The sequence below is a fragment of the Micromonospora sp. KC721 genome (assembly GCF_004348355.1).
In the GTDB taxonomy this organism is placed as follows: Bacteria; Actinomycetota; Actinomycetes; order Mycobacteriales; family Micromonosporaceae; genus Micromonospora.
Genome location: NZ_SMJY01000004.1, coordinates 1 through 57671, shown reverse-complemented (window position 1 = coordinate 57671; position 57671 = coordinate 1). Strand labels below are relative to the sequence as shown.

The window sequence follows — 57671 nt, the reverse complement described above, 5'->3', positions numbered from 1 at the left end:
CGCCGTCCGCGGTCCAGCGGACCATGTCGCCGGTGCGAAACATTCGGGCGCCGGCCTGCGGTGCGAACGGGTCGGGCAGGAAGGCCCGTGCCGTGGCTTCCGGCCGGCCCAGGTAACCGTCCGCGACGCCCGCCCCGCCGATGTACAACTCACCCTCTACGCCGGGTTCGGCGGGTCGTCCCTGTTCGTCGAGTACATAGAGGCGGGCGCCCGGAATGGGGTGGCCGATCGTGACCGGGCCCGGCGAGAGGTACCGCCGGTAGGTCGCGAAGACGGTTGCCTCGGTGGGGCCGTACTCGTTGACGAGCGCCACACCGGCGCGGTGGATGGCGAAGTGGCGCCGCAGAACCCGCTCTGGTAGTGGCTCACCGGCCACGATGACGGTGTCCAGGGTCGACAGCGGGCCGGCCGGGTCACTCTCGACAAGGTCCAGGATCTGTCCGTAGAGCGAAGGAATGCACAGCGTTCGGGTGACGCCGTGCTGGGCGATCAGGCCCACCAGTTGCTCGACGTCGCGCGTCTGCTCGGCGGACGCGACGATGAGGCGGCCACCCGCCGTCAGCGTCCCCCAGATACCGGCGACCGACGAGTCGAAAGCCAGCGGGGAGACCAGCAGGAACGTCGACGTGCCGGGATAGATCAGCTCGCGAGCTGTGGTGGACGCGGTTAGTTGGGCGTGGCCGACCACGACCCCCTTGGGCTCACCGGTGGTGCCCGAGGTGTAGATGACATACGCTGCGTCGCCCGTCGCGGCTGTCGCCGGTGCGCCTTCGGCGTGCAGTGTGGCGACGGCGAGGTCCTCGGTGGCGGCATGCCACGGCAACGCGCTGCCAAGCACCTCCCGCCCGCGGCCGTCGGCGACCACGGCGGACACGCTTGCGTCTGACAGGATCGCCTGGATACGCGCGTTGGGAAGCGACAGGTCGACCGGAACGTATGCGGCGTCGGCCTCCAGGACCCCGAGCAACGCCACGACCATGGCGATGGAGGGTTCGCAGACGACCGCCACCCGCCCGCCGGGATGGCATCCGAGGTTGGTCAGCTGGGCGGCCAGCCGGCGGGCACCGGGCCGAAGATCACCGTAGGTGAGTTCTCCGTCGCCGTCCTGCACGGCGACCGAGGCCGGTTCTCGATCCGCAACGGCCCACACCTGCCGGTGGACGGGCGCGGTGGCGGCCGGCAACGCGGGACCAATGCCCCGGGCCTCCGTGTTCTGTTCGGAACCGACGTGCGTCGACGTGCCGATCACTCGACACCCCGTCCGACCGGCGCCAGCCTTGCGCTGGCCTGCTGGGCTCGGCGTTCCGCGAGGTATCCGGCGATTTTGTCGGTGACCTTACCGACCGCCTCCACGTATCGGTCGTCCTCGTCCTCGAAGGCCCGCGGCGCGCAGGGCACCGAGATCTTGAACGTGTGGGCGGCCAGGTGCTCCGCGACCGGGTACGCGGCCCGCACACACGGCCGGTCGTAGGACGTCACGGGCGAGGTCGGCGCCTGGAACAGGTGCAGGGTGTGCAGCGGCGAGGTGGCCTTCGGCACGTCCATGTCCTCGAGGCCCTCGGCGTTGCAGGCGGCCACCAGCCAGTCCCGCCCGCCCGGCAGGACCTTCGGATCCACCTCGAACAGCAGCGCGTAGTGCGCCGACACCCGGCCGTCGCGAGACAGAGTGACCGCGGTGACACCGTCGATGCGGTGGAACAGTTCGGCCAGCCGCCGCGCGTAGCGTTGCTTGGCGTCGATCCAGTCCGTCAGCTCCGCGACCTGCGGCAGGGCGAAAGCGATGCCGAGTGGGTGCGCGCGGTACTTCAGGCCGTGGCCGGTGACCGCGTACGGGTACAGCGGCCCCTCGGGGTCCATCTCCTTCATGGCACGCTTGTTGAAGTGGCCGAGTAGTTGCGCCCGGTCGTACACATCCCGCCGGTCGGTGGCGAGGACGCCGCCCTCACCTGCCGCGATGAGCTTCTGGGTTTGCAGGCTCCACGCCCCCGCCGCGCCGAAGGTGCCGACCCGACGACCGGCGTAGGTGGCACCGTGCGCGTGCGAGCAGTCCTCGATCAGGTCGAGGCCGTGCCGGGACGCGAACGACACGACGTCGTCCATCTCGCACGGCAGACCCCACATGTGGGTGACGACGATCGCCTTGGTCCGCTCAGTGACCAGCGCGGCCGCGTGGTTGGTGTCGAAGGCTCCGTCGGGCCGGCAGTCCACGAGCACTGGGAGGGCGCCGAGCTGGAACAGGGAAGCGGCGGTGGCGAAGAAGGTATACGTCGGACACAGCACCTCGTCGCCCGGGCCTAGCCCGATGCCGTAGAACGCGGAGTGCAGCGCGGCGGTGCCGGAGTTCGTCACCAGGGAGTACGGCAGCGAGTGCCCCTCCGACCAGGCATCCTCGAACTCGGCGACCACGCCGGATCGGTCGTAGATCGACAGTCGACCGCTGGCCAACTGCTGGTTGACAGCCTCACACCAGTCCGGTCGTAGCTTGGGCCAGGGATACGCCGTCGGCTGGCCGAGAACCGGAATCCCGCCATCCAAGGCGAGCGTTGTAGCAGACACTGCACATCTCCTGGCACATCGGTTTGACGGGGGCTTGCTGGGCGATCGAGTGGTAGAGCGACTCGATGGTGGCGGTGATGTCCACGGCGGCGGCGAGCTCCTGCGCCACCACGGCTCGGTCTTGCAGACGCGCGACCGTGTCGACTAGGACATCCGCCGCGGATGCCCAGCCGCGGTCACCGGTGAGGTGCTCAACCCGGTTGTTCGACCTGTCGAAGCGTTCGAAGAGGTCTCGCCTCAGCGTGATGTGGCCCTTGGTGCCGTAGACCCGGATGGCCTCCTCCTTGGCGGCCTCGCACAGCGAGAGGCGGAAGGTCCCTGTCGTTCCGGTGTCGTACGTCAGGTTCGCAAGGACGGTTTCTTCGATTGTGTAACCTGCCGTCGGTATGAGCTTGGGTGCGGTGGTCGCGTATACGACGGAAGGAACTCCGAAGAACCAATGCAGGAGATCGACGATGTGATAACCCATGTCGATGATGGCACCGCCGCCCGCCGTTTCCGGGCTCGCTCGCCAGCCATCTTGGTAGGCGTCGGCGTTCAGTTGGTATGACGCATCGAAGTGCCTTATCTGGCCGAGCTCTGCCAACGCCTGCTTGGCGTGGAGATAGAGCGGATGATAGCGTCTCTGCACGCAGATGCGCACGTGGCCGTCGCGCTGCCAGATCAGATGGGCGAGTTCGTGCGCCTCAGCCAACGAGATGGCGAAGGGTTTTTCTTTCAACACCGGGATTCCGCGTAGGACCAGATCCTTGGTGACCTCGAAATGGGTGTGGTGCGGTGTGGCGACCACCGCCAGGTCGGGGTGTGACGCGTCCAGCGCCGCTGTCCGGTCGGTGAAGAAGGGCGGGCACGCGCGGCCACGCTTGCCCAACTCCTCGGCGAGCCGTCCCTGCGCCATAGGATCGACGTCGCAGGCGGCTACGAACTCGATGTTCTCCGAGAGGTCGACCAGCGCTGGGACGTAATCCTCCAACGCCCGCCGGCCGATGCCTACGAGGATGCACCGGACCTTCGGTGAACTACTCAATTGATCCTCCCCATGGACCGCGATGTTCACCGCAAGAATGCTTCGACATCCCCGTCGCCTATGACGCCAGGCTGACGACCGCCGAGCGGTAGTAGATGTGGGTGCGCGACATATCCGGAGGTGCAAACCGTCAGGTGCCCCACCTCGTCTGTCGCCAGAGGCTACCACCGTTCTTCGTAGATGGACGCCGATGGACTTCCGTCGTGCTTCCACATGCCGCCGGGCCGCTGGAGGCGATCGGTGGTTGTTCGACTGTGCAAGGTGCGCAGTTGCGCAAGGTGTGGACCGCCCCCGGCCCGAGGCGTGACGTGAACGCCTTGGTGACGTGCGGCAGAAGTTGCGGCGCCGTCGATCTGCTGATATGGCGAGCAAGTCGAAATCGCTTGCCTGACGGTATGGGATCGTCAAAGATGGTAGGGATGCGACCGGGACGAGAAGCTGGGCCTTGCCGTGGTGAGTCTTTGGTGGCGGGGTGCCGCGTGACCACGCGCAGCTCGTGAAAAGCCAGAGCCTCGGAATTCTCGCGCACGTCGACGCCGGAAAGACCAGCCTCAGCGAGGCGCTCCTTCATGAGGCCGGCGTGCTCGAGAAGGTCGGCAGCGTGGACGAGGGCACCACGCAAACGGACTCGTTGGCGCTGGAGCGCCAGCGTGGCATCACCATCCGGGCGGCCGTCGTGGCGTTCTCCGTCAAGGACGTGACCGTCAACTTGATCGACACCCCGGGCCACCCCGACTTCATCGCCGAGGTGAACCGATCGCTTGCCGTCCTCGACGGAGCGGTACTCGTCGTTTCCGCCGTCGAGGGCGTTCAGAGCCAGACAATCGTTCTCATGCGCGCGCTGCGCCGGCTCGCGATCCCCACCCTCATCTTCGTCAACAAGATCGACCGCGCGGGTGCCGATCCTGATCTGGTCCTGAACAAGATCCGCCAACGGCTTACGCCGGCCGTGGTGCCCATGGGCGTGACCCACGCCGCCGGGACAAGGGACGCGTCATTCGTTCCGTTCGACCGTGCCGACGAGCGCTTCGTCGATTTCCTTGTCGACACACTGTCCGACCACGACGAGTCTCTTCTCGAAGCGGTCGTGGACGAACGTCCTGGTCCCATGACGCCGGGCGCCCTGTACGCCAACCTCGCCGCACAGACCAGGCGCGGTCGAGTCTTTCCGGTGTTTTTCGGCTCTGCCATCACCGGCACCGGCGTCGGTCCGCTGATGGCGGCACTGCCGGAACTCCTTCCCGCCGTACGGGCCGACAGCGGTGAGCCGGCCTCGGGGCTTGTCTTCAAGGTCGAGCGGGAGCGACAGGGCGACAAGGTCGCGTACGTGCGGATGTTCTCCGGGGCTGTGCACCGCCGCCAACGGCTGCCCTTCGGGGCCGGCAACGAGGCGAGTGTGACCTCTGTCAAGACCTTCCAGCCCGGCGGCGCCGTAGACAGTAGCTCCGTCGTGGCGGGTCAGATCGCGAAGCTCTCCGGATTGACGGGCGCCAGGGTCGGCGACCCCGTCGGCACCACCCTGAGCCGGCCGACGGTTGATCTGTTCGCCCCACCAACTCTGGACACCGCCGTGGCACCGTGTGATCCGGCCCAGAAAGCCGCGCTGCACGCCGCGCTCACCCAGCTCGCCGAGCAGGATCCGTTTATCAACCTCCGTCAGGACGACTCACGGCAGGAGCTGTTCCTCTCGCTCTACGGCGAGGTGCAGAAGGAGGTCATCGAGCAGACGCTCGCCGCCGATTTCGGGCTGCGCATCGAGTTCCGTGAGACGACGACCATCTGCGTCGAGCGGCCAACGGGCAGCGGCAGTGCGGTGGAGCGGCTCGGTGGTGCCGACAACCCGTTCCCGGCCACCGTCGGCATCACGGTCGCGCCGGGAGCGGTGGGCAGCGGGATAGATTTCCGCCTCGCGGTCGATGTTTCGGCGATCCCACTCTTCGTCTACAAGACGGTTGACGCGTTCCGGGAGGCGATGGCCCGGTATGTCGCGGAAACCCTGCAACAGGGACTCGCCGGCTGGCAGGTCACCGACTGCATCGTGACCATGGATGACTGTGCCTACACGGCTCCGGGCACGTCTGCTTCAGATTTTCGCAAACTCACACCGCTCGTATTGATGGACGCGCTGCGACGGGCCGGCACGGTGGTGTGTGAGCCCATCCACCGGTTCCACGTCGAAGCGCCCGCGGACACATTCTCGGCTGTGCTGCGCCTGCTCGCTCAGCATCGCGCGATGCCCGAAGCGCCGCTGATGTCCGACACGTGGGTCTCCGTGCGCGGCAGTATCCCTGCCGCGGAGGTGACCGGCGTGCAGATCCAGCTTCCCGGTCGGACCCACGGTGAGGGAGTAATCGAGCTCCAGTTTGACCGATACGACCCCGTCGCGGGCCCGGCACCGACGCGACGCCGCTCGGACAAGAATCCGCTCAACCGCAAGGAGTACCTGTTGCGTGTCAGTGGGCGAATCTAGGTTCATTGGCGGAACACCACAGTTGAATTGACGCCTGTCGCTGCACCGTCTTAACTGGCCGGATGCCTCAATTCACCGCAGACGCCAGTCTGGACAGCCGTGCGGGTAGTGGCCCGTCTTGGTCGCGGTACGCGCACCTGCGTGCCGCAGCGGCCGCGGCGCTGACCACGTCCGAAATCACGACCGAGCTATACGAGCGGCTGTGCAGCCTGGAGCAGACCGTCTCAGACGTCGCCGCGGTGCTCGGTGAGGCAGGTGCCGGAGAGTGGTGGCGGCGATGTGGTGAGCCCCTGCGCGCTGCGTCGGTCGACGCCGCCGGCGCGCTGTGGTTCGACCGGGCGGTCGACGCCTCGTGGGCGGATGGCGTTCGACGTCTGATCACCGACCTCCCAACGGTGGACGATCTGAATACGCAGTGGCGGCGGCACGTGGCGGAAAGCGGGCGGCTGCCCATTTTCGAGTACCTGGACACGTGGCCCATCTGGCCCGAGTGCCTGAGCACCGAGCCGATTGACTGGCGCTCGTACGCGCGTCAGGTCGCGACCCTGCTCCGCACGGCTGCGCCGGAGCCCCGAGCCGTCATAGGCTTGCGCACCAGCGGAAGCTACCTCGGACCCATCTGGGCGGCCGCCATCCGTGCCGAGCACACGACGGCGGAGTTCCTCACCGTCCGACCCGTCCACGCCTCGCTTCGCGCCCGAATACCCGCGCTGCCGGCCATGCTGGACCACAAGCTGGATACCAACCGGCTGCGGGGCCGGCGCGTCGTTGTCGTCGACGATCTCGCGGGTACCGGCAGAACGGTCAGATCCGTACTGGACTTTCTCGCGTCCGAGGGCATTCCGCGGCACGAGATTTTTGTGTCGCTCTACCGCTGCTCATCTATGGCTGAACTAACCGGGAAACTCGACATCGCCGCACCGAATGTCCTCGTCGTTCGTGGAGGCCACATGCGTTGGCCTCAGGCCACTCACAAGGCGCCTGCGACAAAGACGGTGCATGGCTACTTCGAACGGCACCTGTCCCGGCGGTCGCAGCCGGCCGACGTGCTGGATGTCCGGCCGCTGGATTACGGCTACGCGCTGCGGTACGCGGCGACCATAACCGGCGCGGCGCCGGCAGACGTGGCGCCTTACGTGCACGGAGTGGTCCGGCACCGCCGTTACCTGCTGCGGATACGGTCGGAGGAGGGGGAGTCAACTCTGGTGGCCAAGCCGCTCGGATTCGGCTACTTCGCTGACGAGGAGCTGCGTCGGCTCTCGGTACTGCCACACTATCCGCGCCCCTACGGCATCGTCGGCGGATATCTCCTGTACGCCTGGGAGCCCGGCTCCCCGCTGCCGTTCCGCGACCGTTCCGGGCCGGGCCGCATCCATACAGCAGACCTCGACGCGGTTGCGGCGGTGGCAGCGTTCGCTGGCCAGCACGCTCCCGGTGGGACCGATCTGCCGCGGGAAGGTGCGGCGCTGCGGATCCGCGCCGTCGTCGAGGAGCTGCGCGAGCGAGGTGTTCGCGGCCTCCCGACCGCGGCCGAAATCATCGCCGCCGTCGACGAGGCGTGGGTGCCCGTGGTCGCGGCAGCACCGAACAACGGGCATTGGCATTATGTGCGGCGGCCAGACGGCGGGCTCCTGAAGCTGCATCGGGAGGTTGGCAACGTCCTGCGGCGCAGCGATCCCGCCGAGGACATCGGCGCGGCAGCCGTGGAACTGGACCTCACTCCGGCCGAGGTCGACCACATCGCGGACCGGTATGCCGTGTACTGCGGTGACCGCCCGTCCCGCGGGCGGCTGGCCTTCGGGATGCTGCAGCACGTCAGCCGGGCGTTGCGCGAGTTCGGATACTACCGCGATCACGTGGCCCGATGGATGGGCCGCCAGGTCCGAGACGGTGATGACGGCTTCACCCACCGGGAGCGCGAACTCGGAGGTGTGGCAAGTCTCGCCCGGCATCTGCTGGACGCAGCCTGATCGGCCGATCCCGGCCTGCTACGACGCCGCAGCACTGCCGACCAGCAGTGCGCTGAGCTGAGCCAGCGACGTCACCTCGACGTCGGGACAACGGTCGACCGGAGTCGGCCGCCCCGTGCGGTTCAGCCAGACGGCTACGAGCCCGGCCGCACGGGCCCCGCCGACGTCGTTGGTGAGTCCGTCACCCACGTGCCAGACCTCGCGGTGATCGGCGCCGATCCGATGCAGGGCCGCGACGAACAGGGCCGGGTCGGGCTTGGCGGAGCCGATCTCGCCGGAGATCGCGACGGCGTCGAACGCCGACCCGAGACCCAGGGCGCGGAGCTTGTCCCGCTGCACATCCGAGGGCCCGTTCGTCACCAGAACGACCGGGATCTGCATCCGAGCTGTCGTCGCGAACAAGCCAGGAACGTCCGGAAACAGACGGTACGCCGAGCGCGCGATGGCCTGGTATCGCTCCACCGCGAACTCGGCTGCCCGTTCTTCGGCGAGACCGGCCCGGCGCAGCGCCCGGCGCCAGGTCTCCCGGAGCGCTGCCTCGCCATTCATCTGGCCGAGCCAGCAGGGCAGCTCCACCTCCGGTCGTAGGACGGTCCACACGGCCGAGTACGCCTCGCGCAGTTGCGTCTTCTCGAGGGCGAATGACGACGCGAGCGCGGCGCAGGTGCCGTCGATCGCCAGAGCGGTGTGGGCGCCGTCGAGGAGGGTGTCATCGAGGTCGACCAGAAGCGCACGTGGGCGCACCAGGCGTGGCCGGCGTCGTGCGGCAGCCGACGTCGTGGGCTCATGGGGAAGTGGGACCGTGATCATCCTGGTGGCTACCTTCCACGCCGGGACCGGCTGACTGCTATCTGGCATGGTCGGTCAGGAGCGGTCGACGGGAACGGCCTGTTGCGGTGCGAACTCGTGTGCCGACCGATGCAGCGCGAACGATGCCAGCCGCGCAGGTGCCGAGAACACCAGATAGAGGTCGTGCCGGCCCTCGGCTGGGGCGAGCGGAGCTTCGACCGTGGCCCATCCGCGCAGGTCCGGCTCGACGACGTCGACGTCGCCGAGCAGGCGACCGTTCACCGGATGGTCGAGCCGAACCTCGATCCGCGCGCCGGGTTCACCGCCGCCCAGCCTGGCGACCACGCGGTCTACGCCTGCGCCGAGGTCCGCGTCGCGGAACAGTAGCCAGGCGCCCGGCTGGCTGGCGAGCACCGCCTCGCCTTGTCGCGGCGTCTCATCGATGATCCGCACTGCCTCGTAGTCGTCGAAGTCGACCGCGCGCACGAGCGCCGTGCTGAGGTCGCGCGGTGGCAGCTCGGGTGCCTGGACTGTGAGGATCGCAGTGCACTCGATCGCTGTCGCGCTTCGGCCGAGCATGAACTCGTAGCGGCCGGGGGCGATCGCGAACCGGCCGCGACCGACGTCCCAGAAGCTGAGGCGGTCTACGGCCAGCGAGAACTCGACCTGCCGCTTGGCGTTGACGGGCACCATGATCCGATCGAAGGCAACCAGTTCGCGCCGGGGGCGCGGCACCGGCGAGTCGAGCGCGCGAACGTAGAGTTGGACGACATCGTCGGAGTCGGCGGGGCCGACGTTGTCGATGACCCCGGTGATGGTCACCCGGCCACCGGGGGCGGCGACCGGCGGCTCGACGGCCAGGTCGCGGTAGCGGAACTCGGCATAGGTGAGGCCGTGGCCGAAGGCGAACAGCGGGTCGCGGTCCGAGTAGAGGTACGTCAGCCGGCTCTTGATGATGTCGTAGTCACGAATGTCGGGAAGGTCCTCGACGTCGCGCGGCCAGGTCTGGGGCAGTCGTCCCGCGGGACTACACACCCCCAAAAGCACATCCGCCAGGCCGTTGCCGAACTCCTGACCGCCGTGCGACGACCAAAGCAGGGCACGGGCACGCTCGGCGATCCGCGGCACGGCAACCGGGTGCCCGGTTACGAGGACGACCGCAGTGTGCGGGTTCGCATCGATGACGGCATGTGTCAGCTCCTCCTGCGCCGCCGGGAGGTTGAGGTCGTCGCGGTCCCTCATTTCTCTGCCGTTGATGTGCGGATAGGTTCCGACCAGGACGATCACGGCGTCTGCTGCCCGGGCAGCCTCGGCAGCCATTTCCGTGCCCCGGTGCACGACTTCCAAGTCCAGCCTGGTCGCCGCATCCGCGTCCGGGACCACGACCGCTAGGCCGTCATCGCCGATTGCCGCGTAGCGCCCGGTGAAATGATTCTGCAGCAGCCAGGAGGACCCGTCCCGGACGAGCCGGAAGGTCTCCATGATGTTCCAGTCGTACGGCTCCAGCTTGTCGCAGCGCAGTTGCTCTGCGCTGGTCAGAGACAGAAACCGGCCGTTGCCCACGGAGCGTAGACAGAGGCCGCCCTCGCCCCAGTCGAACACGTCGAAGCAGGCGGCGTCAGTGAGCTTCCCAGCGGCCACCCGCAGCGCGTCATCGCCGGATGCCACGGCGAGGTAGTCGCCGCCTGCCGCCAGCCGCAGGGCGATGCGGTCCAGGCCCGAGACGAACACCACCCGGGAGTCACCTACCTGAGACCGGAGGCCATCAAGCGGCGTGACCCGGTAGGGGGGGATGCCTCCGTACCAGTCACGACAGACCCGGTCGGCCAGCGGCCCGAGGACGGCCACCGTGCGGCCGTCCTCGGGGTGTAGCGGCAGCAGCCCGTCGTTCTGGAGCAGCACGATGGACTGGCGCATCGCCTCCCGCGCCAGGCGCTCGTGATCCGGCGTGTTCAGCCTGTTCGTCCCGGTCGGGGCGGGCGTCTGAAAAGCGTCGGTAAGCCGCAACCGCATCCGCAGTATCCGCCCGACGGCGGGGTCGATGTCCTCTTCGCTCAGCAGGCCGAGCCGGAAGGCGTCGTAGAGGGCGGTCATGGTGACTTTCAGGTCGTCAGTGAAGCTGTCGAGACCTGCCCGAAGGGCTCCCGCGAACCCCAGCGTGAAGTTCTCGTAGAAGTGACTTTTCTTGACGATGTCCGCCGACGCGTGGCCGTCCGCGATAATCACCACATCCGGGTCTTCTTCACGGAGAAGCCGTAGGTGCGGGCTGACGTGGTTGGGTCGACCATTTACCACGTTGTATGAGGGCATGACGGAGGCCACGACGCCGGCGCGGATCGGCTCCAGGAACGGCGGCAGGTCGTACTCATGCAGCACCCGCGGCCGTACACTGACGGACTCGCCGAACTTGTCGTTCTCGTGGTTGCTCGCGGTGAAATGCTTGAGGGTCGGTGCGACCCGCCACTGTGACGCGTCACCGCGCAGGCTGCGGCAGTACGCGACAGCCAGCGCGACCGTCAGGTGCGGATCTTCGCTGTACCCTTCCTCGTTGCGGCCCCAGCGGGGATCGCGGAGCAGATTGACCACGGGTGCCCAAAGGTTGCGGCCCAACCGCGGATCCGGCGGGTCGGCGGGCAGCAGGGCTTCCAGTTCCGCCAGGATGACCGAACCGATGGCGCCCATCAGGTCTGGGTTCCAGGTCGCGGCGAGGCCCACCGCCTGCGGAAACACGGTGGTGGGTGAGGACGCCACCAGGCCGTGCACCGCCTCGCCGCCGGTGTGGAACTCGGTCAGTCCGAGCCGGTCCACCGCGGGCATTTGGCCGTACAACATGGCGATCTTCTCGTCCAGAGTGAGCTGCGCCAGGATTGCCTGGGCCCGGCTTTCAACGCTGGTCATACCTCACCTGTCTTCTCGACTCGTGCGGACTGGTCGACTGCCGGGCCTTCGCGCAACGGGCGCGCGTCACCGCCCGACTACGCGGTCGATCCGAGCTTGCGTTCGACTATCGAGGCGAATTCCAGCCACTGGGCGCCACAGTTACGGGCGGCCTTTGCGACGAGGTACCCGCAGTGTGGCGGCAACCCGCTCATCGCCTCTTCCCATCCGGCGGGTCCGGCGGCTCGCGCGTGGAGCCAGCGCAGCATCATGCGGCCTGATTCGCTGAACCTCAGCGACGGGTCCCTGGAAAGGCTCCGCAGCAGACCGGTCTGGTCCTGGACCGGTTCGGCGCAGCCGTCGGCGCAGGTGCATCCCGCCGCTGCGGGGCTCTGGCTCGGCTGGGGTTCCCTAGGCATGCGGCGGACCGGGGCGGGTGCGCGGTCGTCCCCGACAGGCTCGCCGCCGCGCCGCATCTTCGCGGGGACCGGGTCGTCGCCGCGACGCACGCGTTCACGTACGTCTCGGGCGGTGGCGAGTGAGATTCCGGCGCTCCGCGCGATCTCTCGAAGAGTCGCATCGGGCCGCCTGGCGATCTGTTCACTCGCCATCCGCCGGCCCTCTGCGCTGTTCAACGGTCGCACCCTGCCGTCCCGGCCGACCCGGGCAACCCCGTCCGCGTCCCCGACGGCGGTGCGGCGACGGATCGCCGCCACCGTTCCGGGCGCCAGCCCGGTGATGGCGGCGACGGCCCGGTCTGATCGCTGAGGGCTGGACTGCAGGATGCGCGTCGCGGCGGCCTCACGGTCGGCCAGCGACATCGGCAGGCCGTGTGCCTGGTTGGCGCGGACGGCCTCGATGAAAGCGCGCTCGTCGTCGCCTTCGAAGAAGCGAACCGCGATGGTGGCCTGTCCCCGGCGCTCGGCGGCCCTTAGTCGGTGATTTCCGTCGATGACGCGCATAGTGCGGCGATGTACGAGGATCGGCGGGAGCGGCATCTCCGTCTGCGTAAAGAACTCGATGTGGTCTTCGTTCTCTCCCGCTAAGCGAGGAGATTCGCCGCGTCGAAGCGCTTCGACAGGCACCAAAAAAACGTCCTGCTGCGAATAGTTTGATTCCTCCGAGCTCATTCGGCGATCCGATTGAGTGAGGCTGACTAAATGCCGCGGGCCATGTGCCGTCAATCCGCACCCCCATGTGTGTGCTGATCTGAACATGCGGAACGCATCGCGAGCCGCGACTCGTTCGTATTTGGATGATATACGTCCATCTGTCGTTGTCCAACCTCTCGATCATCGAAGGTTGCGGCCCGCAACGTTCACGCACAGTGATTTCTGAGGGCTCGCCGCTCGTCAACGAGACCGCCCGCATGGCCGTGTGGGGCGAACCTTCAACAGGTCCCAGCTGGTGGGGTGACCAGCGCGGAACGTATGGCGGTACCAGGCTGATGTCTGATGGTGGGGAAGACAGGAAAACTGCCGAGAGTAATTACGACACCGAACATGTGCCCGGAGCAACTTGTGCCACCTGGAACTGGTCGGTGTATGGTCGTGTCGGGCCGCGGTTTCACCTCGGCCAAGAGCCGTTGGCGCGGCTGGTCGCGTGCGCGGGGTGGATACGGCGGTGGAGACCGACTGCTGAGGGTTGTCTCGTTGCCCCGGCGCCTGTTCGGTGCGGCGATCGTCGAAGACGCCTGGGTGCGGGTCATTTCCGCAGCCCGCCCGGAGTGGATCTTTTCGTTCACCGGGGCTGATGCCCGCCCGGTTCCGAGAGCCCTTCTGGTATCGCCGACCTGCACCACACCGCCCGGCAGGGTGACCGGCAGCCCTGTTGCCAGGCAGGACCTTCACCGAGCTTCGAGACGTCTTTCAGTGATCTCTTCAGTCGGCCAGGGCGGCGTGTAAACGCTCGTGCGCGGCGGGCGGGGCGCCGAACCAGTCGAGGGCGTGCAGAGCGGCGCCGAGCACTGGCGGGCTGTGCACAACGGTCATTGTCGTTGTCGCCGGAAGCCCATTCCGGATGAGATCGAGCAACATTGGATGACGTGGTCGTATGACGCCGCCGCCGAGCGCGACGGTGTGCGGCGAGTCCAAGATGCTCAGCCGCCGGCCGGCCACCATCACCAGCGTGACGATCTCCTCGGCGAGCCGAGCCACGAGCGAGGCGCAGACGGCATCCCCGTCCGCCGCGTGTGTGAAGATCAGCGGGGTCAGCTCCTGACGCCGTTCGCCGGCGATCTGGCCGAAGTGAAACGCGGCGACCACCGCGTCCATGTCCGGCAGACCGAAGTGAGCCGGAACCGCGCTACCCAGCACCGTCGACGGCCCACGGCCGTCGTGCTCGCGCATGGCATGCCACAACGCCAGACTGCCCAGGCTCCACCCGCTGCCCCAGTCACCGGAAATTTCTCCGACCGACCAGAATCCGGTGGTACGCCCGTCCGCCGCGCGCGCCACGCAGTTGATGCCGGTGCCACAGACGACGCCGATCGCGTTCGGTGCCGCCGTCCCGGCACGGAGCACGGCGTAGGTGTCGTTGGCGACGCGGATCGAGCGCGCCCAACCGAGGCTGGTGACCGCCGAGGTCAACATCGTGACCTCGGGCGGGAAATCGGCGCCCGACAGGTAGCACTCGGCCCGGTCGAACACCGTGGTATCCGGTAGCCCGGAGCGAGCGAGCGCCGAGAAGACGAGCTTCCGCAGGCGCCGCAGCGCCTCCGGCAGGCCGATCATCTGATGGCAGGTGGACGGGCCCTGCGTGACGGCCAACAAACGCCCGGCTTCGTCGCCGATGACCACGTCGGTCTTCGACCCGCCGCCGTCGACCGCGAGGTAGAGCCTCATCGCGCCCACGCGAGGTAGTCGGCGTTGGCGGCTACCAGGCGGTCGGTGAGGGCGTCGGCGATGTCGTGCTGGCCCACGAGCGGGTGTGCGAGCAGCGCCCGGTAGACGCGGTCGCGTCCGCCATGGACCGCCGCGGCCAGCGCCAGTTCCTCGTAGCCAGCGACGTGGCTGATGAGCCCTGACATCTCGGGCGGCAGTGGCCGGATTCGCCGCAGTCGGGGTCCCCCGCTGTCGACGTCGCAGGTGCCCTCGACGACGGCCTCGTCCGGCAGGTGCGGGACCGTGCCGTTGTTGCGGACGTTGGCCACGTGTGGCCCCGGTGAGTTGCCGTTGAGCGCGGCGATCAGACCCACAGCCGCCTCGGAGTAATACGCGCCGCCGCGCTGGGCCAGCAGATCCGGCTTGGTGCTGACGCTCGGGTCGGCGTAGATCTCGAGCAGGGACTGTTCGATGGCGGCGACTTGGGCGCCGCGGGTGGGAGCACCGCGCTCCGCCTCGACCACGGCGTCGTGAAAGTAGAAGTAGCGCAGGTAGGACGAGGGAACCGAGCCGAAGAACGTCAGGAGTTCCGCCGGCAGCCCCACCTCGGCGGCCAGCGCGTGCGGGTGTGCCGAGAGCAGCTCGGGCAACCGGTCCTCGTCGTTGACAAACGCCGCACGAGTCCAGGTCAGGTGGTTCAGCCCGATGTGGTCGAGGACCACCTTCTCCGGTGCGACGCCGAGCAGGTTCGCGCAGCGGCGCTGTAACTGGATGGCGACGTTGCACAGTCCGACAGCCCGGTGGCCGGCGTCGAGCAGTGCCCGGGTGACGATGCCGACCGGGTTGGTGAAGTCGATGATCCATGCATCGGCCGCAGCCCGCCTCGCGGCGCGCTCCGCGACCCGCAACACCGCGGGCACGGTCCGCAGCGCCATGGCCAAACCGCCCGCACCGGTCGTCTCCTGGCCGACGCAGCCGCACTCCATCGGAAAGGTCTCGTCCGACATCCGCGCCCGCTGTCCTCCAACACGGAGCTGGATCAGGACCACGTCGGCGGCGTCCAGGCCCTCATCCGCCACCGTTGTCCAGGTGACCTTGCCCGGATGATCATGCTGCGCGAAGATCCGTGCCGCGAACCGGCCGACGACGCCGAGCCGGTCTGCCGCCGTGTCGACGAGGGCCAGCTCGGTCACCGGGAGGACGCTTCGGAGCCGGGCGAGCCCGTCCACCAACTCGGGTGTGTAGGTCGACCCGCCCCCGACCACCGCAATCTTCATCGTTCACCTCACTGGGGAACCAAATGGCTTGCCCCGGTCCGCGTGCAGGAGCGAACCGGGCGGTACAGGAACACCGTGTTGCCGTTGCCTGACGATAGGCGATCTGCGGACCTGCCAGAGCGCGGCGGCGAAGCGATTGTGCTGTCCCGCGGTGTTTAGTCGCTGATACAGTGGCGCCGATGGACAGCGTGGGCGTTTCGCATGGCGTCAGGCTCGTATCGAGGGTTTCGGCTACTGATTTTTCAGGTTCGACCGCTGCTGCCCGATGTTGCACATGACGGCTCGTAGGCCGTGCTGATCGACGTCCTGCGCCATTTCGGCGAAACCGGTGTTCGAGTGACGGTGTATTGCGGCACGCAACCGGACTGCCGGAAGCGTTCAACATCTTTCCCGGCGTCGCGGTGCGACCGGTCCTCGGTTTCAACAGCGGTCCGGGTGATCCGTACCCGACGCCCCCGTTTCGGCCGACCGCCATGGTCGACCTGCTGACTGAGGAGGTGAGGCGCCACGACGGGTTGTATGTGCACGACCTGAACCTGCGCTTCGGCTTCGTGCGCGCCGACAGACCGCTTGTCGGTGGCGTCTACGACTTTGTCTATCCGCACACCCTGGCTGGCACCATCGCGTTCGGTGGAGACCGTCTCGTGACGAACTCCGACTACATGGGCGCCTGCATCCGCGAGACTCTTCGTCGGCGTCGTTCGCTACCCGACCACGCGATCCGCGTGGTCAATACTGGGTTCGACACGACACGGTACCGGACGGGCCTGCGCGCAATGCGTGAACGGCTCGCTCTCGCCCCGGAGGCCATCGCGGTTCTGTTCCCACATCGCCTTGAGGAGAGCAAGGGCCTGCACGACGCGATCCGGGTCATCGCCGCCCTGCGAGAGCGTTTGTCGGCGGAAATGTTCGCGCGTCCGACTGCTCGTGCCAGTGTGGCCCGACAGGCCCGCCGGAGACGAGGCGTCCCCGCACACGCGTGCCTACACCGCAGCGAACGACGAGGCGGCAAGCTCGGCGTGCGACACAACCTGCACTTCCACGACTGGGTGCCACGGTCCCAGATGCCGCACTACTACTCCACGGGATCGGCCACGCTGTGCATAGGAAGCTTTCCGGAGGCATTCGGTAACGTACCCGTGGAGTCGATGCTCTGCGGGGTTCCCGCGATCGTCTCGCGGGTGGCCGCGCACCGCACGACCGTTCCGGAGGAGCTTGTCCGCAAGGTCGATCCGGGCGACGTCGACGCCGCCGCGGACCATCTGGCCGAGGTTATCGGCCGGCGCGAACGGGTGGGTGAGGATCTGCTCGACCAGCTACGCGGCCGTTATTCGCTCAGCACTGCGCTGCAAGGATACGCGGACGCGATTTTGGGATGCGGGCGCGATTCGGGCCCGACTTTCGCGACGCAGGGTGTGCTGAGCGCCGACGCCGTGCTGCGCATCCCGCCCTGGGCTGCCTGGCTGCGTAGCGGCTACTGCAACGACTACACCGGCTACTGCACCGACGCCACGCTTCTGTCGTGCCTTGACGACATCGCGGGCGGCGTCAGCGTCGGCAAGCTCATCAGGGCCCACGGCATAGCCGAGGCGGATATCGCGCGCTGGACGGCGGACGGCCTCGTCGTCGGCGAGCATCCGACTGCGCTGATGTCCGCCGCGTAACTGGCGCTCGACCTTCTCACCCTCACCGGATTCGGACTGCTCGTCGCCGCGCCGTCCTCGCCGCCTGATTCAACCCGGACGCTGCCGCGACGACGTCGCGTTCGCCATGTCTCCGTCACCGCACCGGTGGCGAGCAAAACGCCTCAGCGGATCTGCACCGTCGTCAGCCGGACGGCGCCGGTCGAGACGATGAAGATGTCCCCGCGCTTGACGTTTGCGGCCAGCGGAACATCGATGACGTCGTCGTCGGCATCCGCAACGACCGCAACGACGGCCAGGAGGTCACCCTCCGGCCCGTTCATCCGGATCTCAACCGCGGCCCAACCAGTCGTCGGACGGACGGCCCGCATGCGAAGGCGTTGCCCGCGGACGACGACATCGCGGAACACCAGCCAGGCACCGGCGTCAGCGCAGATCATGGTGGTCAAGCCGGTTTCGGCGTCGTCCTCCGGCCAGAAAGCGTGGTAGTCGTCGAAGTCGGACAGCCGGACTGGTTCGAGGTCCAGACGACGCGGCCCGACGGGGTCGGCACGCACCGTCAGGAGCCGCGTCGCCACGATGTCGGTCGACGATCGTCCGAGCATGATGTCGTAGTCTCCAGGCTCCACGACGAACTCGTGCCGTTCGACGTCCCACATGGCTAGCTCCTGCAGCGGGATGGTGAACTGTGCAGAGAGCGCGGTGCCCGCCGGCACGTGGACGCGGCGGAACGCGAGTAACTGGCGCAGTGCACGCGGATGGCGGGATTGCCGTGCCCTTCCGTACAGTTGGAGCACCTCGTCGCTGTCCACCGGCCCCGGGTTGCCCACCTCGACCGACACCTCAATCGGGTTTTCGACACACAGGATCGGACGCAGCAGGCTCATGTCGTACCAGAAGCGGGTGTATGTCAGCCCGTGTCCGAAGGAGAACAGCGGCTCGGCGTCCGAGTACAGGTATGTTTTGCGGCCCTTGATGATGTCGTACTCGTACATGTCGCCGAGGTCGGTCACGCGGCGCGGCCACGTCTGCGGGAGACGTCCGGCCGGCGCTCGAACCCCGAAGATGGCATCGGTCAGCGAGGTGCCCAACTCGGGCCCGGCGTGGCTGCTCCAGAGCATGGCCGGCGCCGCGGCGGCGATGTCCTCCACCGCCAGCGGATAGCTGCTGACCAGCGCCACGACGGTGGCGGGATTCGCGGCTGCGGCCGCGTGGACGACCCTCTCCTGGGACGGCGCCAGCCCGATCTCGGTGCGGTCCTCCGCCTCACGACCGTTGATCAACGGATGATTTCCCACGAACGCGACGACGGCATCCGCGTCGGCAGCCCCCTCACCGACTGCGGTCGCCCCGTCGGTGATCAGCTCTACGTGGAGAACGGCGGCGGTGTCGGCAGTGGCGGCCGCCACGCGCAGCACGCCGTCAGCGGCCGGCGGTGCCACGTAGTGGCCGGTGGACACGTCGAGCAGTACGGAACCGGTGCCGTGTGGCTCGAGCCGGAACCGTTCGCGGACCTGCCACCCTTCCGGCGCGAGCCGGTCGTTGACCACTGTTCGATTTGATCGGCTTCTCAGGAATCGTCCGTTGCTCTCCGCGCGCAGGCACAGCACATCGGAGCCCCAGTCGAACACGGCGAAGGCATGGGGGGCCTCGACGGCCGTCGCGGACTGCCATGTCAGCTCACCCCCCTTGGGCGTTGCGGGGGCCGCGATGTAGCGGTCCTGGCACCGCAGCGCGATCACGTCGACACCCTCAACCAGACTGACGCGGTCGTGGCCCAGCAGTGAGGTGACCGCCGCCACCGGTGTCCAGGCGCCGTCGAACTGCGGGCTGTACCAGTCGCGACACACCATGGCGGCGAGCTGACCGACAACCACCACCCGACGGGCTGCGGCGGGGTCCAGGGGGAGCAGGTCGTCCCGGTTCGTGAGCAGGACGATCGCCTCCGCCGCGGCACGTGCGGCGAGCTGACGGTGTGCTTGGGCGTCCACGACCTGCGACTCGCAGCCCGCGTCGTCGTTCTCCCGCGCGTCGAACTGGCCCCACCGCATGCGCATCCGCAGTAACCGGCCCACTGCGGCGTCGAGCATCCCCTCGGAGATCAGGCCGTTCGCCAACCCCTGGCGGAGGTTATCGGTGATGATGTCGCTGCGGTCGCCTTGGTCGACGAACAAATCCAGACCAGCCCGTACAGCGGCGGCGTACGCCTGGAGTCGGCTCTGGTACGACGGACTCTCGTCCATCGCGAGGAAGCTCGGTGCCCACGCGTCGGACATCACGACGCTGTCCGGATTCCAGGCGCGGACCTGACCGCGGATGTGCGGGCTCAGATGGTTGGGTACACCGTTGACGCGGCTGTAGGCGAGCATGACGCCGTCCGCGACACCGTCGACAATCGGTGTTTTGAACGCTCGCAGGTCGTACTCGTGCAGCACGCGTGGGCGAAGATATGCCGACCGGCTGCCGCGGCCGTTCTCGTGATTGTAGGCAAGGAAGTGCTGGAGAATCGGTGTGGTCGCCCGGTGTTGCCCCCCGGCCGAATCCGCATGTCCGGACAGTCCGCGGCACATCGCCGTGGCCAGCGCGGACGTTAGCACGGGGCACTCCGAGTAGCCCTCTTCGTTACGGCCCCAGCGAGGATCACGCAGCAGGTTGGTGACCGGACCCCAGATCGCCAACCCGACCTCTGGCCGCTGGTGGTGGTAAGCGCGGATCTCGGCCGCGATAGCGGCGCCAATGCGGGTGATCAGGTTTGGATTCCAGGTGGCTCCGAGGCCGACCGCCTGCGGGAAGACGGTCGCGCCTGGCACTGGGTCGGCCCCCCTGCGGACGGCGATTCCCCAGACGAGCGGCGGAATGCCGAGTCGCGGTATGCCGGGGGAGTACTGGTGCATCATCGCCAGCTTCTCCTCCAGCGTCAGCTGGGTAAGAAGGCTGCGGACACGCTCGGCGACCGGTAACGCGGGATTTGTGAATTCCGCTTCCGCGCTCACCGGCTGTGCTTCGAAGTTCACATTGATGGCCGATTCGCGTAGACGACATAGGTCACGATCGCAGTGGGAATCATCGGTGCCTGCATCACGGTTGGTCGCAGGCCATGCTGGATGAGCAGGTCACACATGTCCTCGAGACGCCCCGCGAGATCCTGCACCTCGATGATGACCTGGTCGATGAGGTCCCAGTGGGGTGGGTCGATACCGAGCAGGATGTCGAGCTCGGCTCCCTCGACGTCAATCTTCAACAGGTCGACGCGGCGGTCGTCCGGCAGGAACGAGGAGAGTCGGCGAACATCAGTGCGTACCTCGTATCCGCTGTGCAGGCGGTCGATGTAGGCAGCCGGCTCAAAGTCGTACAGCACGCGTTTCTGTAGTTCCTTCTGTTTGGGATATCTGGTCGAGTTCCCGGGTAGCAGTGGATAGTAGGTGAACGGAACGTCTTCCTCATCTTCCCGGCCGAGCGCGCACTGGTGCAGCGCGACCTTCGTCCACCCGTAGTGTTCCACGTTGTGGAGTAGTGCCTTCGCTGGTTCGGGCATTGGCTCGAAGGCGAGGATCTCGGCCGATTCCTGACGTTGCCGGATGAAGAGCATGAAGAGGCCGATGTTTGCGCCCACGTCGACGACGAACGGCTGGTCTGGAAGCTGAATACCGTCATAGCAGCCATGTTCGAAGATCTCGTTGTACTGCCACATGATCTCCTTTACGCTCGGACCCACCCAGGTCAGGTTGTCCTTGAGCTGTGCCACCTTCATGTCCGGCACCTTCTTACCTCTCGTCGCCGCTTATCATGCGGTAGTGCTGCCACAGGTCATAGTAAGGAAGTGTTCCACCCTCGGTGCGAAATCGTTGCCACTCCCCGGCCCAATGGACCAGTAGGACCCGGTTCACCTGGGATGGGATGAGCCGGCCCGCGTCGACCCGACCGATATCGTGGCCGGCCCACTGTTCCTGCGGGATATCTGGGTCGTTCTTCTCTGCGGCGATGGTCCACAGACTCGAGTACGGCCGCCCTGACGTCACAATGAGATAGTTCAACAGGGGTTGCTCACGGCAGAGTAGTTCCATGTGTGGCGCCAGGGACAGTGGTGCGGAGAGATCCCCCCAGACCGCCTCGGGATCGAGCAACCCGGCACGCGACACCACGAACCCGGTGTTGGCGGCGTACTCTATCTGTTCGCGCCGCAGGGCGTTGGTCTGAAAAATCGAATCACGCCAAACCCAGTGTCGTATGCGGGGAATGTCGGAGTGGGAGGTCACGAAGTCGTATCGCGACAGATGATCGAAGGCAAAGTCTATCGATTCGAGCACGATTGTGTCGGAGTCGATGTAGACGAACTCCTCGAACGGTCCCCTCCACATCGCCAGCTTTCGGTACTGGCCCATCGTGCTGCCGTCGTGGAACTGCTCGCTGATGGCGTCGCAACGTCGTAGCGTGTCGTTGTCGCGCCAGATCGTGAAGTTGTACCGGTCGGCCAGCCCGCTGATGCGCGCGAAATTATCCGCGAACGGCACCAGGCACAGCGGGATCGTCGGATTGTGGATCCGGAAACTGTTGAGGAATCCGATGGCCTGTTCCAGGATGTCGTCGTTGGCGAGGAAATAGGCGCCGCGCTGCATGTTGCCTCCGGAAGAAGTGGACCAAGGGGGTCGGCCCCGAACTCATCTGGCTGCGTCGGAATCGTCGGCTGCTGGCCGTCGAGATGCAGGGCGGTGACGGGCGGGAATTCGCTTCACCTCACCTGAAACAGCGTTCCTGGCCCACCCAGTTTGCTGTTGACGGCGTGAGCGTCAATTTGCGGACAATGTGCGCGCTCATTGTCAGCGATCATACGTGGTGCTCGGGTACGGGCAAACACGATGACGGACTGAGTCGCGATGGTGGTGGCCGGAACCCTTCGGTGGTGGTGGTCGGCTGAGCCTGGGGGCCGAGCGTTTGATCTGCAGAGGGTGCCTGACGAGTTGTGGCAGGGTCGGATCCGTTGGTCCCCGCCGCCCTGACGTCGGCCAGGGTGGGTGCGCTGCCGTTCACGGCCTGGATCGCCGCCGGGCCCTGGCGTAGGTGGCACGTCGCACGTCTGGACGGTAGGGGCTCCGGTGGATAGTCCGGTCTGATTCAGCACGAGACATGTTCAACTGTCCGTCCTGCGCAGTTGAGCACGAGCCGGCAGGGACGCCCCGCGACCTTCAACGCCTGGCCCTGCTGAGGTCCGAGTGAGTTTCTGACGTGCGGGTGTCACCAGGCAGCGGGTGCGAGGCCGGGCAAGCACCTTGGAAGTCGCGGCAGCCGTAGCAGGTGCGGGTTTCGATTCCGTCGCCGTCCGGTACGGCCGAGCCGAATCGCTGTACCCTTCCGGGCAGCGCTGCGTGGTCGCGCAGCCCCCCATTCCGCTTAACGATGATGTCATACGGCACTCACCAGTCTCAATTTGACGATGGACGGCTCCGTGGATCGGTCCGTACGGATCGGGTGCGGGCTATGGTTCAGTACGCCTGCCGGTAGTACATGTTGTCTGTGTGGTGGCCATGAGGTCTGCCACGATGGTGACTTGGGAGCAGCATATGCCGTATCACCCTCCGCTGGTAAAACGCGAGTACTTCGTCGCGCCTCCACCTGAGCTTCCGGTGCGCGATTATGGAGAGGAGGGGTTGTCGGCTGTGCAGGAGGCTCAGGTCGTCGCGCAGGCAGCTGCTTCGGTCACCCTGGTGGCGACGACATCTGCTGGCGAGGAACTCTATGTCGACCTGACCGCCGCGGCGGAGGGTGTCGTCAGGGTGCGCCTGTCGGCGGAGCCGGCGGCGCGGCCCACGGTGACCCGTATTCTCGAGTTGGTCCATGCCGACAGCTATGAGCACGCGAAAGTGTCGGTCGAATGCGGGACAGTCGTGGTCGACGCCGGTCCGGTCCGTGCGGTGGCCACGCTCAGCCCTTGGTCGCTGCGCTACACGGACGCGACCACCAAGACCCTGGTGGGCCAGAATCGAGGCGAGAGGGATATCTCCACCAGGCTGCGGACCTTGCCGTTCGGTCGCTCTCTGGTCAACGGCGAGCCGGTGGCCTACCACGAGTCCTTCACCTGTACCCCGGACGAGGCATTCGCGGGATTCGGGGAACGCTTCGCTCAATTGAACGCGCGCGGTCAGCGCCCGCTGATGTGGAACTTTGACGCGTTCGGCGCGGACTCGATCCGTGCCTACAAGAACGTTCCGCTTTACCTGTCCAGCCGCGGTTACGGAGTCCTGGTCAACTCCGGTGCGCCTGTCGAGTTCGACATGGCTCAGTCCACGCATGGCGTGGTCGAGATCGTCGTTCCCGACGACGTGCTGGAGTACTTCATCCTCGCGGGAGAGCCGGTCGAGATCCTGGACCGCTACAACCGTCTGACCTCACCTCCCGTCCTGCCCCCCAAGTGGGCCTTCGGCACCTGGATCTCCTCGGGCTTCGCTCGCGACAACCAGCAACGGTTCACGGCGCGCGGTGCCACGATCCGCGAGCGGGGGATTCCCTGCGACGTCCTCCACCTCGACACGTATTGGCAGGTGGGCGGAAGTTGGTCGGACATGCGGTGGGACGACGCCAACTTCCCCGAGCCCGACAAGATGTTCGACGATCTCGAGCAGCAAGGTTTCAAGGTTTGCCTGTGGATGAACCCCTACATCTCACATGAGTCGCCGGTGTTCGCCGTGGGTGACGAGCGTGGCTACTTCCTCAGAAATGGTGTGGGGGAGACGTATGTCGCTGATGTTTGGCATGGGTATCAGCCGGATAGCGGCATCGTGGACTTCACCAATCCCGAGGCCAGGGAGTGGTGGAAGGAGTTGTTGCGTCCTCCGCTGCGTGCTGGCGCCGCGCTGTACAAGACCGATTTCGGCGAAGGAGTGCCGGCCGACGCGGTCGCTCACAACGGGATGACCGGTACCGAACTGCACAACGTTTACGCGCTGCTGTTCAATGACGCGGTGTGCGAGGTGACCCGCGAGGTGCACGGCTATGACTTTGTGTGGACGCGTTCGTCGTTCGTCGGCGGACAGCGGCACTCGGCCCAGTGGTCGGGCGATGTCCAGACTTCCTGGGCTGGGCTCGGATCGACCATTCGGGCTGGGGCCAGCCATGGCCTCTCGGGTGTGCCGTTCTGGTCGCACGACGCCGGTGGCTTCAATGGCAGGCCGAGCGACGACTTGTACGTCCGCTGGGCACAGTTCGGCGCGTTCTCACCCCTGCTGCGGTTCCACGGCACGAAGACCCGGGACCTGTGGGAGTTCAGTGACGAGGTCGAACGACTGATCACTCAGGCATTGAGGCTTCGCTACCACTTTGCTCCCTACCTCTACTCGGCGGCGGTGCGCTCGTCGCGTTCCGGCGAGCCGATGCTCCGTGCGCTCAACGTCGACAATCCCGAGGACCCGGTCGCGTGGAGCGCTGACCAGGAGTATCGGTTCGGGCGAGACCTTCTGGTCGCTCCCGTCAACGATCCGTCGGGCGAACGTATGGTCTATCTGCCGGTCGGGAAGTGGGTCGACTACTGGACCAAGGCCGTTGTCGAGGGCGGCCGTTACATCAAGACAAAGCACGGACTGGAGACCTTTCCCCTGTTCGTCCGCTATGGCGCGATCATTCCCACGGTGGAACCGGGCGAGCGCATCGGCGACGGCCGGTTCACCGCGATCACCCTTCAGGTCTGGGGTCGGCCCGATCGCGGGATCACGATCTCCGACGTCGACGGCGACACCGTCGTGGATGTTTCCGGTGACTCGCCTGTGACGCTGGTTGCGGTGGGGCCCGCCGACATCATTAATGTCGAAGCAGTGGATGTGGATGGTACCCCGTCAGAGATCAGATTCGTGAGAACGTGAGCTGTGAGGCTGCATCTGCAACGGCAACACCGGGTGCCCGCACCGAGACGGGTCATCGGTCCACGTTGTCGGGAGATCGAGCTGTCGGTCAATCAACCAGTTCCCGTCGCCGAGGTCCGACTACGCCGGTCGTCTCTCCGGTCAGCAGACGCGCTGGCGGAACGGCGGTAGGCCACCGTGTTGTCGGGACAGGAGCCGGGGCTGGTGGACCACGCGCTGGTGGCGTCGACACGGGGTGAAGGCGTCCTTTCCTAGATCACGCCGGGTTCACCGGTTCCCGCCAACGGGGCTGGTCCGCCGCGCGGCGGTTGTCGCGACCCCGGTCTCGGCCAGTGCCACGGCGAGGGCCAGCAGCAGCACGATCCCGCCGACCAGCGCGGTGGCGCGCACCCCGAGCGTGGGGAGGACGATGCCGCCAAGGAGCGAGCCGGCGGCGATGCCGACGTTGTAGGCCGCCGAGTTGCCGGCCGAGGCGACGTCGGTGCGTCCGGGTGCCACCTCCATGACTCGGTTGGACAGGGCCGGTGTGAGCGCCCCCATCGCAAACCCTGTCAGCGAGAGCAGCACCGCGACTGGCAGCGTCGCCTCGGCGAGCCAGAACATGCCCAGGTGGGCGGCGGCCAGCAGCGCCAGCGGGACGATGACCGCCAGCCGTTGGTGACGGTCGGTGGCCCACCCGCCCGCGCTGATGCCGATGAAGTCGGCGACGCCGCGGGCCAGCAGCACCGCGCTGAGCGCCGCCGCCGGCAGACCGCTGACGGTGGTGAGGAAGACCGACGTGTATGTGAAGGCGGTGAAGAGTCCGGCGACCGACAGTGCCGTCGTGATGATCACGATGGCGTAGCGGCGCGCCTCGGGATTGGTGCCGGTGGCTGCGTGCTCCTGCTCGGGTGGCACCGACGGCATCAGCATGACGATGGCCAGGAAGGCGACCAACGCCAGGCTGGCCAGCGCGAGGAAGGCGACCCGCCAACCCGCCTGCTGTCCCAGCCAGGTGCCCGCCGGCACCCCGAGCATGGGGCCGAGCGCGGCCCCGGAGAACACCACCGACATCACCCGTCCCCGCACGTGGACGGGGAACATCCCGGCTGCGGCGGGGGCCGCGACCGCCCAGAACAACGCCTGGGTGATCGCGATCACGACCCTGGCCCCGAGCAGCACCCCGTAGGTGGGTGCGGTCGCCGAGACCACGGTCGCGACCACCAGCAATCCCAGCAGGGTGCTCATCAGCCGGCGACGTGGGATGCGCCGGGTGGCGTAGGTCAACGGCAGCGACACCACCGCGACCACGACGGCGTACCCGGTAACCAGCGTGCCGGCCATGGACATGGAGACATTGAGATCGGCCGAAACGAGCGGCAGGATCCCGATGGGCAGGGTCTCCATCGCGACGTAGCAGAACGCGGTGACGGCCAGAGAGACCAGCGCGCCGGCTCGGCGTAGCCGCATCGACGACGTTTCGGTGACTACCGGAGCGGTCATGCCGCCCACCCGTCCCGTGCCCGGACCCGGTCCAGCGCGGCCAGGATCATCTTGTCCGGCACCAGCGTCAGCGGCAGCCCACCCGGGCTCGTCACAGTCGCCCCCGGCGCCTGCAACAGCACCATCGGAACGTCACCGGCGCTGCCCGCCAGGTAGCCTCGCTTGTTGTCCGTGGCAAGCCGCGCCCGCAGTGCGGCCGGGTCGACCCAGTCGAGCGCGGTCGTCGGCGCGGGTAGGCGGAGCGGGCCGACGACCTTGTAGTGCGCCTCCGTGCCCTCCTCGTCGAGATGGCCGAGCATGGTGCTGACCTCGGCGGCTACCAGCATCCCCCACGCCACCGCCTCGCCGTGGCCCATCGCGCCCCCGGACATGAACTCCAGCGCGTGACCCACGGTGTGGCCATACTCGAAGACAAGGGCCTCGCGTCGCTCGTGTGGATCGCGGGCGAGCAGTGGCTTCTTGGCGGTGAAGCCGATCCGCCACAGCGCCTGCAGGGCCGCCGCGGGCCTGGTGTCCAGCTGCGCCACCGCGGTCACGAACCTGCCGCGCTCATCGGGCACCACGGCCAACACGTTCTTGGCCATCTCGGCGACCCCGGTGAGCATCTCCCGTGGCGGAATGGTGGTGAGCCAGGTCAGGTCGCAGGCGATGAGCGCCGGCTGGAAGTAGGCACCAGACAGGTTCTTCCCCGCGGCGAGATTGACCGCCTGCTTCAGTGACAGCACGGCGTCGAATGCCGCGATAGGGGTGGTGGGCAGGTGGATCAGCCGCACCCCGCGGTACAGCAGGGCCGCCGCCAGCCCGGCGATGTTGGCCACCAGACCGCCGCCCATGGCGACTACCGTGCCGCCGCGGTCGAAGCCGCGCTCCACGGCGTACTCCGACAGGGTCTCCACCAGCGAAAGCCTCTTCTGCTGCTCGACGGCCTCCACCACGAACGGGTGCACCGGCACCTTCCGGCGCAGCACCGCACGGTCGACAACGAAGAGCACCGGCCCCCCGGCCACCTCGTCCAGCACCGTGTCGAGCAGCGCGGTGCCGCAGTCAAACCCGTAGTGGTACGGCACCCCTCGTGTGCCGAACACCAGGTTCTCCGTGTGCAACAGGACGTCCTCCCCAGGACCTATGCGGCCGGGTCGCGGTCGGGCGACCGGAAGCCGGTGAACAACAGGACCGGTCGGCGCAGGCGGACCGCCTCCGCGACCGCCCCGAGGTCGAAGACCCACTCCAGCATCGTGCGCGCCGCCGCATGGCTGAGCCGGCGCGGCGGCTCATCATCGGCGTACCGGAGGACGGCGCCCAGGCCGACCGCGGTGGCGCCTGCGACGGGCAGCAGCAGCAGGCTCCGTCCCCGGGAACGGTGTGCCGTGACCACGGCGATCCCGGCGGTCAGGCCGAGGGCGACGATCGGCATCAACCGGGGCCGGCGCAGGTGTGGGTACACCGTGGACAGCCACTGCTCGGATCGGCCGTACCCGTACAGCCGCCGGCACACCGAGCGGACCGTGTCGGTGCTCATCCGGTCGTGGGTCACCAGCGCGTCCGGGTCGGACCGGATGATCCAGCCCCGGCCGGTGAGCCGGAGTCCCAGGTCGACATCCTCGCCGCCGGTGGCCCCGACGGTCCGCTCGGCGAAGCCGCCCACGGCCCGCAGGGCTGACCGGCGCAGGAAGAGGTTGCTGGTGGTGGCCCAGGCCAGCGGCCGGCCGGCGCCCGGCATCTCCAGGTCGCCGTTGAGCAGGTGCGAGCGTCGCATGATCTCGAACACCCGGGTCTTGCTGTGCTCAACCACCGTCGGGCCAGCGATGCCCACCACCTGCGGCGGGGCGGCGCGCATCCCGGCAACGTACCGGCGCAGCAGGTCGGGCGAGGCGCGGCAGTCCGAGTCGATGAACAACAGCAGGTCGTGCACGGCCAGCTCGGCACCGCGATTGCGTTTTGCGCCCACATGGCGCGGGCCGCGCACGTAGCGGGCGCCGTACCGGTCGCAGTTGATCTGGTGCTGGCGGGCGTCCTGGGGCGTCGAGTCGTCGACCAGGATCGTCTCGACCGTTTCCGGGCACTGTGCCGCCGCCACCATGATGCTCTGGAGCATGCGCCGGGTCTCGGCGACCCGCCCCTTCACCGGGACGATCACCGAGACACCCGGTCGGTCGGTCCCGACCGTCATGCCGCACCCGCCACCTTGGCGACAGCCGCCGCCACGTCCGCCATGTCCTGCTCGTCGCCGAGGAACGCGCTGTGGTGCAGCAGCACACTGTGGCTGGCGAGGTGGTCCGCGCCGGGAAACGTTCGGCCGCGGTGGCGGGCGACGAACCGCTCGGTGAGCGGCGCGAGCGCCGGTTTCGTCCACGGCCGCAACAGCGGGCTGCGCGGCAACGGCGGCCGGGGTGGATAGGCACGCATGCCCAGCTCGGCGGTGAGCGCGGCGGCGGCCCAGGCGTTGTCCATGCCCGCTGGCAGCCGGTCGAAGACGATCGGCACCTCGTACAGCGACAGCTGGTCCTGCTCGGGGCGCCGCCGCAGCAGCCGTACCGAGGGCACGTCGGCGAGAAACTCGGCGAGCCGGTCGTAGTTGCGGTTGCGTACCGCGTGCTGCTCGTCCAGCAGCGGCAGCTGGGCGCAGAGCAGCGCGGCGGCGAACTCGCTCAGGCAGAAGTTCGCACCCATCACCGTGGCCGTCTCCCGCAGGTCGAGTTCGCCCTCGCGGGGGTCGTCGCGGTACCGGCGGGAGTCGGCGCGTAGCTCCTCCAGGCGACCGGCCAGGGCGTCGTCGTCGGTCACCACGGCGCCACCCTCACCGCTGGTGAGCACCTTCGAATGCTGCATGCTGAAACAGCCGAGCCGGCCGAGGGTGCCCGCGGCGCGGCCGAGCCAGCGTGCGCCGTGCGCCTGCGCGGCGTCCTCGATGACCGCGCAACCCCGGCCGTCGGCGACTGCGGAGATCGCCGGCACGTCAGCCATCGTCGCGGCCCAGTGCACCACCACGACCGCCCGCACGTTCGGTTCGTCGCGCACAGCGGCGGCGTCGAGGCACCCGGTCTCCCGATCGACGTCGGCCAGCACCGGCAACAGCCCGGCCCGCAGCACGGCGGTCGCCGACGCGGCCCAGGTCAACGCCGGCACCAACACCGGGTCGCCGTGCTCCAGGCCAAGCGACTCCAGCGCCACCACGAGGGCGCTGGACCCGTGGTCGGTGGGCACACAGTGCCGGGCACCCAGGTAGTCGGCGAACTCGCGAGCGAAGCGGCGTTCGAACAGGTCGCCGTGGTGCGGGCTGCTGATCGCCCACCGTCGGCTGTGCAGCACCTCCTGGAGGTACCGGCCGGCCTCAGGCGCGGGTACCGGCCATACCGGCCAGGGGCGGTCCGCCGGACGGACGGCCGGACCACCGTTGACGGCCAGCCGCCCGGTATCCACCGCCGTGCCCATCAGGACTCCAGCCCTGGCGCGCGGACCTCACGGCCGATTCGGCGGGCCTCACGGACGAGGTCCAGCCCCCAGCGGTCGAACATTCCGCGCAGCCGCGACGTGATCAGCACGACGTCCACCGAGTGGTCGGGAAGTGGCGTGCGTAGCCCGAGCGCGTGGTGACCGGTGTACGCGGTGTTGGCGAGAGCCCGCTCCAACAGGTCGCGGTCGAAGTCGAACAGGACCGCCGACGACAGGCCGGCGGGCACCTGCGGGCCGCAGCCGAGCACAGCGACCCGGTCACCCGGTTGCAGCCCCTCGACCGCCTCCTGCAGTTCCTTGGCGACGTCGAGGTCGCGCGCCTCGGCAGCCCAGTCGAGCAGGGCGCGGTAGTCGTTCTCCCAGGACCAGTACTGGTCCTTTGTGAGCAGGGCGTATCCGATCTCGTTGACCGGCTCCGGGTGTTTGTTCAGCAACATCTCGATGTTGTGGTGGTTGCTGTCCATGTTGCTGTCCCACTCACGCTCGTGTGGCCCTTCGATGACCCAAGCGGAGCGGCTCAGTGTGAACGGAATGTTGCGCTGGAAGAGCCGAAAACCTAGTTCCATGTCCTCGACGCCCCATCGCTGGAAATCCTCGTCGAAGCCTCCGACAGCCCAGTAGTCCTCGGTGCGGACGGAACAGTTGGTGGCCCAGAACAGCATCCACGGCACCACCCGGCGGCCCGGATCGAAGTCGCACGCGAGAAACTCGCCGTGCCGGTTGTCCCAAAAGGACGGATCGCCGCTGTAGATGTCGACCACCCGCTCTGGCAGCGCCCGGTCGACCATCGCGGCGAGACCCGGGGTCGGGTCCTCCGGCCGGTAGGCGTACGCGTAGCCGATGACCGCCCTCGGGGTGGCCGGATCGGCGTGTGCGGCCAGGTGGTGTCGCAGGTAGTCGGGGCCAACCAGGGCGCCGGTGTCGAGGAAAACCAGCAGCGGTGCGTCGGCCAGCCGTACCCCGGCGTTGCGGGCGGCGGAGACACGGAATCCCAGGTCCTCCTGGAAGTGGTACTTCAGGCGTAACCGGTCGGCGAAGGACTTCACCACGTCGGGCGTGGCGTCCGAGGAGCCGTCGTCGGCGACGATGACCTCGAACTCGTCGGTGGGCAGGTTCTGGCGGGCCAGTCCGCGAAGGGTCTCGGCGAGCAGGGCGCACCGGTTGTACGTGGGGATGACGACGGAAACTTTTGCAACCTTCGATGACATGGTGGAGGTGGTGACCCTTCCAGGTAGCCGATCGGGGCCGGAGGTGGGCGCGCCCAGGGGATCGTGAGGCCACAGCTGGGATGCTGACGCCTGGGTGGCAGCCGTGTCGAACTCGGCGTGCCGCAACGCCTCCAGCACCACCCGCATCCCGGTGTCGCGATCGACATGGGCTATTGCGGTGAGCATATGTTCCGCCTCGGTATCAGTCGAGAGTCGCGCGTCGCATCCGAAAGGCCCATGCGCTTTCCCGCATCCGCCTGACGCACAGACCGCGCAGCGGGTGCGGGACGCCCAAGGCGCGCCCGCCGGGACCCGACGGGGCGCTGGTCGCCGGGAGTCGGGACGGGCCGTCGGCGGACGTACTCATCGGGCGTGGCACGCCGCGAGCTGGCCCAAGTGTCGGCCACCGGGCGCGCCGCAGCGACGTCGCCGTACCGTACTGTCGTCGCTGGACTGACCGGCGCTGCCCGCAAGCGTGCGGTCGGTGTTCAAGTGCGAATCGGAAACAGTTGCACTCGTCATCCAGTGCTCCGGACGGTCGCCAGGCTGGCGGCTGTCCGAATCGCGATGGCGTCGACAGGCGACGGGGGAGCACGCAGGTGGCTCGGTGGGGATCATCGGTGCCGCCGCCCGAGCTGCGACCGAGGTGCCACCGGCGACGCCGGCGTGATCATCGCGCTAGGTTGCTCCGGAGCGGGACCGGTCCCGCACGACTTGGCGGTGGATGGCTCGGCGTATCGAGTTGAAGCACGCCGCGGTGGGCCGTCCGGATCCAGCCCTGACCGGGATCGGCGCATTTCAGCCGTCGAGCGGGTCTGGTTCTCTTTTACCCAGAGACCGACGACATGACGTCCGTCAAGCCTGCGGTCGGTCGCCGTGCGGCCGGTCGCCCTGCCCGCCCCGCGTGGTGAGCCAGTCGAACACCTCCTCGGCCCGAAATCCCGACATCCCGTCCGCGATCAGCAGATCAGCGGATCGGTACACCGGATCCAGCGGGTCGTCGGGAAGGTACGGGACGGCGACACACCGCATCCCGGCGGCGAGCGCGGCTCGCACCCCCGGCGCGGAATCCTCCAGTACCACGCACCCTTCGGGGGGCACCCCCAACTGGTTCGCGGCGGCGAGGAAGAGGTCCGGCGCCGGCTTGCCACGCGGTACGGCGTCTGCCGAGACCACCACGTTGAACAGCTTGCGCAGCCCGGCGGCGTTGAGAACGACCTCGATGACCTCCGGCGAGGAGCCGGATGCCAGGGCCACCGGGTACCCCCGCTCGTGCAGGAGCGTCAGCAGGCGGCTGGTCTGCGGGTACACGGTGGTGGCCCGGGAGGCCAGCTCCAGGTAGTGGGCGTTCTTCCGCTCGATCAGGACGTCGACCGGCTCCGGCAGCCCGAACCGGCGTACCAGATCGACGATCACCTCGCGGGTGCTCATCCCGATGTACGGGCGCTTCATCTCGACCGTGAAGTCGACGCCGTGGTCCGCGAGCAGCCGCCGCTCGGCGGCGAAGTAGTTGGGCTCACTGTCGACGAGAACGCCGTCGAGGTCGAAGATGACCCCTCGGACGGCCGGTTCCCATGCTCCGTGTCGCACGTCACCCCCCCCCGAAGGCTCGTCCCGCAGGCCAGCCGAACCTGCGGGACGACCATTCTAGCCAGCGGTCGACTACGCTACGGCGTCGGCGACGAGCACGGTGGACCCCGGTACGCCCAACCGGACGGGTACGTGCCGCAACCCGGCGAGCGCCTCGCGCACCGCCGCCTGATGGTGGTTCGGCTCCGAGCGCGGTCTCGGCGGGGATGGTGTCGACCAGTTCCGGTTCGCCGAGGGCGGCCCGGACGAGGCCTTCCATCTCAAGGGTTGGTAGGTGCCAATGCTCTTACCGACCACTTCGCAGGCGGGTCACCAGGTGGTGGCACCACCTGGTGACGCCTGATTCACGGTGTTTTCTCCGCTGGGAAAGGTTGGGTGTTGCCGCCTCCCGGTGGGCGCCGGTGTTCGTAGGCGGCGGCGAGAACGAGGTAGGCGCTGGCCGTCCAGGTGTAGGCGCGGTCGCGTAGCCCGGCGCCGGTGAGGGCGTCGAAGTTCTCGGCGAAGCCGGATTGTTCACACAGGGCACGGAACCGGCTGCTCACCTCGTCGGCCAGTCCGGTGAAGCCGCTGCGCCGCAGCCCGTCCTCGATCAGGACCGTGGCGGGGGCCCAGATCGGGCCACGCCAGTAGCCGTCGGCCTGGTAATGGGGTGAGGTCGGCAGTTCGGTGGCCAGCCCGTGCGGGGTCAGGTGTGCCTTGATCCGGTCGGCCAGGGCCTGTCGGACCGCTTCGGGCAGCTCGTCGCCGAGCACGACGGGCATCAGGTCCAGCAGGCTCGCGCTGGTCCAGGTGCGCCGGGTGCCGGCGGACCGGATGACGAACTCCTGCCCGGTCCACAGCTCCAGCAGCGCCGCCCGCATCTGGTCGGCCTCCTCGGTCCAGGAGGTGGCCTGCTCGGCCAGTCCCAGCTGGCCGGCCAGGTCGGCCAGCTCACGCATCTGCAGTACGAGGAACGCGGCCAGGTCGGCGGACTCGACCACCCGTTCCGGGTCGAACGTCGTGGCGTTGTCCCAGCCGCTGTCGTTGCCGTGCTGGTAGTGCGCCAGCGCCTGCCCGGGCACCCGGCGAGCGGTCAGCCAGAAGCGGGTCCAGCACTCCAACCGCCGGTACGCCTCGACCAGCTCGTCCCGGGCCAGGGTGGGGATGCGCTGGCGGAGCCGGCGCAGCGCCCAGCCGTGGATGGGTGGTTTGACGAAGTTGTACAGCACCTCGGAGTGCGTGACGGAGTCCGGCAGGGCGCCGGAGGTGTCCTGGTGCTCGAACGGCAGCTGGAACTGGTCCCATGCCAGGTCCGCAAGGCCGGACGCCAGGGCGAGCGCGTTGAAGCAGTGATCCCAGCTCCACACCTTGTCCATCCAGTGTTTGGACATCAGCACAGCCGGTCGGGTGACGAACCCGGCGGGGCGTACGGTGGCCGACCACAACACGTAGGCGGCCAGCTCGGCGGCGGGCGTGCGGTCGGTGCGCCAGGGCGCCACCGCCGCCACGAACTCGGCGAACGCGGTGGTGGCCGTCTCGGCGACCTGGTCGAAGGCCAGCGTCGGGCGGTAGGGGGGCCGGGCGTTGTCGTACTCCTCGATCGCCACCTCCCAGGTGTCCGTGTCGGCGAGGACGACACCCCGCTGCGCCGTACCGAGCTGCTGCGCGCCCTCGACGGCGACGGCAGGACCGGAGAGCACTGTGACGCGGTAGCGCCGGCCGGTCTCGTAGAGGGTGAACAGGTACGAGCCGTCGACCGGGTCACGCAGGAAGTACGCCCCGGAGAACGGGGTCAGCACCGGCGCGGCGGCGACGATGCGCAGGCCCAGTCCGGTGCCGCGCACCCGTACGGTGTCGGTGGACTCGTAGGCCAGCTCGATCCGACCGGCGTCGTGGGTCCACGTCAGCCGGGACGGCACTGCCGTGACACTGGTGTCCACCCGGCTGCCGTCGAGGTGCGGGACGAGCCGTAGCACCGGGTGCAGCCCGCTCTGGTGGGACACGAGGTGTACGTCGTCCGCGTAGGTCCTCTCCGCGATGACCGGGGAGAAGTCGAACCAGGATCCGCAGTGGCTGAACGGGATCTCCCGTACCGAGAACTGGGGACCGGGTGGGGCGACGGGCATGCTGATGCTCGCTTTCGCTGGTTGCGGTGGGGTCAGTCCTTCACGGCACCGGTGGTGACGCCGGCCGCGATGTAACGCTGGGCGACGACCAGCAGCACGGCCGCGGGAATCGACGCCACGACCGCGGTTGCCATGATCGCATTCCACTGCTGGTTGTTGTTGCCGATGTAGTTGTAGATGCCGAGGGTGATCGGCCGAAGGGTGCCGCCGCCGTTGAGGGTGGAGGCGAAGATGAAGTCCGACCACGCCCAGAGGAACGCGAAGAGCGCGACGGTGATGCCGGCGTTTCGACTGACCGGCAGGATGACCGACCAGAACGTCCGCAGCGGCCCGGCGCCGTCCACCGTGGCCGCCTGCGTGATCTCCTCGGGGATGCCGGACATGAACGCCTGGAAGATGAGCACCCCGAACGGGACGGCGATCGTCGCGTCGGCGACGATCAGCCCGGGCAGGGTGTTGAGCACGCCCAGGTTCAGGTAGATGGCGTAGAAGCCCATCGCCATGATGATGCCCGGGATCATCTGGGCGACGAGGAGCACGAAGCTCACCAGGCCGCCGCCGGCGGGTCGCAGCTTGGCCAGGGAGTAGCCGGCCGGCGCCGCGATGAGCAGCGTGAGAGCGACCGTCCCGAACCCGACGAGCAGGCTGGTCCCGAGGTGGGGCAGTTGCTGGTCGACGACCGCGCGGTACCCCTCGATCGTGCCGTGGAACGGGAACAGGTCCGGCGGGGTCTTGCGCATGTCCTCGTCCCGGGTGAACGAGACGTTGACCATCCAGTAGACCGGGAACAGCATCAGGGCGGTCAGCACCAGGCCGATTCCGGTTTTCCACCAGGTGGTGGCCCGCTTCATGCCGTACCTCCCTGCCGACGTTGTACGCGGATGTAGACCAGCCCGAACGCCAGCGCCGCCACGATGAGCAGGTTGCCCACCGCGGCGCCTGGCCCGAACTGCGGCAGCAGACTGCCGAAGCCGAGCTGGTACGACCAGGTGGCGAGGGTGGTGGAGGAGTCGGCCGGGCCGCCCTTGGTCATGATCCAGATGATGTCGAAGACCTTGAGCGTGTAGACCAGGCCGAGCAACAGGGTGATCGCGGAGACCGGGCGCAGCAGGGGGAACGTCAGCCGCCAGAACCGTTGCCAGCCGGTGGTCCCGTCCAGCGCGGCGGCCTCGTAGATCTGTTGCGGGATGCCCTGCAGGCCGCTGTAGAGCAGCACCAGGTTGAACGGAATCCCGATCCACACGTTGGCGATGATCACGGAGGCGAGCGACCAGTCCGGCGAGGTGAGCCAGTTCACCGGGTCGATGCCGAGCACCCCGAGGAACGTGTTCACCACGCCGGCCTCGCTGTTGAGCATCCAGGACCAGGTGGACGCCGACACGATCAACGGCAGCAACCACGGCACGAGAAAAAGCGCCCGGAGGGTGGCGGACAGGCGGAAGTGCTGGTGGAAGAAGACCGCCAGCGCCATGCCGATCCCGAACTGGAGCACCAGCGAGGCGGTGGTGAACACGACCGTGTGCGTCAGCGCCGGCACGAACGTCGGGTTGTCGGCCACCTCGCGGTAGTTCGCCAGGCCGATGAAGGGCGCGTCGCCCTGCACGAACGAGCGCACCGTGTAGTCGCGCAGGCTGAGGTCCAGGTTGCGGTAGAGCGGGTAGGCGTAGAAGGCGAGCAGGTAGGCCAGCAGCGGAAGCAGGAAGGCCCAGGCCGCCCACCGTCCCGTGCCGCCCCCCGCCGGCCGGCGGGACGGGCGTGCCCGTGGCCGGGCGGGCTCCTGCGCCGCCAGGCCACGGGACGCCGTCTGCGTCGAGGAAGCCATTCGTCCGCGCTACTTCGTCGCTGCGGCGGCTGCCGACTGCGCTTCCGTCAGCGCGGCCTGCGGAGTCTTCGACCCGCTCAGCGCCGCCTGCACGGCCTTCCACAACTGCTCGGAGATCTGCGGGTACTTCGTGCCGAGGTCGTCGCCGGTGCGCCCCTTGGCGGCCTTGACCGCCTCGACCCACACCTTCAGTTCGGGGTTCTGGGCGACCTGCTTGTCCTGCACCGTCACGGTGGGTGCGATGTACGACAGCGTCGTGTCGGTGGCCAGCAGGTTGTCGCTGCTGGTCAGGCAGGCGACCAGCTTCTGTGAGGTGGTGTACCGGTCGGTCTTCTTCTGCACCGGGATCGTGACGAACTCCCCGCCGGTCGGCGCGGGCGCGGGACCACCCGCCTTGGCCGGGATCGCGATGATGCCGTACTCGAAGCCGAGCTTCTTCGCGTTGCCCAACTGCCAGGTGCCGTTCTCGGCGAAGGCGAAGTCGCCGCTGGCGAACTCCTGCCAGCTCGTCGTCTGCGTGTTGTTGATGACCGAGTTGGGGGCGTGGCCCTTCTTGAGCCAGTCGGTCCACAGGGAGACCGCCGCGGTGCCCTCGGGAGAGTCCAGCTTGGTCAGTTGCGCGCCACTGCCCCAGAACCACGGCAGGAACTGGAAGCTGCCCTCTTCGGTGCCGATGGCGGAGAAGGTGATTCCCTTCTTGCCGGCGGCGGTCACCTTCGCCAGAGCGGCGTTCAGCGCGGCCCAGTCCTTGACCGTCGTCGGGTCCACGTCGGCGGCGTCCAGCACCTTCTTGTTGTAGTAGAGGGCGAGCGTGTTGGCGCCGATCGGCACGCCGTACGTCTTGCCGCCGCTCTGACCGGCGCCGAGCAGGTTCGCCTCCATCACGGAGGTGTCGAGCTTGGTCTCCTCGGTCGTGGTCAGGGTTCCGGCCTCGGCCAGCGTGGACACCACCGGGTTGTCCACGATGAGCACGTCGGGCGAGTTGCCCTGTTGCGCCGCGAGCAGCGCCTTGTTCGTCAGGTCGGTGGTGTCGTAGCCGGTCCGGGTCACGGTCACCCCGGCGTCGGTGCCGCACTTGGCGAGCAGCTTGACCCAGTCCGAGCTGTCGTCGAACTGCGGGTACGGGTCCCAGATGGTGTACGTCCCGCCGGCCGCGTCGCCCGAGCTGTCGCTCTGCGACGAACACGCGACGGTGCCGCCGGCCGCGACCAGGGCCGCCAGCGCCACCCCGAGGGCTCGCTGGCTCCTGCCAAACGATGTCATGACATGTCCCCTTGTCTTTGTTCGGTCGGGAGGCTGCTCCCCGGGGAGGCAGCAGGCTTACGTGCTTTGGGTCGATCATCGAATCGGTTCGCCGAATCGGTTCGACAGAACATAGGTCCGACCGGACCCCCGGTCAAGAGGCGACGGCAGGTTCAGTATCCTCGGCTGAGGCCGGCTCGCAGCCCTCGGCTCGTCCCGTTGACACCGGCTGTCGATCAAACCTAGGCTGGTCGAATCGGTTCGCTGCCCGCGGCGCCCGATAGCGACAGGCCGGGCCGGACGGTGCGCGAAACTGACCACGCGCGTCACAGCAGCGACGCGACGGGCGAGGAGTGAGATGAACATCGGGGAGATCGCCCGTCGGGCCGGCGTGTCGCGCAGCACCGTCTCGTACGCGCTCAGCGGCAAGCGAGCGGTCTCCGATGAGACCCGGCGGCGCATCCAGGCCGTCATCGACGAGCTGGACTACCGCCCCAACGCCGCGGCCCGCGCGCTGAAGGAGGGCCGTACCCGCACCCTCGGGCTGGTGATACCGCCAGCCAGCCTCCGGCTGACCGACATGCAGCTCGGCTTCGTGGCCAGCGTGGTCGAGGCAGCCGCCCGCGCCGACCTCGATGTGCTGCTCTCTCCCTCCGGTGGCGACCACGACCGGTCCTTCGAACGGATCGTCAGCGGTCGCCGGGTCGACGGCGTCATTCTCATGGAGATCCGCCTCGAAGACGAACGTGTCACCCGCCTGCGGCAGACCGGCCTACCGTTCGTCACCATCGGCCACACCGCCAACCCGGAAGGCACCTGCTGGGTGGACGTCGACTACGCCACCCTGGTTGCCCGCTGCGTACATCACCTGACTGACCTCGGTCACCGCCACATCGCACTGGTCAACCGGTCCGCCGAGCTGGTCGCCTCCGGTTACGGTCCCGCCCAGCGTGCGCTGGTCGGGTTCACCGAAGCCATCGCCCAGCGTGGCCTGACCGGAGTCGACCTCTGCTGCGCTGACGACGCCACGGCAGGCGAGGAGTGCCTGCAACGGCTCCGCGACGAACACCCGGACGTCACCGCGATCGTCACCATCAACGAAGCTGCCCTCCCGGGCATCCAACGCGCCCTGGAACAGGCCCGCATCGCGGTGCCCGCAGACCTCTCCATCACCGGCGTTCTGGCCCGCCACTGGGCCGAGGACTTCCGCCCGCCGCTGACCGCCGCGGACGTGCCGACCGAGATGGGCACGCGCGCCGTCGACCTGCTCCTCGAACGCATCGCGACTCCCGACGAGCAGCCCCGGCACCTGTTGTTCACCCCGCCGATCTCGCTGCGCGGCAGCACCGGTCCTGCTCCGCGTCGGTAGGCCCGCCGTACCCGCGACCTGGACGGCCCAGTAGGCAGGCAAGACAAGTGGAATACGTGATCAAAGACAGACTTCGGACCACGCACCGTGACAGTGACCGCCGTAGACCGCGGACCTGGACAACACCTTGATCGCCAGCGTGAACCGTTCGGCGCACCTCATCCGACGAAGGGGTGTGACGAGTACGCCCGGTACCACGCCGCCGCCGGGGCCAGCGCCAGTGCTGGGAGGGCTCCTGGCACGCCCGCGGGGATGGTGACGGTCATGGCCCTTGCCCGCAAGGGCGGTGGGAACATCACCGGCCGGGTCTACGGTTGGCCAAGGCCCTCAACACCCTGATCCTCGCCTACGTCGACCGGATCACCATCCAACAATCTTGATCACACCCGCCCAATCACGGAAATCGACACACTCCCGACGAAAACTCGGCGAGGTCAATGTTTCGTGTATCCCGTTGCGGGTTGCCGGAGGGATCTGCAGTTGCTGTAGGTCACGCTGAGCCCCGGTCGGAGTTGTGTCCAGCGGAGTGGTGGTAGCTGACAGCCGCAAGGCGTTGACATCGATTGCACATCCCGGCAGGCTTTGTGTTCCGAGTAACGTCGATCGATGTGTCCCCCTCCCCGATGGTGGCGAATGCGTAGAGCCTCGTAGCACACCTGGACGTCGACGGTCCCTTTCGCCTGCCGGGCGTTCTCGCCTGTCCGGGGGCGGAGTTCTGCCGATCGTGCGTCGCCGTCTCGACTCGTTTCTGAAGCCAGGGGATGTCGCGGTCGTGGCTGCTGTGGTGCATCCAGGGCCAGATCTTGAGTCGGCCTGGTCGTCTTCTTCCGATGGATCGGAGATCTGATGCGCGTCGCCCTCCTCACCACGACTCAGCATGGTCACCTGAACCCGTATGTTCCGGTGGTCAATGCGCTCCAGAATGCCGGCAGTGAGGTCGCGCTGCTGTTGTTGTCTGCCGACGGTGGCGCGCTCGACGAGCAGCGTCGCCAGGCCTTGGGCAAGGCGCAGGTCCACGAGATCGGGCAGGTCGAGATGGCGCCGTGGAGCGGCGATCCGGCGAAGATCGGCCCGATGCTCCAGTCGTCGCCGGTGGCAGACCAGACAGCTGACGCGCTCCGTGCGACGGCGCCGGACTTCGTGCTCGTCGATTCGCTGCCGGTCACGGCGTCGGCCATGGTCGGCGCACAGGCGTCCGGCGTGCCGTACGGGATGATCTGGGCCAACCTGGGCGGAGTATGCCCGAGCGAGCATCGACGAGGTCGCTGGCCGTACGACGAACAGGTCGGCGACTATCTGACCAGGCACGGGGTGTTGTGGTCGACCCGGACTCATTCGGCGCGTTCGCCGATTCTCAATCTGATGCCGACGATTCCTGCTCTCGTCGGGGACGACGCGGTCACCGACGACGGTGTGCAACTGGTCGGGTTGCCGGGTGCGGCGGGCGCCCGCGGCGACGAGGTCGCCTTCTCGGGCCTGGATCGGATCGACCCCGACCGCCCGGTGGTGTACGTCTCCTTCGGCACGATCTTCTACCGGCGGCCGGACCTGCTGCGCACGGTGATCACCGGGGCGGCGGCGACCGGTGCGCAGGTGATCGCTGCGGTAGGAGATCTCGCCGAGGAGCTCGCGCTCCCCGACGACGTGCTCAGCGCCCCGTATCTGCCGCAACGTGAGGTGCTCGAGCGCGCCGACGTGTTCATCACCCATGGCGGATACAACTCCGTGGCGGAGTCGATCCGGGCGGCGACCCCGATGCTGGTGATCCCGCTGGCGGTGGATCAGCCTGTGCAGGCGTACTTCGTGGGTAGCGCGGGCTTCGGGACGGCGTTGGAGCCGGCCGGCGTCACCGAGCAGGCGGTCGCCGACGCTGTCACCGATCTGCTCGATCCCGCCCGGGAATACCGGGCCCGGCTGCGCGCTGCGCAGCCGGAGTGCGGCGATTCTGCCGTGCGCACGGCCGAGCTGGTCATCAGCACGGTCGAGACGCTACAGCGCAAGGGGGAGCAGTGACGATCGAACTGCAGCGGCCGGTCGGCGACCCGATCGTGATCGAGGATCTTGAGCGCCTCTCGTTCCGGGTGGACCGCCGCGCCTACACCGACGACGACCTGGCCGCACGGGAGATGACCAGGATCTTCGATCGCTGCTGGTTGTACGTCGGGCACGAGTCGGAGGTGCCCGGGCCGGGCTCCTACGTGGCACGCGACGTCGGCGGGCGCCCGGTGGTCATGGCGCGCGGGTCCGACGGGGTTATCCGGGTGTTCGCGAACAGCTGTACCCACCGTGGGGCTCTCATCTGCTCGCAGCCGGCCGGGCGGGCCAGGTCGTTCCGGTGCCCGTATCACGACTGGACGTTCTCCAACCAGGGCGACCTGGTCGGGGTCCCGATCCCGGACGGCTACGGGCCAGGCTTCCGGAAGGCGGACTTCGCCCTGGCGCGGCACCGCAGTGACAGTTACCGCGGCTTCGTGTTCGTCACCTTCGATCCGGAGCAGCCGCGCACCCTGACCGAGTACCTGGCGGGTGCGACGGAGTACCTCGATCTGATCGACGACCAGTCCGAGGTCGGGATGGAGGTGATCCAGGGTGCGCAACTGCACGGGGCTCGGGCCAACTGGAAGCTCATGATGGAGAACAGCGTCGACATCTACCACTTCCGGGCCCTGCACAAGCGTTACGTCGGCTACATGGAGTCGCTGGGGTCGGTGCCACCACGACGACGAGGCGGCTTCGGCCGCGCCCTCGGACTGGGGCACGGGGCCAACGAGCTGCCACCGGCGGCGGCCCGCCCGCTGGCCTACTGGACGCCGATGTTCGGCGCCGAGGTCCGGCCGCGGATCGAGGCGACGGCCGCACGGTTCGTCGACCGGTTCGGCGCCGAACGCGCCGAACGGATCACCGGCACCAATCGTGCGGTGCTGATCTTCCCCAACTTGATGATCATCGACGCGATCGCGATCACGATCCGCAAGATCGACCCGGTCGGCGCCGGCCAGATGGCCATCACCTCGGTCGCCCTGGCCCCCAAGGACGAGGATCCGGACATTCGGGAACTGCGCAAGAGTCACTACCTGACGTTCCTCGGCCCCGCCGGCTTCGCCACTCCCGACGACATCGAGATCGTCGAGTCGTGCCAGCGGGGTTATCTCAACCGCACGGTCCGCTACTCGGATCTGTCACGGGGTATGAACAAGGAGGTCCCGGAGACGACCGACGAGCTTCCCGCCCGCGAGTTCTGGCGGCAGTGGGACCGGCTGATGCACGGCGACGACGGTCACCTCGAGGTCGCTCACCGGGGCGAGATGCAAGGGGCCGAAGCACGATGACCACCGAGCTGACGGTCGACGAAGCGGCCCAGGTGCGGTTGTGGCACCGGGTGAGCCAGTTCCTTTTCCGTGAGGCGCGGCTGCTCGACGAGTGGCGCCTGCGCGAGTGGTACGACGAGATGCTGACCGACGACATCCGCTACTCGGTGCCGGCCACCGACGTCCGCGGCGAGACGGCCGATGCGCTCGGGCTCATCGACGACGATGCTGCCCGGCTACGCCAGCGGATCGAACAACTCCTCAACGGTGAGGTGTGGTGTGAGAACCCTCGGTCGCGGACGAATCGGATGATCAGCAACGTGGAGATCCTGACCGACCGGGGCACGCACCTCGACGTGGCGGCGAATGTCATCGTGTACCGGTTCGGGCACGGGCGCTCTGACGCTTACGTCGGCAAGTGCCGGTTCGAACTCGTCATCGAGGGCGAGTCGTTCCGGGTCCGCAGACGGGTCGTGGTGCTCGACCACGAGACGTTGTACGAGCACGCAAAGCTCAGCATCATCCTTTGACTTCCTCCCCGCCCTCAAGGGCGGGATTGCCTGGGTCACCCCGGGGGTCCTGTTTCCCAGCCGACCGCAGAAGGGAGGACCCTTGCTGTCTCCCATCAGCTCCGCAGGCATCGCCAGGGTTCTCCCTGGCTCCGGCTCGACCAGCCACAACGATGTTCTTCGCCGCGCTGACGTCCCGATCGTGTCGGGTGCGGCAGACCGGGCACGTCCAGTGGCGTGTGCCGAAGGAGATTGCGGCGAGCAGACGCCCCCGCGCCGAGCAAATCTTGGACGACGAGTACCAGCGGTCGAGCACGACCAGGACCCGGCCGGCACGCGCGGCCTTGTATTCGAGCTGGGTACGGAACCCGCCCCAACCGCAGTCGGAGATGACCCGGGCCAGCCGCCGGTTACGGATCATGTTCTTGGCCGAAAGGCATCCTCCGCAGGTACCTGTGATCGGACATGACGGCGGCCGGCCCTGGCAGCGTCCCACCCGTTGCCGTCGCCCAGCAGAGTCTCCCTCGCGAGGTCTACGTCCTCAGTGTCGTTGGTGGCTGCGTCATGCTGGGCCTGGGACTGGTGCTCCCGGTGCTCCCGGTGTACGCGGCGACGTTCGGGGCCGGGCCCACCCAGATCGGAGCGCTCGTCGCCCTGTTCGCGTTGATGCGACTGGCCACCAGTCCGTTCTGCGGCCGGCTCGGAGTTCGCTTCGGGGAGCGGCGAGTCCTGGTCGCCGGCCTGCTGCTGTGTGCGGTCTCCTCGGTCCTGACGGCGTTCGCCGGGTCCTACGGGCAGCTGCTCGTGTTCCGCAGCCTCGGCGGCGTCGGCTCAGTGCTGTTCTCGGTGTCCGCACTGGCGACACTCCTGGCGATCGCGCCGGCCGACCAGCGGGGCCGGGCCAGCGCCGTGTTCGAAGCGGGCTTCCTGCTCGGCGGGATCTGCGGACCAGCACTGGGCGGGCTCCTCGCTCTGATCGCCCTGTCCGCGCCGTTCGTGGCCTACGCCGTGCTGTTGCTAGCCGCCGCGGCGCTGACACTGGCGGTGCTGCGCACCGGCCGAACTGCCGGCGCGGGGCCTGGCCGCGACGTGGTCCGGCTACCGGTCCTGCTGCGGGACCGACGCTACGTGGTGGCTTGCCTCGCAGCGTTGGCGCAGGGATGGGTCTTGTTCGGGCTGCGCAGCGCGCTGGTCCCCACGGTGGTTGTGGCGTGGCGACATGACGTGACGTGGGTCGGGTGGGCGTTCACGATATCCGCCGTCGTTCAGGCGCTGCTGATCATGCCGGCCGGCCGGGTTGTCGATCGGGCCGGCCGCCGGTCCGCCATGATCGCCGGCACCGGTGTGGCCGCGGTGGCGATCACAGCATTGGTGTTCGTGGACAGGTACGCCTGGCTCGTCGTCCTGCTCAGTGTGTACGCGGCGGGATCGGCGCTGCTCAACGCCGCACCGGCCGCGCTGATCGGTGACGTCGTCGCCGGCCGGGCTGGCAGTGGCGTCGCCGTCTTCTCGATGTGCACCGATGTCGGCGCTGTCGTCGGACCGGTCGTCGTTGGGCTCATCGCCGAGCGGGTGAGTGTTCCGGCCGCCTTCGGCAGCGGCGCCGCGCTGCTGGTCGTCGCCTTCGTGGCGTCGGGGACGTTGACAACTGTTCGGCCAACACGAAGGAGTTGATCGATGAATCAGCCGTCTGCCCGTCATGAGCGGGGTGAGGCCATGTTCCAGCAGGTCTTCGGCCGCGAACCGCGCCCGGGTTCCTACCCGGAGTTCCTGCAGATCACCGTCGACCACTTGTTCGGTGAGATCTGGACCCGCCCGCACCTGAGCGTCGAGGAGCGCGAACTGGTCGCGCTGACCGCGGTCACCCTGGCGCGGACCGATTGGGAGTTGCGCGGCCACATCGGTGCCGCCCTGCACCTCGGGATGTCGCGAGAGAAGATCGTCGAAGTCATCATTCAGCTTGCCTACTACGGTGGCTGGCCGGTCGCCAACAACGGGCTGCGCGTCGCCCAGGAGGTCTTCGCCGAGCTGGACGGCGCCACCGCGAGGGACGCGGACCATGACCAGTGAACCGTCTCCCCTCGACCCGGACGAGAAGGTCGACCTGTGGCGCCAGCGGTTCTTCGAGGCCCAGGCGGCCGCAGAGGAGTTCATCCTGGGAGAGCACGGCGAGGAAGGCCTCACTGCGTGGATCCAGGCAAACTCCCGCATCACCGCGGAACTACTGCGGGCGCAACGGCCCGCCGGGATATCCGCCACCGATCACTTCATGACGCGGCTGCAGCGTCAGCTGTTGCTGTACGACTCGGCAGTGACCAGTGAGCCCCAGCCCTCGGGCACCGTCCTGCGCAACGCCGACTGTGGGATCCTCCGGTACCGCAAACGGGCCGCCCGCGCCGGCGTCGTCCTGACGTTCTCGTCACCGTGCCCGTACTGCCAGGAACTCAACACCGCCATCGCCGCCCGCTACGTGGAACCGGACGTCACGGTGTCGTGCGAACAGGCGGGCGACGGGTGCACCTGGCGCGCGGAGTCTTCTCACGCTCCAGGAGAGGACGCGGCCGGGTCACCGCAGCGCGGACGAGCCGGTGATTGAACCAACGGCAGTGCCGTGCGGTCGTTGGCCGGCGACCGGTTGCCGTCGAGCGTCATGCCGAGTTGCCGGCCCACGGCCACACACAGGTCGAGCGCCGCGGTGCGGGTCAGGTCCTGGTGATCGTTCTGGGTGAGGCACGCCGACGCCACGTTCTTGTTCCGTAGGCGCAGGTACCACGGGAACAACGATCCCAGTGCAGGCTCGGTCAGCATCGTGCGCGAATGCACGATCGTCCCCACCAGGAGGTTGCCGAACGGGCGTTGGCTGGCGTTCATGAAGCTCTTCAAGCGTTCCTGGAAGATCTTCAGCACCGCGGGTACGTTCCCCGCGTACACCGGCATGGCGAGCAGCATCGCCTGCGCACCCTCGGCCAGATCGACGACATGCTCGAAGTCGTCGTCGAGCGTGCACCGGCCCACCTCGGGATCAAGGCAGGTGTCCTCGCCCTCACACATCGCGATGCGATGGTCGATCAACCGAATCCGCTGGATCTCCGCGTCACTGACCTCCCGGACGACGCCGGTGATCGCCGCCTCGAGCAGCGCGTCGGTCAGCGACGGGAGACGCTTCTGCGTACAGGACAACGCAACGATCTTCATCCGAAGGGCCTCCCCTGTCCGCTCAGCGCCACCCAAGACCGGCCATCTGACGAGGCTCCCCGTGGCCGCGCACTGAGGCAGCCTGAACCTACCCACAATCGAGCATCATCGAAAGGTATCGAAAAGGGTCTGTCTCGGCTGGAGGTGAGTCGTCCCGAAGCACGGGCTCCGACCGCCCCGGTCGGAATCTCCGTCACCCCGCAGCCACAGCGGTTTCCAGGACTACCCGACCTCAGGTCGCCTATGGTGGGGGCGAGGAGGCGGACACGAGTCGCCAATCGCCGCCGAGGATGACCAACGAGCAGCATGCAGCGCTACCTGACGGCTGCCCGGACGGCAGCAGCGTGAGCGCACCCGCGCGGGTGCATCCGGGCCATGCCGGAGTGGGTTGAGCTGTCGGGCCGCTTCCCGGTGCCGGTCCGCGCCGCCCGTCAGGTGAAGGACGCCGCCCGTCAGGTGGCGGACCAGGTCACCGGGGGAGTGCTCGCCGCGTCCGCCCGGGCAGCGGAGAGGGGGCAAGGTGCGTCCCGCGCGGGTACGTCTGCTGTGGCTGCTGGTGCTGACGGCGATACCGCCAGCGGCTGTGGCGGGTGTGCTCGTGGCGTTCGACTTCACCTCCGCGCTCGGTCTGGCACCCCAGGTCAGCGCGATCTCGCCGTACGCCACGTTCTTCGATCTGCGCTGGGTGCTGGTGTATCACGACTCCTGGGCGATGTTCGCCGTCCTGTTGCCGGGTGTCATCGTGCTGCGCGGACTGTACGCGGCCGTGCTGGTCGCTCTCGCCTGGCCGGCGCAGCGGCCGAGACCGTCGTACCGCCGGCTGGCCGGCCGTAACCTGGTCTACTCGGCAGTGGCCCACCTGGTTCTCCTGCCGTGGGCGGCGATGGCCGTCGTGGCGGCGGACGTGTCGCTGGCCTGGTACCAGCTCATGGAGCTGGTGCCGCTGTTGATCCTGACGCCCTGGCTGCAACGCGGCGGTATCGTGCCGCGCTGGTGGTACGGCCTGCCGTCGGCCGGCCTGGTTGGCTGGTCACTGCTCAACTTCGCGACCCTCGCGCTGGGCGCCGTGCTCGTCTGGTCCGTTCCGCACGGGTGGACGGTGGCGGCCGCCGCCGCCACCGGCGTGGTCAACGGTCTGCTGTGGCAGCGCAAGGTGCGCGCGGTGGTGCTGCCCGAGCGGGTGCGATGGAGCCGGGTGCCGGTGATCCCGGTGGTCTTCGCCCTGACCCTGGCCTCGCTGTTCTTCATCGACGAGATCGAGGCCGGCGGCGCGCGCGGTGCGACGTTGGCGACCGCGCCGATCGAGCGCCTACCGGAGTTCGGCGACCTCCGACACACGGTGGTGTTCCTCGGTGGATACGACTCCGAATACCGGGGTGGCGAGCCGGGATGGGCCGAGCCGCCCGTGGTGCGCTTCTCGTACCAGGGCACCGATGAGCGGGGTCGCCCGCGGCCCTACACGCCGGCCGACACGCACCAGTCCGTGCCCACCAGCGCCCGACTGCTCGCCCAGCAGGTGGAGCGGCTGCACACCCGTACGGGTCGGCCGGTGGCCCTGGTCGGGGACAGCGAGGGAGCACTGATCATCCGCTACTACCTGGAACGCATGCGGCACCCGGCGGTCGACTCGGCGGTCATGCTCAGCCACATTCTGCGCGCCGGCCGGATCTACTACCCGCCGCCGCAGGCCGACACCGGCTGGGGTGTCGCCACGGGTTGGCTGTTGCGGAACATGTTCGCGGTGATCGGCGCCGGGGCCCCCCTACGCGACGATCCCGAGGAGCCGTTCATCCGCTCGCTGGTAGACGAGGCCCCGTTCTACCGCAACGAGATGCTCTGCCCGGTGCGAGGCGTACGGCTGATCGCGATCCTGCCGTTGAACGACGCCATATCGGTCCCGGCGGAACTCAACGCCGAGATCCCCGTGGTCGAGGTCGCCGGCCTGCACGGCCAGCTACTCCGACAGCGGCGTGTGCTGGCCATCGTGGCCGACCACATCGCCGGCAAACCGGTCCCCGAGCAGACCCGCTGGGACTACGCCCTCCTCGAACGGGCCGCCGGGGCGTGGCAGGCACCGCCCCTTCCGCTGGCGCTCAACCCGGCCTGGCGCGCCGAAGACCAGCCCGACCGGGCCCTGCGCCCGGAACCCTGCCCGCCGACCTGAGCCGCCGTCGCCTTCTCGCTACCGATGACCGAGGCTCAGCGCTAGGCTGGGCCACAGCGTCGCGTGCCGATGGCAGACCGTGTCAGGCATGGAGGCGCCGGACCGAAGGGTGCACGACGATGATGATCGTTGTCCCCTCGCCCTTCACCCGTGGGTGAGGGCGAGAAGACCAGGCTGGTTGCCTGGAGCCGAGAGCTGCGCGGCGTCCACGACAGACTGCGCGAAGCACTGACCGTGACCCGGCAGGCCCTCGACGCCGGCGAGCCGGTTGAGCCGGCGACCAGGGATCTACTGCTGTTCTGTCACGGGTTCTGCATCGCGCTCACGGCCCACCACGAAGGCGAGGACCGGCACCTGTTCCCGGCGATCGCCGAGCAGTACCCGTGGCTGCGCGACACGCTGTACTACCTACGGCAGGACCACTCGATGATCGCTCACCTGTTGCTCGGACTGCAGGAAGCGGTAGCCCGGGCCGCCCCGCCGCCGGAACTGCGCCAGCACGTGGAGGGCGTGGCGGCAATCATGGAATCGCACTTCAGGTACGAGGAACGCCAGCTGCTGACAGTCCTGGAGACACTGGCACTGGGCACCGACCCCGACGTAGTGCTGGGTCCTTTGTGACCGTCCGAGCCGCAGGGTGCCGACCCGACGATCTGCCGGGTGGGCGACGGCTCCCCCCTGGCCACCTCGTCGTTCGAGTATTGCTCGGAGGGCTCGTTGTCTGACAGCCAGCACCCCGGTACATTCCTGGCTGTTGATTAATTACGGCGCTGAGGCGAGGTGCGCGGTGCGGTCACCTGTGACGAGGTATCGAACTATATTGATGGATACCGAGCGATGGGACCATGTTCCGTTCCGTGCCGGAGACATCGTGATCTCTTCACCGCCGAAATGCGGTACGACGTGGACGCAGATGATCTGCGCTCTGCTGATTTTCCAGACACCCGAACTTCCTCGTGCCCTGGATGCCATATCCCGCTGGCCCGATGCGCTGACCCACCGCCTCGACGACGTGCTGGCCGATCTGGAAGCGCAGCCGCACCGACGTTTCATGAAGACCCACACGCCCCTCGACGGCCTGCCCTTCGACGACCGGGTGACCTACATCTGCGTGGCCCGGGACCCGCGAGATGTCGCGATCTCCTGGGACAACCACAGCGAGAACGCCGACCTCGATGTGGCGATGGCGATGCGTGCGGCCGCCGTTGGTCTCGATGATCTTGATCCCTCGGCGCCCACCGGAGTGCCGGAGCGGTCGGCGTCGGCGCGTGACCGGTTCTGGGCGTGGATCGACAACGACGACACGTTGATCGGCCTTCCGGCGCTGTGTCATCACCTGTCCACGTTCTGGCAGGCGAGGGACGAGCCGAATGTCCTGTTGCTTCACTACGACGACCTGAAGGCCGATCTGCAAGGGCAGATGCGTGGGCTCGCGGCCCGCCTTGGCATCGAGGTTCCTGAGCAGCGGTGGCCGGAACTGCTGAACGCCGCGAGCTTCGACGCGATGCGCACCCGCGCGGACGAGCTGGCGCCGGAGATCACGCTGTGGCGGGAGCCGCACCGCTTCTTCCATCGGGGCACCAGCGGCCAGTGGCGTGATCTGCTCGACTCCGACGACCTGCGGCGCTACGAAAGGCGCGTCCACGAACTCTTCGAACCGGACCTGGCCCGGTGGGTCCACCGCGGGCCGGTGGTCACCTGAGGCGTCGCCCCGACCGGCCCGGCAGCCCGGCCTACCGTCGCCGGCCCTCGGCGTCGAGCAGTTCGTCGAGCGTGACGGCCGTGGTGATGAGGGAGAGGTGGCTGAACGCCTGCGGGAAGTTGCCGATCTGCTGACCGGTGAGGGCGATTTCCTCGGCGTACAGGCGCAGGTGATTGCTGAACGTGAACATCTTCTCGAAGGTGAGACGGGCGTCCTCCAGCCGCCCGGAACAGGCGAGGGCGGCCACGTACCAGAAGGTGCACATGTTGAACGTGCCCTCGTCGCCGGGCAGTCCGTCCGGGGCCTCCGATGGCTTGTACCGGTGGACCAGGCTGTCGGAGACGAGGTCCTTGTCGATGGCGCGTAGGGTCGACTGCCACAGCGGATCGTTCGGCGTGACGAACCCGACCGACGGCATGATGAGCAGCGAGGCGTCGAGGACGCTCTCGCCGTATGCCTGAACGAAGGATCGGCGGTTCCAGTCGTAGCCCCTGGCCATGATTTGGTTGTAGGTGGCGTCGCGGTGGTGGACCCAGCGGCTGACGTCGCCGGGTCGGCCGTGGCGGTCGGCGAGACGGATCGCCCGGTCGAACGCCACCCACGACATGAGCCGCCCGAAGGTGTAGTCGCGGGGGTGGCTGCGGCTCTCCCAGATGCCCGCGTCGGGCTGGTCCCAGTTGTCGCAGAGCCAGTCGACCAACCGGACGGTGCTCCGCCACACCTGGTGGGAGGCGCGGATGCCCTGCTCGTCGGCGAGGAGCATGGCGTCCAGGGCCTCGCCGTGGATGTCGAGCTGGAGCTGGTCGGCCGCGCCGTTGCCGATCCGGACCGGGCCCGACCCGCGGTACCCCTCCAGGTGCGGGAGGATCTCCTCGTGCAGGTCGGACGAGCCGTCCACCCGATACATGATCTTCAGGGGCACGGCGTTGTTGCCGGCCTCCCGGATGCGCTCGTCGAGCCAGTTCGTGTACCGGGCGGCCTCCTCGGTGAAGCCCAGCCCGAGCAGGGCCCGCACCGAGAAGGACGTGTCACGGATCCAGGTGTAGCGGTAGTCCCAGTTGCGGGTGCCACCCAACTCCTCGGGGAGTGAGGCGGTGGGTGCGGCGATCATCGCGCCGGTCGGCGCGTACGTCATGAGCTTCAACGTCATCGCGGACCGCTCGACCATCTCCCGCCACCGCCCCGTGTACCGGGAGCGGTCGAGCCACTGGCGCCAGTAGTCCCGCGTCTGTTCGAACAGCGCCTGTACCTCGGCGTACGGGACGCCCCGCGGGCCGTCCGGCGCGGCCGTCTCCATGATGATCGCGCCGGTGTCGCCCTCGTGCATGGTGGTCGAGGCGACCAGGTCCCCGTTGCGGTTCTCCAGGTTCTCGACCGGGATCAGCCGCCCGTCGGGGTGCGACAGATGCAGGGTGAGAGTGGCCGACGGCGCCCGGAAGACGGCCCCCTCGGGCTGGATGTGGAGTTCGTGCTGCTCGCGGCCGTAGTTGAACCGGGGGCGGCAGGCGGTGCGGAAGCGCATGTCGCCCCGGACCATGTTGATGGTTCGCACCAGGCGGTGCCGGTCGGTCGCCCGCTCGCCGGTGACCGGCATGAAGTCGACGATCTCACCGACTCCGTCGGCGCTGATGAAGCGGGTGATCAGAATCGGCGTGTCGGGCAGGTAAAGCTGCTTGCTCACGTACTGCACGGCGTCCGGCACCAGGGAGAAGTAACCGCCGCGGGTCCGGTCCAACAGGGCGCCGAAAATGCTCGGCGAGTCGAACCGTGGAGCGCAGAACCAGTCGATGGTGCCGTTGCGGGTGATCAGGGCCGCGGTCTGCAGGTCACCGATGAGACCGTGGTCCTCGATGGCCGGATAGTCCTCCATGCCGGCCCTTCCGTTCACGTCCGACACCCCTGGACCAGAGGCTAGCCCGGCGCCATGGGCGTGAAGGCGGAAACAGGAGCCGGGACACCCGCCCGGGGTACGCCGGACCGCCGCGCCCAGGGCGGCGGTCCGGGTCAGCGACGTTGGTCGTGGGTAGAAGCAGGGGCGAGCGCACATAGGTTGACGATCGTCGATTGACAGGGTGACGCATGCAGGCCAAACTGTGTGACACACCTGATCCCCGGGTGCCCGGCAAGGCCAGAGGTGTGGGCAGCGACCATCCGCCAGCCGGGGCAGTGGCGGGGTTTTGCATCGAGGTCTGCCATGGCGTCGAGCCAGGCCAGGCGGTGCAGACCGTGCCGGGTCAGGACGGCGTGCACTGTTGAGGCGGGCATCCCGAGCAGCGGTGCGAGCCGGCGGGCACCGAGTTTGCGTTCCTGGCGCAGCTGGCAGACCCGTACCTCAACCTCTGCGGACGTCTTGCGGGGCTGGCGGTGAGCCCGGCTGGACCGGTCGGCCAGGCCGGCGTCGCCCTCGGCCCGCCACCGTTGCAGCCACTTGTAGCCGGTGGCCCGGGAACAGCCCAGTTCCTTGACGACGTGGGCGACCGGGCGGCCTTGCTCGACGACACGCGTGATGAGCAGCCGCCGGCCGTGGGTGGTCAGCCGGGCATTACGGTGGGCCATGAGACCTCCGGTTTCGGTGTGGGCGTCAGCACCTCACACCTCGCCGGAGGTCTCGCCGCGTCTCAAGCCGCCACGCCGTCAACAACGCTCATGGGCATTACACCTAGCGCACGCGTGCTCCGCGACCCACGACGTCGATGCCGTCAAGCGTGAAGGTCCCGCTGAGGACGCGTACCGTGATGCTGTGGTGGCGTTGCGGCAGGCCGCGCAGCCAGTACGAGGTCTGCCTCGTGCCGACGCTCCCGACCTGCTCAGTTCGGGGCGCCTGGTTGTCGATGCGTACCTCCAGGGTGGCCGGGGCGGTGGCCCCGAACAGGTTCAGCCCGGTGCCGGTGAAATCGAGCGCCAGCGACTGACCGGTCGCCAGCACATGCTGGGTGCGGTTGAAGTGCGCGAACCCGACCTGGTGGAAGGAGAACCCGTCAGGGTAGGCGATGCGGGCGTCGGCGTCATCGAGCTTTTCCGACTTCCAGGCGTGGCCCTTGATCGGCGTGACCGCGAGGTTGTCGTACCGGGTGTTGTAGTACCCGCTCACCAGCGCCACCCGCCCGGCCAGCACCGGGTTGACCGAGGTGTCGACGTACGAGGTGAGCCGGTCACCGTCGAGCGTCGCGGTGATGACGTTCCCGCGAGCCTCGACGGAGAGCGTGTGCCACGCTCGGGCGTCGAACGTGGCCACGGTGCCCGAGGCGACGACGGTGTCGAGTTTGCGCAACTCCCAGCGGCCGTCCTCATGGACGCGGGTGGCGTAGGTGGCCTGGTCGCCGCCGCGGGCGTAGACCTGCCGCACGCCGAGGCCGGCGAAGTTCGCCAGCGTCGTGTCCCGGTCGACGAGGTCGAGCCGGAAGTCGATCGTCGCGGTGTAGTCGGCCCACCGGTGGTCGCCGAGCACCGTCGACGGCGCGGCCGTCGACGGCACGTTCTGCCGGCCGTCGCCCCACACGTTCCACAGATAGCCCCGGTTGTCGGCGTGGTTCTGCTGCTGCAACACGTGGCGATGACGGCGGTCGCCGGAGGCGACCACCTCGAACGCGCCGTCCTGGTCGGCCGTGTAGCGGGGGGTGCCGGCGCGGCGCTCGAGGTAGCTCATCCGACGGCCGCCGACCACGGTGGTCGGGTAGTCGTCGTACTCGAAGTTGTCGCGGTAGGGCAAGGTGAGGATCTCGTCCCGCGCCCGCGGTGCGAAGTCGCCCGGCCGGTATTCCGCCGTGGTGCCGTGAACGCCCCGCGGCAGCGTCGACAGGGTGATGATGGAGTACGCCGGCACCCGCACGCGGTACACGTCGTGTTCGACGCCGCCGATCACCTCCGTGCGCACCGGCGCGTGGTAGCCGATGTTCTGGAAGTAGTTGGCGTCGTACGACTCGCCGGCGTCCGGGCCGCGCGTCTGCCAGACGTGCAGCGGACGGCCTCGCCTGCCGAGGTCCGCCACCTTGACCTCGAAGTACCGGTCGGTCCGGGTGTTGTTGGCGTGCACCTGAGTCCACTGCGCAGCGCCCTTGCGGCCGGCAGGCGTACGCGCCGTCAGGACGGTACGGGTGGAGGTGTCGACGTTGGTGCCGCCGTCGCCCTTGGTGCCGTCGCCACCGGTGGCACCTTCGATGTACTCCCAGCCACGGCCGATGAACTGGTGGAAGTGACGCACGGTGACGAGTCCGACGTCGCCCTCCCAGTACCCGGACCACGGGTCGGACGCGCGGATGAGGTGCTTGGGGGAGTACTGGGTGCCTTCGTACATGGCGCTGACGGCGGGCTGGAAGAGGAACGTCGTCATGTGCGCCGGGTCGTTTCCCGCCCCGCTCCACCGATAGGCGTTGATGAAGCGGTCGGCGATGTCGGCGGCGGACACGGTGCCCCCGACGCCACCCCTGGCCGGATCGGCGGCGAGGCGGTACTGCGGGTCGATCATCGGGGCGACACCCTCGGAGTACAGGATCGGCAGTCCGTACTCCTTGTTCAGCCGGGTGACATTCGGGCCACCCACGATGTCGTAGTGGAAGCCGAGGGCGTCGATGTGCGCCAGTGCTTCCGGGTTGGCGAGGATTCGCCCGGCGACGTTGTTGCCGTCCCGGTAGGAGTCGAGCGCGACGATTTTGATCCGCGAGTAGTCGTAGCGTGCGTCCGGCGCGGCGGCGTCACGCTGGAGCCACTTGGCGAACTGAACCGTCCAGTTGAGTTCGGACGCCTGGTAGGTGGCCTGCCGGACCTCGTTCTGCGCCGGGCTGATCCAGTCGAACTCGACGCCGAACACGTCGTGGGCGGCGTCGATGGTCTCCTTGTACCACTGGTACCGCTTGGTCCAGTCGTTGCCGGTCCACGAGGGCTCGCCCCAGCGCAGCGCCTCGACCTCGATGTCGGGGTTGATCCTCAGCGCGTCAGCGATGAAGTGGAAACCGGCGCCGCGCAGCACGTTCGCGGGCTCGTCGGCGCTGCGCTTCGTCGCCGGCTCGGCTCCGGACGAGCTGTTGCTGTCCGAGCCCAGCTCGACCTTGATGTGCGTGAGCCCCGCGCCGTCGACCGGGTCGAAGAGCAACCGCATGATCTTCCAGTAGGCGCGCGGGTTCTCCTCCTTGTAGTCCAGCAGCAGGTTCGACGTGTTGTTGCACGAGACCGAACCGAACCCACCAAAGACGTTGTACGCCGCGCCGGCCGGTCGACGCTCGACATCGTCGCCGTCGACCACGATCTCCCGCCAGTCGATCGACGGGTCATCCATGCGCAGTTCGTTCAACCCGGCTTCCGGCGCCGGCGCCGACCTCGCTTCGTGCGTGGGCTCCGCCGCGGCGGACGGGGCCAGCAGCCCGAGCGTAAGGGCCAGCACCGAAACGGTCGAGGCGGCGATGATGGGCACCCGTCGATGTCGAGGAGAGCTTGTCATAGGTGATCTCCTATCGTCACGCGGTGATCCTGTCGTAGTCGGTGCGGGCACGCAACGCCGTGTTCACCTGATACGACGGGAGCTCACCTAAGGCCGGGCTCGGGCATCGGCGGGTTGGGCCAGCAGGCCCTGGAGGAACGTGGTGAGGACCTTCCGGTGGTCGTTGGCCCGCCAGGCGACGGCCAGCTGGGCAGGTGCCAGCCCGGTCACGGGCCGGCAGGCGACGCCGGGCCGCCGGTAGAGGCCGACGTTGCCCTCGGCGAGCAGCGCGACGCCCAGCCCGGAGGCGACCGCTTCGAACACCTCGTCCGGGGAGGTGGCCTCGCTGCCGATCAGCGGATCGCGGCCGTTTCGGGCGTCCGTGGCGAGCCAGAAATCGCGCAGCGGCCCGGCGGCGTCGGGCAGGGCGACGAAAGGCTCGACGAGCAGGTCGGTGAAGGCGATCTCGGTATGCCCGGCCAGCCGGTGGCCGAAGGGCAGGACCACCCATCGCCGCTCGCGGGCCAGGACCCGGGTATGCAGTCCGTCGCCCGGCACCGGCAGCCACACGAAGGCGACGTCGCTGGTGCCGTCGCCCAGCCCGGCGGTTGGGTCATGCCAGCCGATGAGCCGCATCGAGACTGTCCAGTGCTCGGTCAGCTCGCGGAACCGCTGCAAAGCCGGCCGTTGCAGGTCGCGTCCGACTGCGGTCTGCATGCCCACCGTGAAGACGCGCTGGTCCGCCAGGACCCGGGCGGCTTCGAGCCCGCGGGCGAACGCGGCGATCGCCTCGCGGGCGGCCGGCAGGAACGCCTCGCCCGCGGGTGTCAGTCGTACGCTGCGAGTCTGGCGAGAGAACAGGCTGAACCCGAGTCGTCTCTCCAGTGCCCGGATCTGCTTGGACAGGGCTGGCTGGGAGACGAACAGCCGCTCGGCGGCCCGGGTGAAGTGCAGTTCGTCGGCGACCGCCACGAAGTAGCGCAGCTCCCGCAGGTGCGCGTCCATGACCCATGGCTATCACAGCTGGGGTCATGACGTCAGGAGGCCGACGTCCGTACCGCCATGCTGCGTCTCACTTGACCATTAGGCGGTCAGGAATCGGCGCGAGCGGATAGACGCGCCAGAAGAAGGCATCGGCGGCGTGTTGATCGCCGGGATAGTTGATCGCTTCGACGATGCGGCCAGCGGCGATGCGGAAGGCGAGTGCCCAGGTGATGTCCAGGCCCGCGGGCTGGGTGCTCCAGCCGCGGTGGAGATCGACAACCCAGTCGCCGTCGGCGGCGAGGAAGATGGGATCGGCGCGGAAGCCGGCGCGGGCGAGCTGAGCGAAGAATGCCAGGACCTCCGCGACGCCGACCTTCACGCCGGCCAGTGGGTGATGGCCGGGAATCGTCCACCGGACATTCGGCGCAAGGAAGCGGCGCAGCGCGGTGAGGTCGCCGGCACCATACGCCTCGTAGTACGCGCGGATGAGCCGGACGTTCGGATGTTCATGGCGGTCGGGCGCCGCGGTCGCGGGGCTGCCGGTGGCCGCCGCCGAGATGGTGGTGCCGGCGACGCCGAGGCCGGCGGCTCGGAGCAGGTGGGCGCGGGAAACAGAGCGCTCTGACACAGGAAGTCCTCCAGATCGGTGACCGATATGGTCATCGTGCCGGTGGGACCGGCCTGGTGGCCAAGACCCGCGTTCATGCCCAACGGTTATCAAATGGTCCTGGCCCGTGCCGCTGTGGGGTGAAACTGCGTGATCGAAGCGTCCCCCCACATAGCTCTTACTGGTGGGGGGACCCTTCGATCGGGAAAGGGGCTACGAGGCGGTGCAGGTGGGGGC

General features: G+C 68.2%; 41 protein-coding genes and 1 pseudogene (1 of these 42 running past the window's edge). 14 read left to right on the top strand and 28 right to left on the bottom strand.

The annotated features are described in order from the left end of the window. The 3 genes in view from E1182_RS01430 to E1182_RS01420 are tightly spaced (at most 16 nt apart) and all read right to left on the bottom strand, a layout consistent with a single transcriptional unit that may run on beyond the window. A protein-coding gene (locus tag E1182_RS01430; RefSeq protein ID WP_207921213.1) for a non-ribosomal peptide synthetase crosses the window boundary here: on the bottom strand, positions 1-1249 show its 5' portion. The gene continues 680 nt to the left of window position 1, outside the view; the window shows 1249 of its 1929 coding nt (coding positions 1-1249); its start codon is at positions 1247-1249; its stop codon lies beyond the left edge, outside the window. Continuing rightward, a complete protein-coding gene (locus E1182_RS01425; protein ID WP_207921212.1) occupies positions 1246-2445 on the bottom strand; it encodes a DegT/DnrJ/EryC1/StrS family aminotransferase in 1200 nt (399 codons plus the stop codon). The genes E1182_RS01430 and E1182_RS01425 overlap by 4 nt, the downstream gene beginning before the upstream one ends. 16 nt (positions 2446-2461) lie before the next feature. After that, the gene (locus E1182_RS01420) at positions 2462-3613 is read right to left on the bottom strand and encodes a Gfo/Idh/MocA family protein (RefSeq protein ID WP_132260775.1); all 1152 of its coding nucleotides are present in this window, start codon (positions 3611-3613) and stop codon (positions 2462-2464) included. Between the two features lie 442 nt (positions 3614-4055). Between E1182_RS01420 and E1182_RS01415 the strand changes: the two genes are divergently transcribed. Next, positions 4056-6053 carry a translation factor GTPase family protein gene (locus tag E1182_RS01415; protein ID WP_243705967.1) on the top strand — a complete coding sequence of 666 codons (1998 nt, stop codon included), beginning with the start codon at positions 4056-4058 and terminating at the stop codon, positions 6051-6053. Between the two features lie 62 nt (positions 6054-6115). Further along, on the top strand, positions 6116-8023 hold the full coding sequence (locus E1182_RS01410; RefSeq protein WP_132260774.1) for a phosphoribosyltransferase family protein: 1908 nt from the start codon (positions 6116-6118) through the stop codon (positions 8021-8023). Positions 8024-8041: 18 nt separating this feature from the next. On the opposite strand, the gene E1182_RS01405 is transcribed toward E1182_RS01410, so the two are convergent. The 5 genes from E1182_RS01405 to E1182_RS01385 all read right to left on the bottom strand — a co-directional run bounded on the left by E1182_RS01405 (position 8042) and on the right by E1182_RS01385 (position 15788). Beyond that, a complete protein-coding gene (locus E1182_RS01405) occupies positions 8042-8767 on the bottom strand; it encodes an HAD family hydrolase (RefSeq protein WP_165942465.1) in 726 nt (241 codons plus the stop codon). Between the two features lie 120 nt (positions 8768-8887). Continuing rightward, positions 8888-11710 (bottom strand): glycoside hydrolase family 3 C-terminal domain-containing protein, encoded by a 2823-nt coding sequence (locus E1182_RS01400; protein ID WP_132260772.1) that lies wholly within the window; start codon positions 11708-11710, stop codon positions 8888-8890. Between the two features lie 77 nt (positions 11711-11787). Next, positions 11788-12819: a ParB N-terminal domain-containing protein gene (locus E1182_RS01395; protein WP_132260771.1), complete on the bottom strand. Its 1032-nt coding sequence runs from the start codon at positions 12817-12819 to the stop codon at positions 11788-11790. A 750-nt stretch (positions 12820-13569) separates the two neighbouring features. Then, positions 13570-14532, bottom strand: coding sequence for an N-acetylglucosamine kinase (locus E1182_RS01390; RefSeq protein WP_132260770.1), 963 nt, complete (start codon positions 14530-14532; stop codon positions 13570-13572). Continuing rightward, positions 14529-15788 carry a 6-phospho-beta-glucosidase gene (locus tag E1182_RS01385; RefSeq protein ID WP_132260769.1) on the bottom strand — a complete coding sequence of 420 codons (1260 nt, stop codon included), beginning with the start codon at positions 15786-15788 and terminating at the stop codon, positions 14529-14531. The genes E1182_RS01390 and E1182_RS01385 overlap by 4 nt, the downstream gene beginning before the upstream one ends. Positions 15789-16261: 473 nt before the next feature. On the opposite strand from E1182_RS01385, the gene E1182_RS01380 reads away from it, so the two are divergent. After that, a complete protein-coding gene (locus E1182_RS01380; protein WP_132260768.1) occupies positions 16262-17452 on the top strand; it encodes a glycosyltransferase family 4 protein in 1191 nt (396 codons plus the stop codon). 143 nt (positions 17453-17595) lie between these two features. On the opposite strand, the gene E1182_RS01375 is transcribed toward E1182_RS01380, so the two are convergent. From E1182_RS01375 to E1182_RS01365, 3 genes are read right to left on the bottom strand one after another with little or no spacing between them, the layout of a single operon-like run. After that, positions 17596-20424, bottom strand: coding sequence for a glycoside hydrolase family 3 C-terminal domain-containing protein (locus tag E1182_RS01375; protein ID WP_132260767.1), 2829 nt, complete (start codon positions 20422-20424; stop codon positions 17596-17598). Between the two features lie 17 nt (positions 20425-20441). Further along, on the bottom strand, positions 20442-21182 hold the full coding sequence (locus tag E1182_RS01370; RefSeq protein WP_132260766.1) for an FkbM family methyltransferase: 741 nt from the start codon (positions 21180-21182) through the stop codon (positions 20442-20444). Positions 21183-21195: 13 nt separating this feature from the next. Further along, positions 21196-22047, bottom strand: a complete 852-nt coding sequence (locus E1182_RS01365; protein ID WP_132260765.1) for a hypothetical protein — start codon at positions 22045-22047, stop codon at positions 21196-21198. Between the two features lie 921 nt (positions 22048-22968). On the opposite strand from E1182_RS01365, the gene E1182_RS01360 reads away from it, so the two are divergent. Next, positions 22969-25281: a TIM-barrel domain-containing protein gene (locus E1182_RS01360; protein WP_243705965.1), complete on the top strand. Its 2313-nt coding sequence runs from the start codon at positions 22969-22971 to the stop codon at positions 25279-25281. Positions 25282-25548: 267 nt separating this feature from the next. Here E1182_RS01360 and E1182_RS01355 read toward each other — a convergent pair whose 3' ends face one another. The 10 genes from E1182_RS01355 to E1182_RS01310 form a co-directional block, all read right to left on the bottom strand. Next, positions 25549-26763, bottom strand: coding sequence for an MFS transporter (locus E1182_RS01355; RefSeq protein WP_132260764.1), 1215 nt, complete (start codon positions 26761-26763; stop codon positions 25549-25551). Continuing rightward, entirely contained in the window at positions 26760-27848 is a 1089-nt protein-coding gene (locus E1182_RS01350) for a hypothetical protein (RefSeq protein WP_165942464.1), read from the bottom strand. Before E1182_RS01350 ends, E1182_RS01355 begins: the two co-directional genes overlap by 4 nt. A 38-nt stretch (positions 27849-27886) precedes the next feature. Continuing rightward, positions 27887-28933 carry a glycosyltransferase family 2 protein gene (locus E1182_RS01345; RefSeq protein ID WP_132260762.1) on the bottom strand — a complete coding sequence of 349 codons (1047 nt, stop codon included), beginning with the start codon at positions 28931-28933 and terminating at the stop codon, positions 27887-27889. Continuing rightward, entirely contained in the window at positions 28930-30195 is a 1266-nt protein-coding gene (locus tag E1182_RS01340; RefSeq protein WP_132260761.1) for a DegT/DnrJ/EryC1/StrS aminotransferase family protein, read from the bottom strand. Before E1182_RS01340 ends, E1182_RS01345 begins: the two co-directional genes overlap by 4 nt. Continuing rightward, positions 30195-31424, bottom strand: a complete 1230-nt coding sequence (locus E1182_RS01335; protein ID WP_132260760.1) for a glycosyltransferase — start codon at positions 31422-31424, stop codon at positions 30195-30197. Before E1182_RS01335 ends, E1182_RS01340 begins: the two co-directional genes overlap by 1 nt. Before the next feature lie 855 nt (positions 31425-32279). Further along, positions 32280-33014, bottom strand: a complete 735-nt coding sequence (locus E1182_RS01330; RefSeq protein WP_132260759.1) for an HAD family phosphatase — start codon at positions 33012-33014, stop codon at positions 32280-32282. Between the two features lie 344 nt (positions 33015-33358). Then, positions 33359-35119, bottom strand: coding sequence for an amylo-alpha-1,6-glucosidase (locus E1182_RS01325; protein WP_132260758.1), 1761 nt, complete (start codon positions 35117-35119; stop codon positions 33359-33361). Between the two features lie 32 nt (positions 35120-35151). Further along, positions 35152-35970, bottom strand: coding sequence for a carbohydrate ABC transporter permease (locus E1182_RS01320; RefSeq protein WP_132260757.1), 819 nt, complete (start codon positions 35968-35970; stop codon positions 35152-35154). Beyond that, entirely contained in the window at positions 35967-36941 is a 975-nt protein-coding gene (locus E1182_RS01315) for a carbohydrate ABC transporter permease (RefSeq protein ID WP_132260756.1), read from the bottom strand. The genes E1182_RS01320 and E1182_RS01315 overlap by 4 nt, the downstream gene beginning before the upstream one ends. A 9-nt stretch (positions 36942-36950) precedes the next feature. Further along, the gene (locus E1182_RS01310) at positions 36951-38204 is read right to left on the bottom strand and encodes an extracellular solute-binding protein (RefSeq protein WP_132260755.1); all 1254 of its coding nucleotides are present in this window, start codon (positions 38202-38204) and stop codon (positions 36951-36953) included. 337 nt (positions 38205-38541) lie between these two features. Between E1182_RS01310 and E1182_RS01305 the strand changes: the two genes are divergently transcribed. The 4 genes from E1182_RS01305 (at position 38542) to E1182_RS01290 (ending at position 43390) form a co-directional block, all read left to right on the top strand. Beyond that, positions 38542-39552, top strand: a complete 1011-nt coding sequence (locus tag E1182_RS01305) for a LacI family DNA-binding transcriptional regulator (RefSeq protein WP_132260754.1) — start codon at positions 38542-38544, stop codon at positions 39550-39552. An 846-nt stretch (positions 39553-40398) separates the two neighbouring features. After that, complete coding sequence (locus E1182_RS01300; protein ID WP_132260753.1) at positions 40399-41565, top strand: glycosyltransferase; 1167 nt, start codon at positions 40399-40401, stop codon at positions 41563-41565. Further along, entirely contained in the window at positions 41562-42881 is a 1320-nt protein-coding gene (locus tag E1182_RS01295; protein ID WP_243705964.1) for an aromatic ring-hydroxylating dioxygenase subunit alpha, read from the top strand. The genes E1182_RS01300 and E1182_RS01295 overlap by 4 nt, the downstream gene beginning before the upstream one ends. Beyond that, positions 42878-43390 carry an aromatic-ring-hydroxylating dioxygenase subunit beta gene (locus E1182_RS01290; RefSeq protein ID WP_132260751.1) on the top strand — a complete coding sequence of 171 codons (513 nt, stop codon included), beginning with the start codon at positions 42878-42880 and terminating at the stop codon, positions 43388-43390. Before E1182_RS01295 ends, E1182_RS01290 begins: the two co-directional genes overlap by 4 nt. Here the strand turns inward: E1182_RS01290 and E1182_RS32865 are convergent. Continuing rightward, on the bottom strand, positions 43380-43790 hold the full coding sequence (locus E1182_RS32865; RefSeq protein WP_132260750.1) for a zinc ribbon domain-containing protein: 411 nt from the start codon (positions 43788-43790) through the stop codon (positions 43380-43382). The two genes, E1182_RS01290 and E1182_RS32865, sit on opposite strands and share 11 nt — an antisense overlap. 44 nt (positions 43791-43834) lie before the next feature. On the opposite strand from E1182_RS32865, the gene E1182_RS01280 reads away from it, so the two are divergent. The 3 genes from E1182_RS01280 to E1182_RS01270 are packed head-to-tail and all read left to right on the top strand — an operon-like array spanning position 43835 to position 45965. After that, positions 43835-45043 (top strand): MFS transporter, encoded by a 1209-nt coding sequence (locus tag E1182_RS01280; RefSeq protein ID WP_132260749.1) that lies wholly within the window; start codon positions 43835-43837, stop codon positions 45041-45043. A gap of 3 nt (positions 45044-45046) precedes the next feature. Beyond that, a complete protein-coding gene (locus E1182_RS01275; RefSeq protein ID WP_132260748.1) occupies positions 45047-45439 on the top strand; it encodes a carboxymuconolactone decarboxylase family protein in 393 nt (130 codons plus the stop codon). Continuing rightward, positions 45429-45965 (top strand): hypothetical protein, encoded by a 537-nt coding sequence (locus E1182_RS01270; protein WP_132260747.1) that lies wholly within the window; start codon positions 45429-45431, stop codon positions 45963-45965. Before E1182_RS01275 ends, E1182_RS01270 begins: the two co-directional genes overlap by 11 nt. Here the strand turns inward: E1182_RS01270 and E1182_RS01265 are convergent. Beyond that, positions 45908-46564, bottom strand: coding sequence for a flavodoxin family protein (locus tag E1182_RS01265; protein ID WP_132260746.1), 657 nt, complete (start codon positions 46562-46564; stop codon positions 45908-45910). The genes E1182_RS01270 and E1182_RS01265 overlap by 58 nt on opposite strands. A 520-nt stretch (positions 46565-47084) precedes the next feature. On the opposite strand from E1182_RS01265, the gene E1182_RS01260 reads away from it, so the two are divergent. The 3 genes from E1182_RS01260 to E1182_RS01250 all read left to right on the top strand — a co-directional run bounded on the left by E1182_RS01260 (position 47085) and on the right by E1182_RS01250 (position 50430). Next, a complete protein-coding gene (locus E1182_RS01260; RefSeq protein WP_132260745.1) occupies positions 47085-48728 on the top strand; it encodes a hypothetical protein in 1644 nt (547 codons plus the stop codon). 150 nt (positions 48729-48878) lie between these two features. Continuing rightward, complete coding sequence (locus E1182_RS01255) at positions 48879-49349, top strand: hemerythrin domain-containing protein (protein WP_132260744.1); 471 nt, start codon at positions 48879-48881, stop codon at positions 49347-49349. Between the two features lie 202 nt (positions 49350-49551). After that, entirely contained in the window at positions 49552-50430 is an 879-nt protein-coding gene (locus E1182_RS01250; protein ID WP_132260803.1) for a sulfotransferase domain-containing protein, read from the top strand. A 31-nt stretch (positions 50431-50461) separates the two neighbouring features. On the opposite strand, the gene E1182_RS01245 is transcribed toward E1182_RS01250, so the two are convergent. The 5 genes and pseudogenes from E1182_RS01245 to E1182_RS01225 form a co-directional block, all read right to left on the bottom strand. Then, positions 50462-52300: a glycoside hydrolase family 15 protein gene (locus E1182_RS01245; RefSeq protein ID WP_132260802.1), complete on the bottom strand. Its 1839-nt coding sequence runs from the start codon at positions 52298-52300 to the stop codon at positions 50462-50464. A gap of 329 nt (positions 52301-52629) precedes the next feature. After that, positions 52630-52986: pseudogene (locus E1182_RS01240) on the bottom strand (leucine zipper domain-containing protein); the annotation flags it as partial. A 103-nt stretch (positions 52987-53089) separates the two neighbouring features. Continuing rightward, positions 53090-55837, bottom strand: a complete 2748-nt coding sequence (locus E1182_RS01235; RefSeq protein ID WP_207921210.1) for a hypothetical protein — start codon at positions 55835-55837, stop codon at positions 53090-53092. A gap of 114 nt (positions 55838-55951) precedes the next feature. After that, complete coding sequence (locus E1182_RS01230) at positions 55952-56848, bottom strand: LysR family transcriptional regulator (protein ID WP_132260742.1); 897 nt, start codon at positions 56846-56848, stop codon at positions 55952-55954. A 67-nt stretch (positions 56849-56915) separates the two neighbouring features. Continuing rightward, on the bottom strand, positions 56916-57455 hold the full coding sequence (locus E1182_RS01225) for a nuclear transport factor 2 family protein (protein WP_207921209.1): 540 nt from the start codon (positions 57453-57455) through the stop codon (positions 56916-56918). Positions 57456-57671 lie beyond the last annotated feature (216 nt).

What these genes read in the sequence shown, in the direction of transcription:
- E1182_RS01410 (WP_132260774.1), top strand. Translation starts at nt 6,116, where the DNA reads ATGCCTCAATTCACCGCAGACGCCAGTCTGGACAGCCGTGCGGGTAGT.
- E1182_RS01400 (WP_132260772.1), bottom strand. Translation starts at nt 11,710, where the DNA reads ATGACCAGCGTTGAAAGCCGGGCCCAGGCAATCCTGGCGCAGCTCACT.
- E1182_RS01395 (WP_132260771.1), bottom strand. Translation starts at nt 12,819, where the DNA reads ATGAGCTCGGAGGAATCAAACTATTCGCAGCAGGACGTTTTTTTGGTG.
- E1182_RS01390 (WP_132260770.1), bottom strand. Translation starts at nt 14,532, where the DNA reads ATGAGGCTCTACCTCGCGGTCGACGGCGGCGGGTCGAAGACCGACGTG.
- E1182_RS01385 (WP_132260769.1), bottom strand. Translation starts at nt 15,788, where the DNA reads ATGAAGATTGCGGTGGTCGGGGGCGGGTCGACCTACACACCCGAGTTG.
- E1182_RS01380 (WP_132260768.1), top strand. Translation starts at nt 16,262, where the DNA reads ATGGTCGACCTGCTGACTGAGGAGGTGAGGCGCCACGACGGGTTGTAT.
- E1182_RS01370 (WP_132260766.1), bottom strand. Translation starts at nt 21,182, where the DNA reads ATGAAGGTGGCACAGCTCAAGGACAACCTGACCTGGGTGGGTCCGAGC.
- E1182_RS01365 (WP_132260765.1), bottom strand. Translation starts at nt 22,047, where the DNA reads ATGCAGCGCGGCGCCTATTTCCTCGCCAACGACGACATCCTGGAACAG.
- E1182_RS01360 (WP_243705965.1), top strand. Translation starts at nt 22,969, where the DNA reads ATGGTGACTTGGGAGCAGCATATGCCGTATCACCCTCCGCTGGTAAAA.
- E1182_RS01355 (WP_132260764.1), bottom strand. Translation starts at nt 26,763, where the DNA reads ATGACCGCTCCGGTAGTCACCGAAACGTCGTCGATGCGGCTACGCCGA.
- E1182_RS01345 (WP_132260762.1), bottom strand. Translation starts at nt 28,933, where the DNA reads ATGACGGTCGGGACCGACCGACCGGGTGTCTCGGTGATCGTCCCGGTG.
- E1182_RS01340 (WP_132260761.1), bottom strand. Translation starts at nt 30,195, where the DNA reads ATGGGCACGGCGGTGGATACCGGGCGGCTGGCCGTCAACGGTGGTCCG.
- E1182_RS01335 (WP_132260760.1), bottom strand. Translation starts at nt 31,424, where the DNA reads ATGTCATCGAAGGTTGCAAAAGTTTCCGTCGTCATCCCCACGTACAAC.
- E1182_RS01325 (WP_132260758.1), bottom strand. Translation starts at nt 35,119, where the DNA reads ATGCCCGTCGCCCCACCCGGTCCCCAGTTCTCGGTACGGGAGATCCCG.
- E1182_RS01320 (WP_132260757.1), bottom strand. Translation starts at nt 35,970, where the DNA reads ATGAAGCGGGCCACCACCTGGTGGAAAACCGGAATCGGCCTGGTGCTG.
- E1182_RS01315 (WP_132260756.1), bottom strand. Translation starts at nt 36,941, where the DNA reads ATGGCTTCCTCGACGCAGACGGCGTCCCGTGGCCTGGCGGCGCAGGAG.
- E1182_RS01310 (WP_132260755.1), bottom strand. Translation starts at nt 38,204, where the DNA reads ATGACATCGTTTGGCAGGAGCCAGCGAGCCCTCGGGGTGGCGCTGGCG.
- E1182_RS01305 (WP_132260754.1), top strand. Translation starts at nt 38,542, where the DNA reads ATGAACATCGGGGAGATCGCCCGTCGGGCCGGCGTGTCGCGCAGCACC.
- E1182_RS01300 (WP_132260753.1), top strand. Translation starts at nt 40,399, where the DNA reads ATGCGCGTCGCCCTCCTCACCACGACTCAGCATGGTCACCTGAACCCG.
- E1182_RS01290 (WP_132260751.1), top strand. Translation starts at nt 42,878, where the DNA reads ATGACCACCGAGCTGACGGTCGACGAAGCGGCCCAGGTGCGGTTGTGG.
- E1182_RS32865 (WP_132260750.1), bottom strand. Translation starts at nt 43,790, where the DNA reads ATGATCCGTAACCGGCGGCTGGCCCGGGTCATCTCCGACTGCGGTTGG.
- E1182_RS01280 (WP_132260749.1), top strand. Translation starts at nt 43,835, where the DNA reads ATGACGGCGGCCGGCCCTGGCAGCGTCCCACCCGTTGCCGTCGCCCAG.
- E1182_RS01275 (WP_132260748.1), top strand. Translation starts at nt 45,047, where the DNA reads ATGAATCAGCCGTCTGCCCGTCATGAGCGGGGTGAGGCCATGTTCCAG.
- E1182_RS01270 (WP_132260747.1), top strand. Translation starts at nt 45,429, where the DNA reads ATGACCAGTGAACCGTCTCCCCTCGACCCGGACGAGAAGGTCGACCTG.
- E1182_RS01265 (WP_132260746.1), bottom strand. Translation starts at nt 46,564, where the DNA reads ATGAAGATCGTTGCGTTGTCCTGTACGCAGAAGCGTCTCCCGTCGCTG.
- E1182_RS01250 (WP_132260803.1), top strand. Translation starts at nt 49,552, where the DNA reads ATGGATACCGAGCGATGGGACCATGTTCCGTTCCGTGCCGGAGACATC.
- E1182_RS01245 (WP_132260802.1), bottom strand. Translation starts at nt 52,300, where the DNA reads ATGGAGGACTATCCGGCCATCGAGGACCACGGTCTCATCGGTGACCTG.
- E1182_RS01230 (WP_132260742.1), bottom strand. Translation starts at nt 56,848, where the DNA reads ATGGACGCGCACCTGCGGGAGCTGCGCTACTTCGTGGCGGTCGCCGAC.